The sequence below is a fragment of the Streptomyces sp. MMG1533 genome (genome assembly GCF_001279775.1).
GTDB lineage: Bacteria > Actinomycetota > Actinomycetes > Streptomycetales > Streptomycetaceae > Streptomyces.
The window spans coordinates 1-57,671 of the sequence record NZ_LGDG01000246.1 but is presented as its reverse complement, the minus strand read 5'-3'; the positions used below and the strand labels follow the sequence as shown (position 1 = coordinate 57,671).

General features: G+C 71.3%; 48 protein-coding genes (1 of these 48 running past the window's edge). 35 read left to right on the top strand and 13 right to left on the bottom strand.

The window, feature by feature from the left end:
* The 7 genes from ADK57_RS34240 to ADK57_RS34210 all read left to right on the top strand — a co-directional run.
* On the top strand, positions 1-1,419 hold the 3' portion of the coding sequence (locus ADK57_RS34240; protein ID WP_053753550.1) for an extracellular solute-binding protein. The gene continues 267 nt to the left of window position 1, outside the view; 1,419 of the gene's 1,686 nt are visible here — the last part of the coding sequence; its start codon lies off the left edge, out of view; the stop codon is at positions 1,417-1,419.
* Positions 1,420-1,445: 26 nt separating this feature from the next.
* A complete protein-coding gene (locus ADK57_RS34235; protein WP_053753549.1) occupies positions 1,446-2,477 on the top strand; it encodes an ABC transporter permease in 1,032 nt (343 codons plus the stop codon).
* Positions 2,474-3,436 carry a carbohydrate ABC transporter permease gene (locus tag ADK57_RS34230; RefSeq protein ID WP_053753548.1) on the top strand — a complete coding sequence of 321 codons (963 nt, stop codon included), beginning with the start codon at positions 2,474-2,476 and terminating at the stop codon, positions 3,434-3,436. The genes ADK57_RS34235 and ADK57_RS34230 overlap by 4 nt, the downstream gene beginning before the upstream one ends.
* A 156-nt stretch (positions 3,437-3,592) precedes the next feature.
* A complete protein-coding gene (locus ADK57_RS34225) occupies positions 3,593-5,812 on the top strand; it encodes a 1,4-beta-glucanase (RefSeq protein ID WP_053753547.1) in 2,220 nt (739 codons plus the stop codon).
* Positions 5,812-7,779 carry a beta-galactosidase gene (locus ADK57_RS34220; RefSeq protein WP_053753546.1) on the top strand — a complete coding sequence of 656 codons (1,968 nt, stop codon included), beginning with the start codon at positions 5,812-5,814 and terminating at the stop codon, positions 7,777-7,779. The genes ADK57_RS34225 and ADK57_RS34220 overlap by 1 nt, the downstream gene beginning before the upstream one ends.
* Entirely contained in the window at positions 7,776-10,019 is a 2,244-nt protein-coding gene (locus ADK57_RS34215) for a glycosyl hydrolase family 95 catalytic domain-containing protein (RefSeq protein WP_053753545.1), read from the top strand. The genes ADK57_RS34220 and ADK57_RS34215 overlap by 4 nt, the downstream gene beginning before the upstream one ends.
* A gap of 36 nt (positions 10,020-10,055) precedes the next feature.
* Complete coding sequence (locus tag ADK57_RS34210) at positions 10,056-10,769, top strand: glycoside hydrolase family 12 protein (RefSeq protein WP_053753544.1); 714 nt, start codon at positions 10,056-10,058, stop codon at positions 10,767-10,769.
* Between the two features lie 74 nt (positions 10,770-10,843).
* Here the strand turns inward: ADK57_RS34210 and ADK57_RS34205 are convergent, their stop codons facing one another.
* Together ADK57_RS34205 and ADK57_RS34200 are read right to left on the bottom strand one after the other, a co-directional pair.
* A complete protein-coding gene (locus ADK57_RS34205) occupies positions 10,844-12,904 on the bottom strand; it encodes a TIM-barrel domain-containing protein (protein WP_053753543.1) in 2,061 nt (686 codons plus the stop codon).
* A gap of 81 nt (positions 12,905-12,985) precedes the next feature.
* Entirely contained in the window at positions 12,986-14,002 is a 1,017-nt protein-coding gene (locus ADK57_RS34200; RefSeq protein WP_053753542.1) for a LacI family DNA-binding transcriptional regulator, read from the bottom strand.
* Between the two features lie 499 nt (positions 14,003-14,501).
* Between ADK57_RS34200 and ADK57_RS34195 the strand changes: the two genes are divergently transcribed.
* From ADK57_RS34195 to ADK57_RS34185, 3 genes are all read left to right on the top strand, one after another.
* A complete protein-coding gene (locus ADK57_RS34195; RefSeq protein ID WP_053753541.1) occupies positions 14,502-15,011 on the top strand; it encodes a hypothetical protein in 510 nt (169 codons plus the stop codon).
* Between the two features lie 24 nt (positions 15,012-15,035).
* Positions 15,036-15,845 (top strand): GH12 family glycosyl hydrolase domain-containing protein, encoded by an 810-nt coding sequence (locus ADK57_RS34190; RefSeq protein WP_053753540.1) that lies wholly within the window; start codon positions 15,036-15,038, stop codon positions 15,843-15,845.
* 101 nt (positions 15,846-15,946) lie between these two features.
* On the top strand, positions 15,947-16,672 hold the full coding sequence (locus ADK57_RS34185; RefSeq protein WP_053753539.1) for a CDP-alcohol phosphatidyltransferase family protein: 726 nt from the start codon (positions 15,947-15,949) through the stop codon (positions 16,670-16,672).
* On the opposite strand, the gene ADK57_RS34180 is transcribed toward ADK57_RS34185, so the two are convergent.
* A complete protein-coding gene (locus ADK57_RS34180; RefSeq protein ID WP_053753538.1) occupies positions 16,635-17,087 on the bottom strand; it encodes an adenylyltransferase/cytidyltransferase family protein in 453 nt (150 codons plus the stop codon). The two genes, ADK57_RS34185 and ADK57_RS34180, sit on opposite strands and share 38 nt — an antisense overlap.
* Positions 17,088-17,292: 205 nt before the next feature.
* Between ADK57_RS34180 and ADK57_RS34175 the strand changes: the two genes are divergently transcribed.
* From ADK57_RS34175 to ADK57_RS34165, 3 genes are read left to right on the top strand one after another with little or no spacing between them, the layout of a single operon-like run.
* Complete coding sequence (locus ADK57_RS34175; RefSeq protein WP_053753557.1) at positions 17,293-18,516, top strand: glycosyltransferase; 1,224 nt, start codon at positions 17,293-17,295, stop codon at positions 18,514-18,516.
* Complete coding sequence (locus tag ADK57_RS34170; RefSeq protein WP_053753537.1) at positions 18,513-20,135, top strand: hypothetical protein; 1,623 nt, start codon at positions 18,513-18,515, stop codon at positions 20,133-20,135. Before ADK57_RS34175 ends, ADK57_RS34170 begins: the two co-directional genes overlap by 4 nt.
* The gene (locus ADK57_RS34165; protein ID WP_053753536.1) at positions 20,132-21,364 is read left to right on the top strand and encodes a hypothetical protein; all 1,233 of its coding nucleotides are present in this window, start codon (positions 20,132-20,134) and stop codon (positions 21,362-21,364) included. The genes ADK57_RS34170 and ADK57_RS34165 overlap by 4 nt, the downstream gene beginning before the upstream one ends.
* Here ADK57_RS34165 and ADK57_RS34160 read toward each other — a convergent pair.
* Entirely contained in the window at positions 21,324-22,802 is a 1,479-nt protein-coding gene (locus ADK57_RS34160) for a hypothetical protein (RefSeq protein WP_420711940.1), read from the bottom strand. The two genes, ADK57_RS34165 and ADK57_RS34160, sit on opposite strands and share 41 nt — an antisense overlap.
* 113 nt (positions 22,803-22,915) lie before the next feature.
* Here ADK57_RS34160 and ADK57_RS34155 point away from each other — a divergent pair, with 113 nt between their 5' ends.
* Both ADK57_RS34155 and ADK57_RS34150 read left to right on the top strand, forming a co-directional pair.
* The gene (locus tag ADK57_RS34155) at positions 22,916-23,455 is read left to right on the top strand and encodes a WcaF family extracellular polysaccharide biosynthesis acetyltransferase (RefSeq protein WP_053753535.1); all 540 of its coding nucleotides are present in this window, start codon (positions 22,916-22,918) and stop codon (positions 23,453-23,455) included.
* Positions 23,452-24,573 (top strand): glycosyltransferase, encoded by a 1,122-nt coding sequence (locus tag ADK57_RS34150; RefSeq protein ID WP_053753534.1) that lies wholly within the window; start codon positions 23,452-23,454, stop codon positions 24,571-24,573. Before ADK57_RS34155 ends, ADK57_RS34150 begins: the two co-directional genes overlap by 4 nt.
* On the opposite strand, the gene ADK57_RS34145 is transcribed toward ADK57_RS34150, so the two are convergent.
* From ADK57_RS34145 to gmd, 4 genes are all read right to left on the bottom strand, one after another.
* On the bottom strand, positions 24,549-25,217 hold the full coding sequence (locus ADK57_RS34145) for a hypothetical protein (RefSeq protein ID WP_053753533.1): 669 nt from the start codon (positions 25,215-25,217) through the stop codon (positions 24,549-24,551). The two genes, ADK57_RS34150 and ADK57_RS34145, sit on opposite strands and share 25 nt — an antisense overlap.
* Positions 25,214-27,451, bottom strand: a complete 2,238-nt coding sequence (locus ADK57_RS34140; protein WP_234390495.1) for a LamG domain-containing protein — start codon at positions 27,449-27,451, stop codon at positions 25,214-25,216. Before ADK57_RS34140 ends, ADK57_RS34145 begins: the two co-directional genes overlap by 4 nt.
* 110 nt (positions 27,452-27,561) lie before the next feature.
* The gene (locus ADK57_RS34135; protein WP_078973501.1) at positions 27,562-30,333 is read right to left on the bottom strand and encodes a DUF7594 domain-containing protein; all 2,772 of its coding nucleotides are present in this window, start codon (positions 30,331-30,333) and stop codon (positions 27,562-27,564) included.
* Entirely contained in the window at positions 30,330-31,343 is a 1,014-nt protein-coding gene (gene gmd / locus ADK57_RS34130; RefSeq protein WP_053753531.1) for a GDP-mannose 4,6-dehydratase, read from the bottom strand. Before gmd ends, ADK57_RS34135 begins: the two co-directional genes overlap by 4 nt.
* A gap of 105 nt (positions 31,344-31,448) precedes the next feature.
* On the opposite strand from gmd, the gene ADK57_RS34125 reads away from it, so the two are divergent.
* Positions 31,449-32,411: a GDP-L-fucose synthase family protein gene (locus ADK57_RS34125; RefSeq protein WP_053753530.1), complete on the top strand. Its 963-nt coding sequence runs from the start codon at positions 31,449-31,451 to the stop codon at positions 32,409-32,411.
* A 46-nt stretch (positions 32,412-32,457) separates the two neighbouring features.
* Here the strand turns inward: ADK57_RS34125 and ADK57_RS34120 are convergent, their stop codons facing one another.
* Positions 32,458-33,990: a sugar transferase gene (locus ADK57_RS34120; RefSeq protein WP_107091708.1), complete on the bottom strand. Its 1,533-nt coding sequence runs from the start codon at positions 33,988-33,990 to the stop codon at positions 32,458-32,460.
* Between the two features lie 357 nt (positions 33,991-34,347).
* On the opposite strand from ADK57_RS34120, the gene ADK57_RS34115 reads away from it, so the two are divergent.
* The 7 genes from ADK57_RS34115 (at position 34,348) to ADK57_RS34085 (ending at position 43,715) form a co-directional block, all read left to right on the top strand.
* Entirely contained in the window at positions 34,348-36,279 is a 1,932-nt protein-coding gene (locus ADK57_RS34115) for an acyl-CoA dehydrogenase family protein (protein ID WP_053753529.1), read from the top strand.
* 124 nt (positions 36,280-36,403) lie between these two features.
* Positions 36,404-37,660, top strand: a complete 1,257-nt coding sequence (gene dxr / locus ADK57_RS34110; protein WP_053753528.1) for a 1-deoxy-D-xylulose-5-phosphate reductoisomerase — start codon at positions 36,404-36,406, stop codon at positions 37,658-37,660.
* An 8-nt stretch (positions 37,661-37,668) separates the two neighbouring features.
* Entirely contained in the window at positions 37,669-38,961 is a 1,293-nt protein-coding gene (locus ADK57_RS34105; protein WP_107091709.1) for a M50 family metallopeptidase, read from the top strand.
* A 203-nt stretch (positions 38,962-39,164) separates the two neighbouring features.
* Positions 39,165-40,322, top strand: a complete 1,158-nt coding sequence (gene ispG, locus ADK57_RS34100; protein ID WP_053753526.1) for a flavodoxin-dependent (E)-4-hydroxy-3-methylbut-2-enyl-diphosphate synthase — start codon at positions 39,165-39,167, stop codon at positions 40,320-40,322.
* 198 nt (positions 40,323-40,520) lie between these two features.
* Positions 40,521-41,369, top strand: coding sequence for a GNAT family N-acetyltransferase (locus tag ADK57_RS34095; protein ID WP_053753525.1), 849 nt, complete (start codon positions 40,521-40,523; stop codon positions 41,367-41,369).
* Positions 41,370-41,411: 42 nt separating this feature from the next.
* Positions 41,412-41,942, top strand: a complete 531-nt coding sequence (locus tag ADK57_RS52305; protein WP_053753524.1) for a GNAT family N-acetyltransferase — start codon at positions 41,412-41,414, stop codon at positions 41,940-41,942.
* Positions 41,943-42,014: 72 nt separating this feature from the next.
* Complete coding sequence (locus ADK57_RS34085) at positions 42,015-43,715, top strand: proline--tRNA ligase (RefSeq protein ID WP_053753523.1); 1,701 nt, start codon at positions 42,015-42,017, stop codon at positions 43,713-43,715.
* 63 nt (positions 43,716-43,778) lie between these two features.
* On the opposite strand, the gene ADK57_RS34080 is transcribed toward ADK57_RS34085, so the two are convergent.
* Positions 43,779-44,150, bottom strand: a complete 372-nt coding sequence (locus ADK57_RS34080) for a hypothetical protein (RefSeq protein WP_234390494.1) — start codon at positions 44,148-44,150, stop codon at positions 43,779-43,781.
* 60 nt (positions 44,151-44,210) lie between these two features.
* Between ADK57_RS34080 and ADK57_RS34075 the strand changes: the two genes are divergently transcribed.
* The 4 genes from ADK57_RS34075 to ADK57_RS34060 are packed head-to-tail and all read left to right on the top strand — an operon-like array spanning position 44,211 to position 47,194.
* Entirely contained in the window at positions 44,211-45,182 is a 972-nt protein-coding gene (locus tag ADK57_RS34075; protein ID WP_053753522.1) for an FAD:protein FMN transferase, read from the top strand.
* A complete protein-coding gene (locus ADK57_RS34070; protein ID WP_053753521.1) occupies positions 45,179-45,760 on the top strand; it encodes a ferric reductase-like transmembrane domain-containing protein in 582 nt (193 codons plus the stop codon). Before ADK57_RS34075 ends, ADK57_RS34070 begins: the two co-directional genes overlap by 4 nt.
* A gap of 2 nt (positions 45,761-45,762) precedes the next feature.
* The gene (locus ADK57_RS34065; RefSeq protein ID WP_078973503.1) at positions 45,763-46,983 is read left to right on the top strand and encodes an NADH-ubiquinone oxidoreductase-F iron-sulfur binding region domain-containing protein; all 1,221 of its coding nucleotides are present in this window, start codon (positions 45,763-45,765) and stop codon (positions 46,981-46,983) included.
* Positions 46,976-47,194 (top strand): ferredoxin, encoded by a 219-nt coding sequence (locus ADK57_RS34060; RefSeq protein ID WP_053753519.1) that lies wholly within the window; start codon positions 46,976-46,978, stop codon positions 47,192-47,194. Before ADK57_RS34065 ends, ADK57_RS34060 begins: the two co-directional genes overlap by 8 nt.
* Before the next feature lie 12 nt (positions 47,195-47,206).
* Here ADK57_RS34060 and ADK57_RS34055 read toward each other — a convergent pair whose 3' ends face one another.
* From ADK57_RS34055 to ADK57_RS34045, 3 genes are read right to left on the bottom strand one after another with little or no spacing between them, the layout of a single operon-like run.
* Positions 47,207-48,115, bottom strand: a complete 909-nt coding sequence (locus ADK57_RS34055) for an aminoglycoside phosphotransferase family protein (protein WP_053753518.1) — start codon at positions 48,113-48,115, stop codon at positions 47,207-47,209.
* Positions 48,116-48,142: 27 nt separating this feature from the next.
* The gene (locus ADK57_RS34050) at positions 48,143-48,610 is read right to left on the bottom strand and encodes a ferritin-like domain-containing protein (protein WP_053753517.1); all 468 of its coding nucleotides are present in this window, start codon (positions 48,608-48,610) and stop codon (positions 48,143-48,145) included.
* Positions 48,607-49,161, bottom strand: a complete 555-nt coding sequence (locus ADK57_RS34045; RefSeq protein ID WP_053753516.1) for a hypothetical protein — start codon at positions 49,159-49,161, stop codon at positions 48,607-48,609. The genes ADK57_RS34050 and ADK57_RS34045 overlap by 4 nt, the downstream gene beginning before the upstream one ends.
* A 204-nt stretch (positions 49,162-49,365) precedes the next feature.
* Here ADK57_RS34045 and rimP point away from each other — a divergent pair, with 204 nt between their 5' ends.
* The 8 genes from rimP to ADK57_RS34005 form a co-directional block, all read left to right on the top strand.
* Complete coding sequence (gene rimP / locus ADK57_RS34040) at positions 49,366-49,875, top strand: ribosome maturation factor RimP (protein WP_053753515.1); 510 nt, start codon at positions 49,366-49,368, stop codon at positions 49,873-49,875.
* A 2-nt stretch (positions 49,876-49,877) separates the two neighbouring features.
* Complete coding sequence (gene nusA, locus ADK57_RS34035) at positions 49,878-50,864, top strand: transcription termination factor NusA (protein ID WP_053753514.1); 987 nt, start codon at positions 49,878-49,880, stop codon at positions 50,862-50,864.
* Positions 50,865-50,954: 90 nt separating this feature from the next.
* Positions 50,955-51,233, top strand: coding sequence for a YlxR family protein (locus ADK57_RS48160; protein ID WP_078973499.1), 279 nt, complete (start codon positions 50,955-50,957; stop codon positions 51,231-51,233).
* Between the two features lie 147 nt (positions 51,234-51,380).
* A complete protein-coding gene (gene infB / locus ADK57_RS48155; protein WP_078973498.1) occupies positions 51,381-54,527 on the top strand; it encodes a translation initiation factor IF-2 in 3,147 nt (1,048 codons plus the stop codon).
* 278 nt (positions 54,528-54,805) lie between these two features.
* Positions 54,806-55,099, top strand: coding sequence for a DUF503 domain-containing protein (locus ADK57_RS34020; RefSeq protein ID WP_053753511.1), 294 nt, complete (start codon positions 54,806-54,808; stop codon positions 55,097-55,099).
* Between the two features lie 40 nt (positions 55,100-55,139).
* A complete protein-coding gene (gene rbfA, locus ADK57_RS34015) occupies positions 55,140-55,592 on the top strand; it encodes a 30S ribosome-binding factor RbfA (protein WP_053753510.1) in 453 nt (150 codons plus the stop codon).
* Positions 55,589-56,494 (top strand): tRNA pseudouridine(55) synthase TruB, encoded by a 906-nt coding sequence (truB, locus tag ADK57_RS34010; RefSeq protein ID WP_053753509.1) that lies wholly within the window; start codon positions 55,589-55,591, stop codon positions 56,492-56,494. The genes rbfA and truB overlap by 4 nt, the downstream gene beginning before the upstream one ends.
* Before the next feature lie 283 nt (positions 56,495-56,777).
* Positions 56,778-57,671: trypsin-like peptidase domain-containing protein (locus ADK57_RS34005; RefSeq protein ID WP_420711939.1), on the top strand; the 894-nt coding region annotated here is incomplete at its 3' end.

Below are 57,671 nucleotides of genomic sequence, written 5' to 3'. Positions count from 1 at the left end.
GCCCTGAAGACCTCCGTGTCGAAGAAGCTCGGTAGCGGCGGCCCGCTGAAGATCATGGCGCCGATGTGGGGCAGCCCGCCGTCCAACGACAACCCGTACTACACGGCCATGAACGACGCCGTCGGCGTCAAGGTCACCTGGCAGAACCAGGACGGCAACACCTACGACGAGAAGCTGGGCGCCGTCCTCGCCTCCAGCGACATCCCGGACGTGGTGGTCGTCCCGGGCTGGAACCTGAACGGCAAGATACCCAGCGCCATCAACGCCAAGTTCGCCGACCTCGGCCCCTACCTGTCCGGCGACAAGGTCAAGGCCTACCCCAACCTCGCGGCCGTACCGACCGACGCCTGGCAGCGCTCCATCTTCGGTGGCCAGTTGCGCGCCATCCCGATGCCCGCCTCGTACGTCACGAACATCGTGCCCTTCTACCGCAAGGACATCTTCGAGGCGAAGGGCTACGAACTCCCCAAGACCCCCGACGAGTTCCTGGCCTGGGCGAAGGAGGCCACCGACGCCAAGGCGAAGGTGTGGGCCTGCGACGACCTGAAGTGGACCGCCTTCAACATCTACGGTGTCCTCAACGGCAGTGACAAGGCGTTGTGGTGGGACCTCAGGGACGGCAAGCTCGTCAACCGCATCGAGACCGACGAGTACCTCGAAGCCCTTGAGTGGATGCGCAAGCTCTACGCGGCCGACGTGGTCCACCCCGACGCCAAGGCCGTCAAGGGCGACGCGTCCAACCGCTTCACCGCCGGCCAGTCCCTCGTCTTCAACGGCGACATCTCCTACTGGTACGCCTCGACGGCCGAACAGCTCATCCAGAAGACCGACTTCGAGATGGGCGCGTTCGACATCTTCGGCCCCGACGGCGGCGACCCCACCCTGTGGGCGACCCAGCCCGCGGGCATCTTCACGTTCGTCAGCAAGAAGGCGTCCAAGCAGCAGATCAAGGACTTCCTGGCGCTCGCCAACTACTGCGCCGCGCCGTACGGCACCAAGGAGTACATGCTCACCGTCTACGGCGTAGAGGGCACCGACTACACGCTGAAGGACGGCATGCCCACGAAGACCACCAAGGGCAACAACGAGGTCTTCGGCGCCTACGACTACACCGGCGACCCGGCCTCCTACCTCGCCCATCCCGACCTCCCCGAGATCGCCAAGCTCCAGGTCGAGTGGCAGCAGCGCATGGGCGCCTTCACCAAGAAGTCCTCCTTCTACGGCCTGACCATCACCGAGCCCAACCGGTGGACCAACCTCGCCAACGACTTCGAGCAGCTGGAGGACGACGTCGTCCGCGGCCGCAAGAAGATCAGCGACGTCCAGCAGGCCGTGTCCGACTGGAAGGCCAAGGGCGGCGACGGGCTGCGCGACTGGTACAAGAAGCTGCTCGACGACAACGGCTCCGCGGCCAACTGACCCAGGGCTGAGGCAAGGAGAAAGCCGTGTCCCACAGCACGGTGCCTCGGACCAGGGCCGAGGCGAAGACCGACGAGAAGACGTCGGCGTCCGGCGCCGCCGTCGGCCCCCAGAGCGGGAAGCGCTCGGGAAAGCTGAGCCTCCGGCTCAGGTTCAGACGTGACCGCACGCTGATCCTGATGACCCTGCCGGCCATCCTGCTGCTCCTGGTCTTCAACTACATACCGATCTTCGGCAATGTGGTCGCGTTCCAGGACTACGACCCGTACCTCAGCGACAACGGCTTCGTCGCCATGTTCGAGAGCCCCTGGGTCGGCTTCGAGCAGTTCGAGCGGATCTTCCAGGACTCCGGCTTCTGGCACGCGGTGCAGAACACCTTCGTACTGTTCTCCCTCCAGCTCGTGCTGTTCTTCCCCATCCCGATCCTGCTCGCGCTGGTCATCAACAGCGTGATCAGGCCCCGGGTCCGGGCGGTCGCCCAGGCGATCATGTACCTGCCCCACTTCTTCTCATGGGTGCTGGTCGTCACCGTCTTCCAGCAGATCTTCGGTGGCGCCGGCATCATCGCGCAGACCCTTCGCCAGCACGGCTACGACGGCTTCGACCTGATGACCGACCCGGGGATCTTCAAGTTCCTGGTGACCGCCGAGGGCGTCTGGAAGGACGCCGGCTGGGGCATCATCGTCTTCCTTGCCGCGCTCTCCGCCGTCTCCAACGACCTGTACGAGGCCGCCGCGATGGACGGCGCCGGACGCTGGCGCCGCATGTGGCACATCACGCTTCCCGCACTGCGCCCGGTGATCGCCCTGCTGCTGGTGCTCCGCGTCGGTGACGCCCTCACGGTCGGGTTCGAGCAACTCCTTCTCCAACGCGACTCGGTGGGCCCAGGCGCCTCCGAGGTCCTCGACACCTACGTGTGGTGGAACGGCATTCGCAACCAGGACTTCAGCTACGCCGCGGCCGCCGGCCTGATCAAGGGCGTGGTCGGTCTGGCCCTCGTGCTGACCGCGAACAAGGTCGCCCATCTCATGGGTGAGCAGGGGGTGTACAAGAAGTGAGCGCCGTCATCGACAAGCCCGACAAGCCCGCGGCGCCCGCCCGGGCCGCGTCCAAGCCGAGTCTGTGGGCGGCCCCGGGGCGGCCGGCCTGGGAGGAAGAGCCCGCGAAGGCGGGTCTCGCCGGCAAGGGACTCGTGCTGACCCTGGCCTGCTTCGCGATCCTCTTCCCGCTGTGGATCGTCATCGTCACCAGTCTCTCGTCGAAGAAGACCATCGACGCGACCGGCGGTCTGGTGGTGATCCCCAAGGACATCACCTTCGTCGCCTACCAGGAACTCCTCAGCGGGGGACAGGTCCAGCGCGCGGCCCTGGTCAGCGTGGGCGTGACGTTGGTCGGCACGCTGTTCAGCATGACGGTGTCCGTCCTGTCCGCGTACGGCCTCTCGCGGCCCGGGTCCCTCGGACACCGCTGGTTCCTGATGCTGCTGCTCGCCACCATGTTCTTCGGCGCCGGTCTCATCCCGACGTACCTGCTGGTGCAGGGCCTCGGGCTGACCGACAGCTACCTAGCGCTGATCCTGCCCAGTGCCGTGAGCGTCTTCAACATCCTGGTCCTGCGCTCGTTCTTCATGGGCATCTCGCCGGAACTCATCGACAGCGCCCGCATCGACGGGGCCGGGGACTGGCGGATCCTCTGGAAGATCGTGATGCCTTTGTCGCGGGCGGTGCTCGCGGTGATCGCGCTGTTCTACGCGGTCGGGTACTGGAGCGCATGGTTCAATGCTTCGATCTATCTGAGCGACCAGGACATGATGCCGCTGCAGAACGTCATGATCCAGCTCGTCCAGAAGCAGGAACGGCCGGTCGGACTGGCCACCCAGATCAATACGGGGCAGCTCTCGCCGCTCGCCGTGCAGATGGCCGTGATGGTCCTGGCACTGGTGCCGGTTGCGGTGCTCTCACCGTTCGTCCAGCGGCACTTCAAGAAGGGCATGCTGACCGGCGCGGTCAAGGGCTGACGCCCGAGCGGGTGGCGTGAGTGGGAGCTTCTGTGGTCTTCCGGCTGCGGGCCTGTCGTGGCTGGTCGCGCCCACGCGGCGGAGCCGCACATCGTCACAGTCCCGCGCCCCCAGGTAGGTCTCCCCACTCCCCTTTTGCAGAACGAGGTATGTGTCATGCACGCGTCCAGCTTGAGCAGACGTGCCGTTCTCGCCGGGACCGCGGCCGCCGCCGCGCTCACCGCAGTCCCCGTGCTCCAGGGTCGTGCGTACGGCGCCGAATCCGCCGCCACCCCTACCTACCGCTGGCGCACCGCCGTCATCGGCGGCACCGGCTTCGTCACCGGCGTTCTCTTCCACCCCTCCGTCCGCGGTCTCGCCTACGCCCGTACCGACATCGGCGGCGCCTACCGCTGGGACGACCGGGCCGCCCGCTGGACCCCGCTGACCGATCACCTCGGCTGGGACGACTGGAACCTCCTCGGCGTGGAGGCGATCGCCGTCGACCCCGCGCACCCCGACCGTCTCTACCTCGCCCTCGGGACCTACGCCCAGTCCTGGGCCTCCAACGGAGCCGTCCTGCGCTCCGAGGACCGGGGCGCGACCTGGGCCCGCGCCGACCTCACCGTGAAGCTCGGCGCCAACGAGGACGGCCGGGGCGCGGGGGAGCGGCTCCTCGTCGATCCGCGCGACAGTGACACCCTCTGGCTGGGGACCAGGCACGACGGGCTGCTCAAGTCCACCGACCGGGGCGCCACGTGGGCCGCCGCGACCGGGTTCCCGGGCACCCCGAGCGCCACCGGGCAGGGCGTCACCCTCCTCGTCGCCGCCGGCCGCACGCTCTACGCCGGCTGGGGCGACTCGGACGGGACCTCCGCCGCGGCGAACCTGTACCGCACCGGCGACGGCACCACCTGGGAGGCCGTCCCCGGACAACCCTCCGGCACCGCAGCCAAGGTCCCGATCCGCGCCGCGTACGACAAGAACACCCGCGAGCTGTACGTGACGTACGCCAACGCGCCCGGCCCCAACGGCCAGTCCGACGGCAGTGTGCACAAGCTGCGCACCACGGACGGGAAGTGGACCGAGGTCACGCCGGTGAAGCCGGGCGGGACCACGAGTGACGGGTCCGCCGACACCTTCGGCTACGGCGGCGTCGCCGTCGACGCCTGTCGCCCCGGCACCGTCGTCGTCTCCACCAACAACCGCTGGGCGGCGGTCGACACCCTGTACCGGACCACCGACGGCGGCCGTATCTGGACGTCGCTGAAGGACGCCGCCGCCTTCGACGTGTCCGAGACTCCCTTCCTCAAGTGGGGCGGTGACCAGCCCAAGTTCGGCTGGTGGATCCAGGCGGTCGGCGTCGACCCGTACGACTCGAAGCACGTCGTCTACGGCACCGGCGCCACCCTCTACGGCACCCGGGACCTGAAGAACTGGGCCCCGCAGATCCGCGGTCTGGAGGAGACGGCCGTGCGCCAGCTGATCTCGCCCCCGGTCGGGGAGGCGCATCTCCTCAGCGGGCTCGGGGACATCGGCGTGATGTACCACGAGCGGCTCACCGCGTCTCCGTCGCGCGGCATGGCGTCGAACCCCGTGTTCGGGTCGGCGACGGGACTCGCGCAGGCCGCGACGAGACCGGCGTACGTGGTCCGCGCGGGCTGGGGCGACAACGGCAACGGCGCCTACTCCAACGACGGCGGGCAGACCTGGGCGCCCTTCAAGGCCCAGCCCGCCATCGCCAAGGACGCGCCGGGACCGATCGCCACCAACGCCGACGGCAGCGTGGTGCTGTGGTCCTTCGTGCACTGGGACGGCACGAAGTACCCGGCCCACCGCTCGGCGGACAACGGTGCCACCTGGACCGAGGTCTCCTCCTTCCCGAAGGGCGCCACGCCGGTCGCCGACCCGGCCGACCCGGCGCTCTTCTACGCATACGACACCGACACGGGAACGCTACTGGCCAGCACTGACAGTGGCCTCTCCTTCACAGCGCGTGCGACCGGGCTGCCCTCGGGGGACAGTCAGTTCAAGCTCGTCGCGGCGCCCGGCCGGTCCGGTGACCTGTGGCTCTCCGTGAAATGGAACGGGCTCTACCGGTCCACCGACGGCGGGGCCACCTTCTCGAAGGTCGACAGTTGCTGGGCGTCGTACACCCTCGGCTTCGGCAAGGCCGCCGACGGGGCCGACTACCCGGCGATCTACCAGGTCGGCTCCACCGAGACCATCACCGCCGTCTACCGCTCCGACGACGGCGCGAAGACCTGGGTGCGGATCAACGACGACGCCCACCAGTGGGGCTGGACCGGCGAGGTCATCGTCGGCGACCCGCGGATCCACGGTCGCGTCTACCTCGCCACCAACGGGCGCGGCATCCAGTACGGGGAGCCCGTCTGATGCCAGGGCTGGACGACGCGACCCGCGGCCGCATCCTCTACGGCGGCGACTACAACCCCGAGCAGTGGCCCGAGGAGACCTGGCTCGACGACGTCCGCCTGATGAAGGACGCCCGCGTCAACTCGGTCACCCTCGGCGTCTTCTCCTGGGCGAAGCTCGAACCCCGCCCGGGAGAAAGGGACTTCGGCTGGCTTGACCGGCTGATGGACCTGATGCACGACAACGGCATCGGGGTCGTCCTCGCCACGCCCACCGCCTCGCCCCCGCCCTGGATGGGCCACCTCCACCCCGACACCCTGCCCGTCGACCAGGACGGCCGTACCGAGTGGTGGGGCGGCCGTCAGCACTTCTCGCACTCCAGCGCCGCCTACCGCCACTACGCCGCCGCCATCACCGGGGACCTCGCCGCCCGCTACGGCGGCCACCCGGCCCTCACCATGTGGCACATCAACAACGAGTACTGCACGTACGACTGGAGCGACGAGGCCGCCGCCCGCTTCCGCGGCTGGCTCCAGGACAGGTACGGCACCCTCGACGCCCTCAACGAGGCCTGGGGCACCGCCTTCTGGAGCCAGGGCTACGGCGACTGGGCGGAGATCCACACGCCCCGCCACGCCCACTACCTGAAGAACCCCGGCCAGGTGCTGGACTTCAAGCGGTTCACGTCCGACATGTTGTTGGAGTGCTACGTCGCCGAGCGGGACCTCGTCCGCCGGGCCACCCCGCACATCCCGGTCACCACCAACTTCATGCCGCTGTGGATCGGCCAGGACGCCTGGCGCTGGGCCGAGGAGGAGGACGTCGTCTCGGTCGACCTCTACCCCGACCCGCGCGACCCCTTCGGCGCCCAGAACGGCGCCCTCGTCCAGGACATGACCCGCTCCCAGGCCCGCGGCCCCTGGATGCTGATGGAGCAGGCGGCCGGACCGGTCAACTGGCGGGGCGTCAACCACCCCAAGCCGCGTGGCCTCAACCGCCTCTGGTCCCTCCAGGCCGTGGCGCGAGGGGCCGACGCCGTCTGCTACTTCCAGTGGCGCCAGTCCCGGCAGGGCGCGGAGAAGTTCCACTCCGGGATGGTCAGCCACGCGGGGGAGGAGGGGCGGACGTACCAGGAGGTCAAGCAGCTCGGTGCCGAACTCGCCCGAATCGGCGAGGAGGTGACGGACAGTCACACTCCCAACGACATCGCCGTCCTGCACGACTGGCACGCCTGGTGGGCCGGCGCCCAGGACGGCCGACTGTCCACGCAGGTCGACCACCCCGACCTCGTGAAAGCCTGGCACCGCGCCCTCTGGGAAGCACACCTCGCCACCGACTTCGCCCACCCCGAGCACGATCTGAGCGCGTACAAGCTCGTCGTCGTCCCCCAGCTCTACGCCCTCACCGACGCGGCGATCGAGAACCTCCTCGCGTACGTCCGCGGCGGCGGCACCCTCGTCTCCGGCTTCCTGACCGGCGTCGCCGACGAGGACGACCGGGTACGGGCCGGCGGCATGGACGGCCGGCTGCGTGAGCTGTTCGGCATCCGCACGCTGCACGAGTGGTGGCCGCTGGACGCGGGCGAGTACGTCGAGTGCGACGCCTTCCGCGGCACCCTGTGGTCGGAGGAGATCGAGAAGTCCGAGGCGGGCGAGGTCGAGGCCGCGTACAAGGGCGGGGAGCTCGACGGACTGCCGGCCGTGCTCCGCAAGGGGCGTGCCTGGTACGTCTCGACGCTCCCCGAGCCGGACGCGATGCGCGACCTGCTCGCCCGGATCGCCGTCGGCGCCGGAGCCCGACCCGTGCTCGACGCCCTCCCCGCCGGGGTCGAGGCGGTCCGCCGCGGTGATCTGCTCTTCGTCCTCAACCACGGGCGCGAGTCGGTGACGGTCGAGGTGCCGGGCGCCCACCGCGACCTGCTGACGGGGGCGACCGTCCAGGACGAGCTCACCCTCGGCCGCTACGGAGTGGCGGTGCTGAAGCCGTGAGCCCCGGTCCCGTCCACGGCACCTGGGAGCCGCGGCCCGCCGCCCGCTGGGAGGACGCCTTCCTGAGCGGCAACGGCCACCACGGCGCCATGGTGTTCGGCGATCCGAACGACGAGCAGATCGTCGTCACCCACCACACCCTCGTCCGCCCGAACGGCGGCGAGCACTCCCGTCCACCCGAGCTCGCCGCCCAACTACCCGCACTCCAGGACCGGTTGCTCGCCGGAGAGCCGGCCGCGGCCGAGTCCTTCACCGACGGCCGCCCCCTCCAGTGGGTGCAGCCCTTCCACCCGGCCTTTCAGGTACGGCTTCGGAGACCGTCCACAGAAACCCACCACTACCGCCGGTCCGTCGACTTCGCCACCGGCGTCGCGACCGCCGAGTGCGAGGGCTGGAGCAGCCGCGTCTTCGTCTCCCGCGCCGACGACGTCGTCGTCCAGCAGGTCACCACCCCCGACCTGGACATCGCACTCGACCACCGGCTCCCGGGCGCGCCCCACGACCTCGCCGTCGGCCACGGCGCCGTCCTCACCTCCGAGGGCGCCCTGTTCACCCTGCGCGTCCGCTACCCCGGCAGCGACCGCGCCTACACCGGCGTGATGCTGGTCGTGGTCACCGGCGGCCTGACCACCCTCACACCCCCCGGCCTGCGCATCACCGGCGCCGAGTCCGTGCTGCTGCTCACCCGCGTCCTGCGCCACACAGGCGCCCCGGACGGCCCGGACGGCCCGGGCGCCCCGGGCGCCCCGGGCGGCGACGACCCGGACGCCCTCGTCCAGGCCCGCGCCCTCGGTGACCTGATACCGGACGACGAGGACCCGTACGCCCGCCTCCTGGACCGCCACACGGCACTGCACCGCACGGCCTACGAGCGCGTGACCCTCGATCTCGGAGCGGACCCCGCCGAACGCGGCCTGTCCGGCTCGGAGTTGCTGACCCGCCCCGACAGCCCCGCCCTCCTGGAACGCCTCTTCGCCGCCGGCCGCTACCACCTGCTCTCGGCCAGCGGGCTGCTCCCGCCCCGCCTCGTCGGCCTGTGGACCGGCGACTGGAACACGGCCTGGGCGGGCGCGTTCACCAACGATGCCAACCTCAACCTCCAGACCTCGTCCGCCGCGGCCGCCGCGCTCCCCGAGGTCACCGAAGCCCACGCCTTGCTGATCCATCGTCAGCTGGACGACTGGGCCGACAACGCCCGCGCGATCTTCGGGGCCCGGGGTGTGGTCGCCCCGCCCCACAGCGACGGAGAGTCCGGGCTGACCTATCACTTCAGCCGCGAATACCCGCTCCACCTGTGGACCGCCGGCGCCGACTGGCTGCTCAAACCGCTCGTCGACCACGACGAGACCCGTGGCGAACGCGACCCGCGCACCGCCCACGCCCTCGCCCAGGTCGCCCTGTTCTACGAGGACTTCCTCACCCGCACCGACGACGACGGCCACGTGGTCGTCGTCCCCTCCTACTCGCCCGAGAACCGCCCGGCGAACGCGAGCTGGGGCGCGATCAACGCGGCCATGGACCTCTCGGCGGCCCGTCACGCCCTCCGCACCGCCGCCGCATACAACCCCGACCGGGCGGAAGCCCGGCGTGCCCTCGCCGACCGGCTCCCGCCCCACCGGATCAACGCCGACGGCGCGCTCGCCGAGTGGGCCTGGCCCGGTCTCGACGACACCTACGACCACCGCCACCTCAGCCACCTCTACGGTGTCTGGCCGCTCGACGAGATCAACCCGTACGACACCCCGGACCTCGCGGCAGCCGCGTACCGGGCCCTCGAACTGCGCGGCGCCGAGAACGACTCCGCGCACGGCCATCTGCACCACGCCCTGATCGCGGCCCGTCTGCGCGACGGCGAACGGGTCGCGCACGCCCTCGGCCAGGTGCTCAAGGGGGACTTCTTCCACGCGTCCCTGATGAGCGCGCACTACCCGAACCGCAACGTCTACAACGCGGACGCGGCGCACACCCTGCCCGCCGTGCTCGTCGAGATGCTGGTGCAGTCGACGCCGGACCGGCTGGTCCTGCTGCCCGCGCTGCCGACGGCCTACCCGACGGGCCGACTCCTGGGCATCCGCACCCGGTTCGGGGCGGAGCTCGACCTGACCTGGAACCAGCACGAAGCGACCGCGGTGATCCGCCCCACGCGCACGCACCGCGTCGAACTCCGGACTTCCTCCGGCGCCGAGCCGCTCGACCTCGTCGCCGGAGAAGACCACGTCCTCGCTCTCGGGGCGTGGTAACCCCCGCATTTCCCCCCACCCATGGAAGGGACACCCATGGCAACACGCACCATCGGCAGGATCAGCAAGGCCCTGCTGGCCCCGGCCCTCGCGCTCGGCGCCACCATCGGCCTCGCCTCCGCCCCCGCCTCCGCCGCCGTCTGGAACTCCTGCGACCAGTGGGGCAACACCAGCCTCAACGGCTACACGCTCTACAACAACATCTGGGGCTCCGGCGCCGGCAGCCAGTGCATCTGGGCCAACTCCGGCACCAACTGGGGGGTCTGGGCCAACCACCCCAACACCGGCGGCATCAAGTCCTACCCCAACTCCAAGAAGGTGATCAACAAGTCGATCACCTCGCTGGGCTCGCTCTCCAGCAGCTACAACGTCTCGGTCCCGTCGTCCGGCGCGTACAACACGTCGTACGACATCTGGGACACGGACTACGACTACGAGATCATGCTCTGGGTCAACAAGACCGGAGCCGTGGGCCCGCTCGGCACCTCGCAGGGCAACGTGACGCTCGGCGGCCACACCTGGACCGTCTACAAGGGCACCAACGGCGCCAACGAGGTGTTCTCGTTCATTCGCACCTCCAACTCCAGCTCCGGCACCGTGAACATCCTGCCGATCCTGAAGTGGATCAAGGACACCAAGGGCTGGATGGGCAACGAGACCATTGGTGACGTCCAGTTCGGCTTCGAGATCACGTCCTCGTCCGGCGGCCTGGACTTCGCCGCCAACAACCTGACGGTCAGCAGCAGCTGAGCCGCATGAGCACATGAACGTGCGGCCGGTCCCTCCCCTACGGGACCGGCCGCACGTTCCTGTGTGTGACGCGGCTACTCCGCTACAGGCAGCCGCGCCCCGTCCCGCAGGAACAGCGGGATGCGGTCCAGCGGGGCGTCGACCGTCACGGCCGTACCGCCCTCGTACGTCTCACCGGTCCACGCGTCCGTCCAGGTCGCGCCCGCCGGGAGATACGTCGTGCGGGCCGTCGCGCCCGCGGTGAGCACCGGGGCGACCAGCAGGTCCCCGCCGAAGAGATAGGCGTCGTCCACCGACCAGGTCGCCTGGTCGTCGGGGAACTCCAGGAACAGCGGGCGCATGACCGGCAGGCCCTCCTCGTGGGCCTCGCGCATCACCTTGAGGATGTACGGCTTGAGACGCTCGCGCAGTCGCAGGTACTGCTCCAGGACCGCGCCGGCCGCCTCGCCGTACGACCACACCTCGTTGGGGCCGCCCGTCATGTCCGGGCCCAGCGGCATGCCCGGGTCACGGAAGCCGTGCAGGCGCATCAGCGGGGACAGCGCACCGAACTGGAACCAGCGGACCATCACCTCGCGGTACGCCGGGTCGTCCGGGTCGCCGCCGTGGAAGCCGCCGATGTCGGTGTTCCACCACGGGATGCCCGACAGGGCGGTGTTCAGGCCGGCCGCGATCTGGCTGCGCAGGGTCGCGAAGTCGGTGCCGATGTCACCCGACCACAGGGCGGCGCCGTAGCGCTGACTGCCCGCCCACGCCGAGCGGTTGAGGGTGACGATCTCTTCCTCGCCGGACGCGCGCAGGCCTTCGTAGAAGGTGCGGGAGTTCTCGGCCGGGTAGCTGTTGCCGACCTCCAGGCCGGGGCCGGCCCAGTAGCGCAGGTTCTCCTGGAAGCCCGGCTTCAGCTCCGGCTCGCAGGCGTCAAGCCAGAAGGCGGTGATGCCGTACCGCTCCAGGTAGTTCTGCTTCACCCGCGACCAGACGAAGTCGCGGGCCTCGGGGTTGGTGGCGTCGTAGAAGGAGACCTGGACGGTGGAGGCGACCTCCTTGTCCGGCCAGTCGGCGTGGGCCATCGGACCGTACTGGGTGCCGATGAAGTAGCCGCGCTGCTCCATGAGCTGGTGGTTCTCGGAGAGGGGGGACACCGACGGCCAGACGGACACCACCAGCTTGATGCCCAGCTCCTCGAGTTCGCGGACCATCGCCGCGGGGTCCGGCCACTCCTTCAGGTCGAACTTCCAGTCGCCCAGGTGCGTCCAGTGGAAGAAGTCGCAGACGATGACGTCGATGGGCAGGCCCCGGCGCTTGTACTCCCGTGCCACGGAGAGGAGTTCGTCCTGGGTCCGGTAGCGCAGCTTGCACTGCCAGAAGCCCGCCGCCCATTCCGGCAGCATCGGCGTACGGCCGGTGACCGCGCTGTAGTGGCGCTGGGCGTCCGCCGGGGCGCCCGCGGTGATCCAGTAGTCGATCTGGCGGGCCGAGTCCGCCACCCAGCGGGTGCCGTTGCCGGCCAGCTCCACGCGGCCGATCGCCGGGTTGTTCCACAGCAGGGTGTAGCCGCGGCTGGAGGTCAGGACCGGGATGCCGACCTCGGCGTTGCGCTGGATCAGGTCCAGGACCAGGCCCTTCTGGTCCAGCCGGCCGTGCTGGTGCTGGCCGAGGCCGTACAGCTTCTCGTCGTCGTAGGCGGCGAAGCGCTGCTCCAGGCGGTGGTAGCCGTTGCCGACCGCGGTGTACAGGCGCGGGCCCGGCCACCAGAAGTGGGCGCGCGCTTCGGACAGGAGCTCCGAACCGTCGTCCGTCCGCAGGAAGCGGATCAGCCCCTCGGCGTTGACCTCGACGGTCAGCGAGCCGACGGTCAGCGCCCCCTGCCCGCCCTCGATCTTGACGGTGGACTCGGTGGCGGGCGGCTGGTCGAGCAGCGCACCCGGCAGCCCGTCGAGGACAGGACCGCCCAGCCGGGCACGGACCCGGACCGCGTCCGGCCCCCACGGCTCGATGCGTACGGTCTCCTGGCGGCCGCTCCACTCCAGCGCGCCGTCCCGCTCGCGGAAGGTGCCGACGGTGGGTGACGACTGCGCGAGGCCGACCTGGGGCTGGTCCCCGGCCGGGGGCTGGGTTTCGGCAGGCTGATTCACGTGGGGTGCTCCTTGAAGGAGGGCAGACACGGCGGTGCCCTGGCGGGGCGCGGCGTACGAGGGAAGGAGGGAGGGGGAAGGTCAGGAGGCGACGGCCGGGGCCGGCCCCGTACTCGTCCGTACCGTCAGCTCGGGGGCGATCAGCACGACTTCGTCGCTCCCGTGGCCGTCGAGCTTGGCGACCAGACGCTCCACGGCGTGCCGGCCCATCTCCTGCGCGGGGATGGCGACCGACGTCAGCCGCACCGAGGCCTGGACGGCGACCTGGTCGGGACAGATCGCGACCACCGACACGTCCTCGGGCACGGCCCGGCCCTGCTGGCGCAGCAGGGCGAGCAGCGGCTCGACCGCCGACTCGTTCTGTACGACGAACCCGGTGGTGCCCGGGCGCTCGTCGAGGACCCGGGCGAGGGTCACGGCCATGGCGTCGTACCCGCCCTCGCACGCCCGGTGCAGCAGTCGCACGCCCAACTCCTGTGCGCGGGACCGCAGTCCGTCGAGGGTGCGCTCGGCGAAGCCGGTGTGCCGTTCGTAGACGGCCGGGGCCTCGCCTATGACAGCGATGTCGCGATGGCCCAGTTTCGCGAGGTGCTCCACGCACAGCGCGCCCGTCGCCCTGAAGTCCAGGTCGACACAGGTCAGTCCGGAGGTGTCGGCGGGCAGCCCGATCAGCACGGACGGCTGGTCGGTGCCGCGCAGCAGCGGCAGCCGCTCGTCGTCGAGTTCGACGTCCATCAGGATCATCGCGTCGGCGAGCCCGCTGCCGGTGACGCGGCGTACGGCGTCGGGGCCCTCCTCGCCGGTGAGCAGCAGTACGTCGTAGCCGTGTGTGCGGGCCGTGGTGGCCACCGCGATGGCGATCTCCATCATCACCGGCACGTACATGTCGGTGCGCAGCGGGATCATCAGCGCGATGATGTTCGACTTGCTGCTGGCCAGGGCGCGGGCGCCGGCGTTCGGGTGGTAGCCGAGCTCGCGGATGCTCTGCTCGACCCGCTGCCGGGTGGCCCCGGAGATGGACCGCTTGCCGCTGAGGACATAGCTCACCGTGCTCGCCGAGACTCCGGCGTGCTGGGCGACCTCGGCGAGGGTGACCATCCAGCTCTCCAAGCTTTGTGAAGCGCTTCGACAGTGCGCGTTTCGAATAAGGGCGGGTGAGGGTGGTTCGACAGTAGCTCCACCGGGGGTGGGTGTCCATAGGTCGTCGAAGCGCTTCGACAGAGACTTGCGGAGGGGAGGTGTGCGGAGGTGGGTCCGCCGGTGACCGGCTCGCTCCGGCTCGGTCTTTCGGCTCGGTTTTCCGGGGTGCCGGTTCCTGCCTACCACGACCCGCCGTGCGGGGCCATGAAGCGGGGGCGGGCGAGCCCGCCCGGTGGATCGGTGCGTACCGCGTCGTCGCGACGCTCGGCGAGGGCGGGAGGGGCGCCGTGCACCTGGGACGGGACGCGCGCGGGCGGCCGGCGGCCGTGAAGGCGCTGCGCGGCGAGCCGAAGGACGACGAGTCGATGGTGCGGCGCTTCCGACGCTCGGCGGAGGCGGCTTCAGCGGTGCGAGGCCCTGGGGTGGCTCCCGTGGTGCGCGGTCCGCGGTCGCTCCCGTGCCGGGGTACGACCTCGGCGGCCCCGTGCCGTGGATCGCCGCCGCGTATCCGGCGGGGCCGACTCCCGACGAGGCGGTGACGGAGTACGGCGTGTTCGCGGAGGCCGGTGCGCGGGCGCTGCCGACCGAGCCGGACCGGGCCGTCGCCGTGATCCACGAGGCCGGACTGGCCTGCCGGGGGTGGCCCGACCCGGCCGGGGCTGACCCGACCCGGCCGGGGCTGACCCCGGCCACGCCGGGCCACACGCCCCAGGAACAGACACCGGCCGCCGCGCGGGGCCACCGGCCGACGTCTTCACGCCGTATGCGGTGCTCGCGTCCGCCTGCACCGGGCGGGGACCGGCTCGGGGACACACTCGGAGGTCGACCACGTCAAGCTTCGGAGGCCGACCACGTCAAGCTGCTGTCCGACGGCCGCACCCTGTACGTCTGCGCGGCACCCAATTGCGCGCCCCCCGCCGAGCCGACGGCAACCTTTCGCGGGCGGGCGGCCACTGACAGGACGTAGCAGGAACCGCCCGGAAGGACCCCCATGCAGCACCGTCGTCCCCGCCTGTCCAAGAAGGCGCAGATCCTCACCGCCGCCACGGTCGCCCTCGCGGCCGCGGCCGGCATCACCGTCGCCCAGGCGGACGAGTCGAACAAGAAGTGCGCGGCCTTCGACACGATCACGCTCGGCAAGTACTACGTGAACAACAACCTCTGGAACCAGGAGAAGGCCACCGGCACCCAGTGTGTCTGGGACAACTCCCAGTCGGGCTCCACCATTTCCTGGGGCACGAGCTACAGCCTGGCCAACAGCAGCACCGGCACCGACTCCGACGTGAAGTCGTACGCCAGTACCGTGCTCGGCTGGCACTGGGGCTGGAAGGTCGACAAGGCGTCCACCGGGCTGCCGATCCGCGTCGGTGACCGCAAGCCGGTGAAGACCACCTGGGAGTTCTCCCTCAACTCCACGCCCGGCACCATGAACGTCGCCTACGACCTGTGGCTGCACACCAAGAACACCGCCGACTGGCAGGACCAGCCCACCGACGAGATCATGATCTGGCTCAACCGGCAGGGCGGCGCCGGCCCGCTCGGCACCAAGTACGGCAGCGTCAGCCTCGGCGGCGCGATGTGGGACATCTACCAGGGCGACATCGGCTGGAAGGTCTACTCCTTCGTCCGCCGCACCAACACCACCAAGGCCTCGTTGAACCTGGACGACTTCACCCAGGCCCTGGTCCGCCGCCAGCTGCTGAGCAACGACAAGTACGTCTCGGGCATCGAGTCCGGCACCGAGGTCTTCAAGGGGACAGGACGGCTGGACACCAAGTCGTATTCCGTCAACATCGGTTAGGCGTCCTCGAACACCCGCCCACCCCCGTGCACCCCGTGTCATCATTGCGTTCACCGTGGCGCCGGGGGCGGTGCAGCAGCACGGGGACACGAGGGGGGCTCGTGGGGACTCTGACGGCGTTGCGCGGTGCGCAGAAGTCGGCGAAGGGGGTGTCGCTCTACTCGCGGTACGTGAACCGGCCGGCCGGCCGGGTGCTCGCGGCGGGGGCGTACCGAGTGGGGCTGACGCCCAATCAAGTCACCTTGGTGAGCGCCGCGTTCACCTTCGCCGGCATCGCGGCCGTGGCACTCGTACGGCCGTCCTGGCCGCTGGCGCTCGCGGTGTACGCCGCTCTGGCGGTGGGCTTCGCCTTCGACTCGGCCGACGGGCAGCTCGCGCGGCTCACCGGGAAGGGCGGACCCGCGGGCGAATGGCTCGACCATGTCGTGGACTGCGCGAAGATGGTCGCGCTGCACGCGGCGGTGCTGATCGCCTTCTACCGGTTCTTCGAACTCCCCGGCGACGGCTGGCTGTTGCTGCCACTGGGCTTTCAGCTCGCGGCCGTGCTCACCTTCTGCGCGGGACTGCTGACCGAGCAGCTCAAGCGTGCCAGGCCCACGGAGAACACCGCGGGGAACACCCCGGCGGCTCCGCCCTCCCGGCTGCGGGCCATCGCCCTGCTGCCGGTGGACTACGGGGTGTTCTGCCTGGTGTTCCTCACACTGGGAGCACCCGGCGTGTTCCGGGCGGCCTACGCCGCCCTCGCCGTCGTGCACGCACTGTTCCTCGTCGCGTTCCTCGGCAAGTGGTTCAGGGAGCTGTCAGCGCTTCCCCGGATCCCGGCGTGACCAGCGCGTCCAGCGCCCTGCCCAGCAGGGTGCTGGACGTGTGCACGGTGTACGGGAAGTAGACGACCTCGACGCCGACGGTCGCGAAGTCGCGCTCGAGCCTGCGGCCCTTCTCGGTGCCCCGCCAGTCGTCGCCCTTGAAGATCACGTCGAAGCGGACCTGCTGCCAGGTCTCCAGCTTGTCGGGGACGGTCTCCACGAACGCGGCGTCCACGTGCCGGACGCTGCGCACGATCTCCAGGCGCTCCGGCAGCGGGATCACCGGCCTGCGGCCCTTCGCGAGCTCGGCCATCTCGTCCGAGACCACTCCGGCGACCAGGTAGTCGCACTGGCTGCGGGCGTGCCGAAGGATGTTGAGGTGGCCGATGTGGAACAGGTCGTAGACGCCGGGCGCGTAGCCGACACGATGAACCATGCGTTCTCCCCCCACGGTGAACGTCGACCCGTCAGCACGGATCGATGGTCCAACGACCTTACTGTGAAGTCCATCTGGAGATCGGGTGAACAGTTAAGGTGGTCGAGGATCGCTTCTGGGGGGAAGGGGACCGGCATTGACCGGATTCGAGCCCACGCATGCCCACACCGGGCAGGACCACCTACTTGCCGGCCGCACTCTGCTGCTGGTCTCCACCAACTACGCGCCCGAGCACACGGGTATCGGCCCCTACGCCACCCAGCTCGCCGAGCACTGGGCCGCGAGCGGTGCCGACGCCCATGTCCTCGCGGGCATGCCGCACTACCCGTCCTGGCGTCTCGACCCGGCCTACGCGGGCCGCTGGCGGGCGCGGGAAACGCGCGGTGGAGTGACCGTCCACCGGCGTAGGCACACCGTGCCGGCCCGGCAGACCGCCCTGCGCCGGGCCCTGTTCGAGGCCTCGCTGCTCGCCCACCAGTTGGCCGCCCCGCCCCGCATGCCCCGCCCGCACGCGGTGGTCGCCCAGATGCCGAGCCTGGCCGGTGCGGTGGCGGCGGCGCGAATAGCCGCCCGGCATCGGGTGCCGTTCGTGCCGGTCGTCCAGGACCTGATGGGGGCGGCGGCCGCGCAGAGCGGGATCAGCGGCGGCGACCGGGCGGCGGCGGTGGCCGCACGCGCCGAGCGGTACGCCCTGAGCCGGGCGGCACTCGTCGGCGTCATCCACGACAGCTTCCGGCCCCGCGTCGAGGCCATGGGCGTCGACCCGGCGTGCATCAGGCTCGTCCCCAACTGGTCCCACGTGGCCCGCCCTTCGCGGCCACGCGCCGAGACCAGGGCCCGGCTGGGCTGGGCCGCCGACCGTCAAGTCGTCCTGCATTCGGGCAACATGGGCCTCAAGCAGGGCCTGGAGGTGCTCGTCGACGCGGCCCGGCTCGACCCCGGCGTCGACTTCGTCCTGATGGGCGACGGCAACCAGCGCGCGGCCCTGAGGGAACGCGCCCGCGATGTACCCAACCTGCACTTCCTGCCGGCTGCCGAGACCGCCGACTTCCCGGACGTCCTCGCCGCCGCCGACGTCCTCGCGGTCACCCAGCGGGCGTCCGTGCTCGACATGAGCGTGCCGTCCAAGCTGACCTCGTACTTCGCCGCCGGGCGGCCCGTGATCGCCTCCGTCGCGGCCGAGGGCGGCACCGCCGACGAGGTGCGCCGCTCCGGCGCGGGCGTCCTGGTCCCGCCTGAGGACCCGGCCGCCCTGCTCAAGACACTTGAGGAACTCGCCTCCGATCCCGCGCAGGCGGACCGGCTCGGAGCCCGCGGGCCCGGGTACGTGGACGAGCGGCTCAGCCGCGCGGCCGGACTCGGCCGCCTGGACGACCTGCTGAACGAAGCACTTGGCACCACCGCGCACGAAGGAGCGGCACGCGCATGAACGACGACATACGCGGGCAGCAGGACGAGCCCGAGCTCCTGCGCGACCAGGTCCAGCAGGTCCTGCGGCACCGCGTTCTGGTGGCCGGCGGGCTGCTGGCGGGACTGCTCGCCGGGGGCTGGTTCGCCTACGGGTCGGTCGCGACGTACGAGTCCTCCAGCGAGGTGCTGGTCCGGGCGGCGACCATCAACCCGTATGCCACGAACGGCGTTTCGGTCGACAAGCAGATCAACATCGGCAGCGAGCGCCAGATGGCCGCCGGAAACGCGGTGGCCGAACGGGCCGCCGAGCGGCTCGGCCGCAGCGCCGACGACGCCGGGGACCTGCAGGGGCACCTCCAGGTGACCAACCCGCCCGACACCCTGGTCCTGAAGTTCACCTACGTCGCCGGTGCCCCGAAGGCCGCCGCCGACGGCGCCGCGGCCTTCGCGCAGGCGTACCTCGACTACCGCGAGACGCAGACCACCAGCACGGTCACCAACATGATCTCGGGCTACGAGAAGCAGCTCGACCCGCTCGCCAAGCAGCGCGAGGACCTCCTCGACCAGATCGACCAGCTGCAGAGCGACACCGAGAAGGGCACCGCGCTGTCCGCGCAGGCCAACCTGCTCAGCCAGATCACCGAACTCACCAATGACATCAGCGAGTTGAAGGCCCTGGACACCACACCCGGCTACATCACGGTGAAGGCCGAACAGCCGGTCAAGGCGGAGGGCCTGGGCACGCCGATGCTCATCGCGCTCGGCGGAGTGGTGGGTCTCGCCCTCGGGCTGCTCGGCGCCTGGCTGCGGATGATCTTCGATCCGGCCGCCCGCTCGGCGGACACCGTCTCGCGTGCCCTGCGTGCCCCGGTGCTCGGCAGCCTGCCCCGGGTTCCGGAGGAGCCCCTGCTCGCCGCCGACGGCGCGCTCGCCGAGCAGTACCGCTCGGTGGCCTTCCGCCTCGCCTACGACCGGCACTTCGCCGATCGCCGCCGCCTGCTGGTGGTGGAGCCCAACGGCGAGGGCACCACGGCCGCCGTCGTCGCCGTCAACCTCACCGCCTGCTTCGCCGAGACCGGCATGTCCGCGCTGCTCGTCGAGGCCGACCTGCGCCACCCCGACCTGGCCCGCAGACTTCCCGAGGCGCCCGGAGCACGCCCCGGCTGGGCGGGCCGGGAGCCGGCGGACGGCACCCCGTGGCCCGGCGGCCGGCACATCCCCGTCGACGCGGGCGAGTCCGGCACCTTCGACCTGGTCCCCGGCATCCGCGTCCCGCACGTGGCCCGCACCCTCACCTCCGCGGCCACCACCCGCCTCATCGACCAGGCGGACGCCCCGAACACCACCGTCGTCGTCCTCGCCCCGCCCGTCCTCTCCTACGCCGACGCGCTCGCCCTCGTCGACCGCGTGGACGGCGTGGTCGTGGTGTGCGACCCGCGCACGGTCGCCCGTACGGCGCTGGAGCGCATCCGGGAACTCATCGACGGGGCCGGCGGGCAGGTCCTCGGCGCGGTGCTGCATCCCGGAGGGCGGCAGCGCAAGGGGCGCCGGAAGCCGGAGGGCGCGGTCACGATCCCGGCGTCGCCCGTCACCGCCGAAGCCGTCACGCGCGACCCCCTGTCCTCGGGCACCCGGTGAGGGCTCGTACGGCCGCCCTGTGCTCCGTCCTCGACCAGGCGGTGAGCGCGCTCACCAACATCGCCGTCCTGGTCCTGGTCGCCCGGCACAGCGAGGCCGACACCTTCGCCCTGTTCGCCACGGCGTACGTGGTGTTCAGCGTGTTCCTGGGCGGGTTCGGGGCGTACGTCGGCCAGGAGCTGGTGCTGCACCGGGGCGAGGCGCAGTCGCTCCGCCAGGCCTGTCGCAGCGCGGTCGCGTTCACGGCGTGCGCCTCGACCGTGCTGGGGGTGCTGCTCGCGGGCGGTGCGTCGCTCACGACCGCCGACGCGGCGGTGTTCGCGGCCCTCGGCACGGTCCTGCCGGTCACCCTCACCCAGGACACCCTCCGCTACTGCTTCTCCGTCCTGCACAAGCCTCAACTGGCGCTCCTCACCGATCTGTCGAGGCTCGCGGCCGTCCTGCCCGCCCTGCTGCTCCAGCCCGACGGCGCCTCCGCGGCCCGGACGACGCTGGTGTGGGGCCTGTCCGCCGTGCCCGCCCTGCTGCTGGCGCTCGCGCTGCTCCGCCCGCACGTCACGGGCGAGCGGGCGGACGTGAAGCGCTATCTCGTACGGGGTCACCTGGGCCGGCGCTTCCTGGTCGAGTTCGGTGTCGGCAACGCCACCAGCCAGCTCGCCGTCCTCGCCCTGGGCCTCTTCGCGACCCCGCTCGCGGTCGGCGCGCTGCGCGGTGCGACCACCCTGTTCGGGCCGCTCAACGTGGCTTTCAACGCGGCCACCGGCTTTGGCCCGCCCCTGCTCAACCGCCATCCCGCACCCCGCCGGGCGGCCCTGCTGGCGGGCGGCGCGCTGGCCGCCGTGGCTGCCGGCTGGGGCGCTGTGCTGTACGCGCTGCCCGCGTCCTGGGGCAGGCAACTGCTCGGCGACACCTGGGAGTCGGCGGCCGAGGTGCTGCCGGCGACGGGAGCCCAGTACGCGGCGATGGCCTTCGGCGTGTCCGGGCTGCTCGCCCTGCGGGTGCTCGCCCCGCGCGCCACCATGCCCGTGCAGCTGGTGTTCTCGCCGGTGTCGGCGGGGCTGCTGCTCGCCGGGTACGCGTGGACGGGCGTCGAGGGTGCGGCCTGGGGGCTGTGCCTGGGTTCGGTGCTGAAGGGGGCGGCGGCGTGGGCGCGGGCCGCGCGGGCGCCCCTGCCCCGGGAGGAGAGCGTCAGCGCAGCTGCCGCCACCGCTCCGGGCGCAGCGTCGTGATCAGCGCCAGGCACATGATGCCGATGGCGACCCGGCCCGAGGCCTGGAGCAGTGGGCCGCGCAGCAGGATGAAGGAGTAGCCCGCGACCAGGGGCACGGCCAGGGTGAGGATGCCCGCCGGTCCCGGCCGTGCCACGGCGTGCGCATAGCGCCGGTCGACCCGGGCGGACGCCCAGCCGATCAGCCCGAACCCGGCGACCATCCCGAACGGCCCGAAGTCCAGCCAGAGTTCGGCCCACAGGGGCGAGGAGCGGTTGGTGTTGGTCGCCGCCATCCACTCGCTCACCATCACGCCGGTGTCCTTCGGCTTGTCCGTCCACACGGACCGGGGCACGAAGAACAGTGTGGAGCCGGCGAGCTGGCGGCCGTAGGTGTGGCCGTTGCCCGCATCCGCGTACGTGATGGTGTTGGCGAACATCGCCATCTGGTCGTAGTCCTTGAGCACCAGCGGATCGAGCACCGACGTCGTCTCGGTGGCGCGGGTGTTGGCGGCGTCGTAGCGGAACTTGTCCGCGAACGGGAAGATCAGCACGGCCGCCGCGACCCCCAGCGACAGGGCCGCCCGGTACATCGCCGGGCTCTGCGGGAACACCGTGAAGAGAAGAGCGAGCAGGACCGTCAGGAACCAGTAACGCGGGTTCGAGATCGGGTTGTTGACGATGGTGTTCAGGGCGATGAGCGCCACGAGGGCGATCCACGGCAGCGGTCGGCTGCGGGCCCGCGGAGAGGTGATCAGCCAGCGGGTCACCACCATCAGCGCGAGCAGCGCGGGCACCGTCCCGAAGCCGCGCAGGATCGCCGTACCGGCCTGCGAACCGGCGCTGGAGATCCCGCTGTCCGCGATCGACTCGTTGATCTCCATCCGGCTCGCGAAGAACACGGAGAGCCCGCCGAGCTTCAGCACGAACAGCCCGCTCCCGACGAACGCCACGGCGATGAGCACGGCGAGCCGTCGTCGGGAGACCATCGCGGGCCGGAACGTGGTGCGGGCGGTGGGCCGCACCCCCGGCCGTACCAGCAGCGCCCCCGCGTCGAAGGCCGCGCAGGCCACCAGTACCAGTGCCACCGCCAGAGCCAGGTCGGAGCGTGAACCCGCCACCGGCACCGGGGTCTTGCCCACCACGTCCTGCGCGAGCGCCGCGATGCCCATCGCCATGTAGACGAACAGCCAGAAGGTGCCCTGGAGCAGCTTGCGGTGCCGGCCCAGGATCATCGCGGACAGCCGGGCTCCCGCGTACACGGTGAGCACCAACTGGAGCCAGTACACCTGGTCGCGCAGGCCGGCGCCGGGTTGCAGGGCGACGAAGGCCGGCATCAGGACCGTCAGCCCGAGGACGAGCGGCAGCGCGAGGATGCGCCTGAGTGCCCCACGCCCCTGTTTGTGCACGGAGTCGGCGACGTGCACCGGTGGTGCGACAGCCTCGGTTCCCGCCGCCATGAGCCCCCCTCTACTTTTCGTTCACAGAGTCTACGGATATGTGTGCGAAAGGAGTGTGGAATCCCTAGGCTGGATCACGGAGGGCAGTACGGGGGTACTGAGGGGGGTAACTCGTGCGCGACCTACGGACGTTCACGCTGTCCGGATACGACAAGGGCCGCGGCATCGCGGTCCAGGCGCTCTGGTTCTGCGTGATGAACACGCTGTTCATGGCGTGGTTCTGCCCGGCACGCGTGCGCGTCGCCCTGCTGCGCGCCTTCGGGGCGCACATCGGTGAGGGCGTCCTCATCCGCCATCGCGTACGTGTCCTGTGGCCGTGGAAGCTGACCGTCGGCGACCACACCTGGATCGGTGAAGGCGCCTGGCTGCTCAACCTGGAACCGGTGACCATCGGATCCCATGTGTGCGTCTCCCAGGAGGCGCTGCTCTGCACCGGCAGCCACGACCACCGCAGCGCCGACTTCCGGTACCGCAACGCGCCCATCCGGGTGGAGGACGGCGCCTGGATCGCGGCGCGCGCGACCGTGCTCGCCGGTGTGACGGTCGGACGGCACGCGGTGGTCGGCGCGGGCGCGGTGCTCGGCCGTGACCTGCCCGAACTCACCCTGCACACGGCGGACGGCACCCGTGCCCTGAAGGAGCCCACACCGTGAGAGTCCTGCACGCCGTCACCCTGCACACACCCACGCAGGCCTTCGGCGGCCCGGTGCGCGTGGCCGTCAACCTCACCGGGGGCCTCGCCGCGCGCGGCGTCGACACCCGGATCGTCGCCCTCGGCTCCGGCTTCGACGGCCCGCTCCCGACGGACGTCGACGGGCGCCCCGCCCGCCTCTACCCGGCCCGCCGTGTCGTGCCCGGCGCCGGTTTCAGCGGCATCACCTCGCCGGCCCTGCTCATCGGCGCCCGCCGCCTGGTCAAGGCCGCCGACGTGGTCCACGTCCACCTCGCCCGCGACCTGGTCACGCTGCCGATCGCGCTGGCCGCCCTCAGCGCGCGCCGCCCGCTGGTGGTCCAGACGCACGGCATGGTCGACCCCAGCGACAAGGCCCTCGCGAAGGTGCTGGACGCCGTCGCCGTACGCCGGGTGCTGCGCCGCGCGCACGCCGTGCTGCACCTCACGTCGTACGAACGCAAGGGCCTGGACGCGGTGTTGGGCCACGCCGACCCCGGAAACGGGGTGCGCCTCGTCAACGGCGTGCCCGCGCAGGAGCGCCGCCCGCGTCCCGCCGGGCCGCCCCGCGTGCTCTACCTGGCCCGGATGCAGGCCCGCAAGCGCCCGGCGGACTTCGTCGCCGCCGTGCCCGAGGTGCTGCGCCGGCATCCCGACGCCCGCTTCGTCATGGCCGGGGCCGACGAAGGGGAACTCGGGGCCGCGCTGAAGCTGGCCGAATCGCTCGGCGTGTCCGACTCCGTCGAGTACCTGGGCAGCCTCGCGCCCGGTGCCGTCCTCGGCGAGCTGCGCCGCACTCACGTGCATGTCCTGCCTTCCGTGGACGAGCCGTTCCCGATGTCCGTCCTGGAGGCCCTGTCGGTGGGCGTCCCGTCGGTGGTCACCCCCACCAACGGCCTCGCCGACGACCTCGCCCGCTCCGGCGCGGGCAGGGTGGCCAGGACCCCAAAGGCCCTGGCCGCCGAGATCCTCGCCCTCCTGGAACCGGCTGCCCAGGACTCCGCCTCCGAGGCGGCCTGGCAGCTGTCCCGTACGTCCTTCTCGCTGGAGGCGGTCACCGACCGCCTCCATGCGCTCTACGACTCCTTCTGCCAGGCGTAACACCCGCTGGACGTGAAGGACTTGGTGCCCTTCTTGATGGTGATCCGGTGCTTGCCGCCCGCCGCCCCGTCGAGGGACCACGAGCAGTCCTTCATCGGGGTGAGGGCGCGGTAGGTGCCGGGGACGGGGTCGGTGTGGGTGCCGTCGGCGTATCCGCCCTCGGTGTCCTCGATGAGCGACTTCAGCTCGGGGCACAGGCCCTTCACCGCTTCCTCGGCGCCCTTGACCTCACCCGCGATGATCGCCCCCACGGTGGCGTCCCGGTCGATCTTCGCGGTGGCGGCGAGTCTGTCGCAGGTCTCCTGACCGGCCTGCAGGATGGCCGCCGGGTCCGTCCCCTCGGGGACGCGGCCGGACAGGTAGGTCTTCTCCTTCTTGGTGAACGACCCCGTGACCGGGGTGAGTTCGTCGTCGGGAACGGTGTTCTTCGGGCCCTGCGACGACGGGGCCCTGCCGGAAGACCCGGTGGAAGGCCCGCTCGAAGGGGTGCCGGACGGCGACGGCGAGGGCTCCGCCGAGGCGGCCGCACGCGGAGCACTGCCCGCGCTCCCGGCCGCCTCGGTGTGCTGCCCGCCGCCCCCGCCCCCGCCGCACGCGGCGAGCAGGGGCAGGAGCAGCAGTGCCGCAAGGGTGGGGCGCCTCATGAGGCCGTCCCGGCCGCGTAGTGCGCGGCGACCTGACTCGCGGTCAGGACCTTGCCGTACACCGCGACCTCGTCGATCAGCCCGGTGTAGAACCGGCTCGACGGCCGGCTCGTCCAGTTGTCCAGGTTGTCGCCGCCGACCCGCCAGAACCCGCTGGCCTGCTCGCTGCCGGTGACCGTGAAGTTGGACGCGCGCAGCGTCCCGTCCACGTACAGCTTGATGCCGTCGCTGCCCTGGGTGGCGACCACGTGGTGCCAGGCCCCGTTGTTGAAGGACTGGTTCGTGGTGATGGTGCGGATCGCGCCCGGGTAGACGCCGAAGACGAGCCGCCCGTTGTTGGCCATGTAGATGTGCTTGTCGTAGGACGTGGACGTCAACTGCACCTTGTTGGCGAAGCCGATGAGCTTGCCGCCGGTGGTCGTGGTCGTCTTGAACCACAGTTCCAGGGAGTACGCCGACGGAGTGGCGTGCCGTTTGTCGCTGTACGTCCACTCGCTCTGCGAACCCGTGTAGCCGACCGACGAGCCGGAGCCGGCGGCACCGTCGGCGACGGCCTGCGTCGGCGCGTTCCAGTGGACGCCGCTGTCGTCGGCGGCGGAGCTGTCGGCCGCGTAGGCGCCGGACGTCTCGTTGAACCGCCAGTACAGGCCCGCTCCGTCGCCGCGGACGGCAGCCGCGTAGGCGTCCGCCGCGCTCGCCACCGTCACCGACTGGGCGGTGGACCGGGAGGTCGTGTTCGTGCCGTCCGAGGCGCTGATCCGGTAGGAGTGCGTCTCGCCCGCCGCGACGGCCGTGTCCGTCCAGGTGAGCTGCGGCCGCGACCAGGGCAGCGAGTCGCCGGACACCTCGTACACCGGAGTGCTCCCGCCGTCCTTGTAGACACGGTAGGTGAGGTGACTGTCGTCGGTGTCGTAGCTGGAGCGCCAGTGCACGGCGACCTTGCCGGCCTCGATGCTCTCCACCTTGACCTGCGGCACGGTCGGCGCGCCGGTGTCCGGGCCGGAGGCGACCCGGGTCAGGGCCTGCTGGGCCGTGCCGTCGACGGTGGTGAACTCGCCGCCCACCCACAGGTAGTCGGTGCCGTCCTTGGGGGCGAGGGTGAAGACGCGCGGGCCGATGCCCTCGCCGATGCCGTCGTTGGTGTCCGGGGCCCAGCCCAGCAGCGTCGGGTCGGACGTGGTCTGGGCGAGGAGATGACGCCGTTGCCCGTCCGGGAACTCGCCCATCGAGGAGCAGTCGTGGGCGTGCGAGGCGCTGTAGACCACGCCCTGGTACAGCTGCAGGGCCTGGGTGGCGCCGAGGCAGGTGTCGCGCCAGCGCTGCGCGAAGGTGTCCGGCTCGAAGGCTGTACGCCCGTCGAAGACGCCGCCGCCCGTGCCCTCGCTGGCGGTGTACACGCCCGAGGCGTCGGCGGTGATGTCCTTGACGACGGAGGTGTTGGGGAAGAAGCCGCTCGGGTAGGCCGTCGTCACCGCTCCCGTCGTGGCGTCGGTGACGGCGAGGGCGTGCGAGTTGGTGCCGTTGACGGAGAAGAAGTCCCCGCCCACCACGACGTGCTGTCCGTCCGCGGTGACCTCGACGGCCCGCCCCGGCTCGTCCGCGTTCGCCGTCCAGGCGGTCAGCGCCCCCGCCGTGTCCACGGCGGCGAACCGTCCCCGTGTCTGGCCGTTCACCGTGCCGAAGTCCCCGCCGAGGTACACGGTCGAGTCCGTCACCGCCAGCGCCCGCACGGTGGCCGTGACCGCCGGGTGGAAGTCGGGGCTCGGGGTGCAGGTGTCGATGTCGATCGCGGCCAGGCTGTTGACCCCGACGCCGTTCACCGCGCCGAAGTAGCCGCCCGCGTACAGGGTCTGGCCGTCCGGTGAGACGGCGAGCGCCCGGACGGTCGCGGTGCCCTCGCCGACCGTGAACGACAGCGAACAGCCGGTGGGCTGTCCGGTCGCCGCGTCGAACGCCGCGAAGTTCACCGCCGGTTGCTCGGCCGGATCGCCTGCGGCCGCCCCCGCGGGCCGTATCGCCGAGAAGGTGCCCCCGGCGAACACCACTCCGTCGGTCTGGGCGAGGGCGTACACGATGCCGTTGGCCTGCCAGGTCGACAGGTCGTCGGCGGTCAGGCCCACCGGGCCGGTGAGCGCGGCGGCGTCGGTGGCGGTGAGCGGGACGGTCAGTAGGGGAGCGGTGAGCGCGAGCGCGAGCGCCGTGACGCTTCTTCGTGATCTGGATCTGCGACTCATGGATCTGTCGTGCATGTGCTTCTCCCTGTGCTACGAGCGGTGGTGGTGCGAAAGAGGCCGAGCGGCCCGGGGGAGGGGTGACCGGGCCGCCCGGCTGACTGTGAACCGGCTCAGGACGGGCTGAACGTGAGCACGAGCTCGGGCCGGTAGTCCTCGGTGCCGTACTCGCTGGACCACAGCCACAGCGCGTCGGTACCGGTACTGCTCAGTGCCACCGACGACGTCGACCCCAGCAGGCTGCTCAACCCGCCTGTGTCCAGGGCCACTTGGTAGTCGGTCGACACGGCGCTGGGCGCCGCCAGGGTGCCCAGCACGGTCGAGGACAGGGCGGGACGGTCGGCATAGGTGACCCCCGTCTCGGTCCAGTCCCCGGCCACCGGCACCACGTCGAACGAGTCCGCCGACCCGGCCGTGCTCAGTGACGTGGTCCGCAGCCGCAGTACCGCGCTCGTCAGCTCCGTACCGGCCGGTGCGGCCGGCAGCGTGAAGCGCAGATAGCTGAGATACGCGCTGGAGCCGCGCACCGCGAGCGAGGTCGACGTGCCGTAGTTCGTGCCGGTGGCCGAGCCGTTGACGTAGGAGTCCTCGGAGGCGGCGACCGTCACCGACGACTCCTCGCCGCCGCCCGACCCCGTGCCCAGGGCATGGTGCTCGGCGATCTGCGCGGCACCGAGCGCGCTCGGATACACGGCCGTCTCGTCCACCGTGCCCGCGAAGAACGCGCTCGTCGGGTTGGACGGCCACCCCGTGAGGGTGTCCGCGCCGACCCGCCAGAAGCCGGTGGTGTTCAGCGCGGTGGTCACCGTGTTGGAGCCGACCGGCGCCCCGTCCACGTACAGCGCCATGCCGTCCGCTCCCTGGGTCGCGGCCACGTGGTGCCAGGCGCCGTCGTTGTACGCCTGAGTGGACAGCAGTGTCGCCTGGTTCCCGGCCCGCGGGCTGCCGGTGCCGAAGCCCAGCAGACCGGCGTTCGTCATGTAGAGGAGCCGGTCGGAGTTGCGGCTGAAGTACCCCTGTCCGGAACCGAAGTTGTCGCCGAACCCGATGATCCGGCCCCCGCTCGTGGTCGTCGTGCGGAACCAGGTCTCCACCGTGTACGTGCCCGGCCTGGCGTGCCGCTTCTCGCTGTACACGTACTCCGAGGTGCCGTTGAGCCCGAGCGCCGTACCGGACCCGGGAACCGCGGCCGGGGTCTGCCGGTACGAGGGGGTGCTCACGTAGGCGCCGCCGTCGTCGGCCCCGCTGCTGTCGGCGGCGAAGGTCCCGGAGGACTCGTCGTAGCGCCAGTACAGACTCGCGCCGTCCGAGCGCACGCGCGCCGCGTAGGCGTCCGCCGATCCCGCCGCCGTGGCGCTGCGGGCCGTCGACAGCGCGCTGGTGTTGGTCCCGTCGCTCGCCGTGATCCGGTACGAGTACGTCGTCCCGGCGGTCACCGAGGTGTCCGTCCACGACAGCTGCGGCCGCTCCCACGGCAGCGAGTACGCGGTCGTGGTGTGGATCGGCGTGCCGGACCCGTTGCGGTAGATCGCGTAGGTGATGTTGCCGTCGTCGAGGTCCTGGCTCGCCTGCCAGCGCACGTTCACACTGCCCGGCGTGTCGCTGGAGACCCACGCGGCCGGAGTGCCGGGCGCACCCGTGTCGGGGCCGGTGCCGAAGCGGCTCAGGCTCTGCTGTGCCGAACCGTTGACGGTCGTGAACTCACCCGCGAGCCACAGGAATTCGGAGCCCGAGCTGTCCGCCAGGGTCAGCGCCCGCGGGCCGAGCTGCTCCCCGGTGCCCTCGTTGGTGTCAGGCGCCCAGGCCAGCAGCGCGGGGTCGTTCACGCTCTGCGCCAGCAGATGCTTGCGCTCCACGTTCGGGTACTCGCCCATGGAGGAGCAGTCGTGCGAGTGGTTCCCGCTGTACAGCACCTCCTGGTACACCGCCAGCGCCTGGTTGGCGCCCTGACAGGTGTCCCGCCAGCGCTGCTCCCAGTCGCTCGTGTCCAGCGCGAGCCGCCCGTCGAAGGAGGCGCCGCCCATGCCCTCCCCGGCCGCGTACACGCCGGTGCCGTCGGTGACCAGGTCCTTGACGACGGCGGTGGCCGGGATGAACCCGGTCGGATACGTGTGCTCCAGTGCGCCAAAGGCGCTGTCAACCACGGCCAGGGCATGCGAGTTCGTGCCCTCGACAGTGGTGAAGTCACCTGCCAGGACGACGTGTTCGCCGTCCTCGGTGACCTGGACCGCCCGCCCGGACAGATCCGCGTCCGCGGTCCACGAGGTGAGCGCCCCGGCCGGGGTGAGAGCCGCGAACCGCTGCCGTGCGGTGCCCCGTACGGTGGTGAAGTCGCCGCCCGCGTAGACCGTGCCGTCGGGTGCCACGTCCAGGGCGCGCACGGTCGCGTTGAAGGCGGGGTTGAACGCGGAGCGGGCCGCGCAGGTGTCGATGTCGACGGCCGCGAGTCCGTTCACCGCGACCCCGCTCACCGCCGTGAAGTAGCCGCCCGCGTAGAGGGTTTCACCGTCCGGGGAGACCGCCAGCGCCCGCACGGTCGCCGTCCCGGTGGTCCGGGTGAAGGACAGGGAACAGCTCGTCGGCGCCCCGGTCGCCGCGTTGAACGCCGCGAAGTTCACCGCCGACCGCGTGCCGGTGCCGCCGGAGGCGACCCCGGGCGGCCGGATGGTGGAGAAGGTGCCGCCCGCGAAGACCGTGCCGCCGTTCTCGGCGAGCGCCCACACGATCCCGTTGGTCTGCCAGGTGTCCAGGTCGTCCGCGGTGAACGCGACCGGAGGAGTGACCGCGGCGGCCGAGGGCGCCGTGGCCACCGTGCCGCCCAACAGGCCCGCCGTCAGGGCCAGTACGGACAGCAGCGCGCGTCTGGCGCGTCCGGCCCGTCTCATCTGTCCACCCGGACCGCGGTACCGGCCAACTCCTGCTCCAGGCGGGCCACATCGGCGTCCACCATGATCCGGGCCAGCTCGTGCACGCGCACCGAGGGCTTCCAGCCCAGCAGCTTCTCGGCCTTGGAGGCGTCCCCGATCAACGCGTCGACCTCGCTGGGGCGCTCGTACTTGGGGTCGTAGCGCACGAACTCCCCCCACTCCAGGCCCACGTGCGAGAAGGCCACCTCCAGGAACTGCCGGACGCTCGCGGCCTCACCGGTGGCCACCACGTAGTCGTCCGGCCGGTCCTGCTGGAGCATCCGCCACATCGCCTCGACGTACTCCGGCGCGTATCCCCAGTCGCGCACCGCGTCGAGGTTGCCGAGGTGGAGGCGGTCCTGCAGACCGGCCTTGATCCGGGCCACCGCCCGGGTGATCTTGCGGGTCACGAAGGTCTCCCCGCGACGCGGCGACTCGTGGTTGAAGAGAATGCCGTTGACCGCGAACATGTCGTACGCCTCGCGGTAGTTGACGGTCGCCCAGTAGCCGAAGACCTTGGCACAGCCGTACGGGCTGCGCGGGTGGAACGGCGTGTTCTCGTTCTGCGGCGGCGGGGTCGAGCCGTACATCTCGGAGGAGGACGCCTGGTACAGCCGCGTCTGGATGCCGCTCGCCCGCACCGCCTCCAGCAGCCTGATCGCGCTCAGGCCGGTCACGTCGCCCGTGTACAGCGGCGCGTCGAAGGAGACCCGGACATGGGACTGCGCGCCCAGGTTGTACACCTCGTCGGGCCTGATGTCCCGCAGCAGGTTCACCAGCGCCACCCCGTCCGAGAGATCGGCGTGGTGCAGGACGAAGGACCGCTCCGGCTGGTCCGGCCCCTGGTAGATGTGGTCGATCCGCTCGGTGTTGAAGCTCGACGACCGGCGGATCAGGCCGTGCACGGTGTACCCCTTGCCCAGCAGCAGCTCCGCCAGATACGAGCCGTCCTGACCGGTCACGCCGGTGATGAGTGCCGACTTGCCCATCCGTACCCCCCTCTATACGGCCGAAGTGGCCGCACTTTCATATGAATTGACCAGAATTACCGTGGAACGTCCCGTGAGTGGGCCTTTCGCTGGCACAATCCGCGCATGACAGCTGACGCATCGCCCAAGCCCACGTCCCCCCTGCTTCCGCGCCCGGCCCGGGTCTTCGTCGCGGGCCACCGCGGTCTGGTCGGGTCCGCGGTGGCCCGCCGGCTCGAGGCCGACGGACACGAGGTGCTCACCCGCGGCAGGGACCAGCTCGATCTGCGCGACGCCGCGCGGACCGAATCCTTCCTGCGCGACGCCCGCCCGGACGCCGTCGTGCTGGCCGCCGCCAAGGTCGGCGGGATCATGGCCAACAGCACCTACCCGGTGCAGTTCCTGGAGGACAACCTCCGTATACAGCTGAGCGTCATCGCCGGCGCGCACACCGCCGACGTGCCCCGACTGCTGTTCCTCGGCTCGTCCTGCATCTACCCGAAGCTCGCCGAGCAGCCGATCCGCGAGGACTCCCTGCTCACCGGCCCGCTGGAGCCGACCAACGAGGCGTACGCCATCGCCAAGATCGCCGGCATCGCCCAGGTCCAGTCGTACCGCCGCCAGTACGGCGCCGCGTACATCAGCGCCATGCCGACCAACCTCTACGGCCCCGGCGACAACTTCGACCTGGCCACCTCGCACGTGCTGCCCGCACTGATCCGCCGCTTCCACGAGGCCCGGGAGAGCGGCGCCCCCGAGGTCGTGCTGTGGGGCACCGGAACCCCGCGCCGGGAGTTCCTGCACGTCGACGACGTGGCCGCGGCCTGCGCCCTGCTCCTGGAGCGCTACGACGACGAAGGCCCGGTCAACATCGGGTGCGGCGAGGACCTCCCGATCCGCGAACTCGCCGAGGTGGTCCGGGAGGTGACGGGATATCAGGGCGAGATCGCGTGGGACGCCGGCAAGCCCGACGGCACCCCGCGCAAGCTCCTCGACGTCTCCAGGCTCACAGCACTCGGCTTCAAGCCGGCCGTGGACCTCCGGGACGGCATCGCGTCGACGTACGCGTGGTGGCTCGAGCAGCGCTGAGCCTCCGCTGTCGCCCGAGGGGCGTCCGCTCATGCGGCGGACCCCCTCAATACGCCCCGCGGCCGTCGACGACGGCGCGCAGGGTGCGGGTCATGATCAGCACATCGGCGGCGACCGACCAGTTGTCCACGTACCAGAGGTCCAGCGCCACCGTCTCGTCCCACGACAGGTCGGAACGCCCGCTGACCTGCCACAGCCCGGTCATGCCCGGCTTGACCGCCAGCCGCCGGTGCTCGGTGCGGCTGTAGCGGGCGACCTCGTCGGGCAGCGGCGGACGCGGGCCAATCAGGGACATGTCACCCCGGAGGACGTTGAAGAGCTGCGGCAACTCGTCCAGGGAGAGCCGGCGCAGCACCGCCCCGAGCCGGGTGACGCGAGGATCCCGGCGCATCTTGAACATCCGCCCGTTGTGCTGGCCCGCCCCGTCCGGGGCGAGCTCGGCCCGGCGGGCCTCCGCGTCGGCGACCATGGTGCGGAACTTCCACATGGTGAACGGCCGCCCACCCTGCCCGCAGCGGGTCTGCCGGTGGAAGACCGGACCGGGCGACGAGCAGCGCACGGCGAGCGCGAGCCCCCCGAACAGCGGCGTCAGCACCAGGAGCCCGAGCAGCGCCCCCGTCCGGTCCAGCAGCGACTTCAGCCACGGCTGCCCGAACTCCTGGGCGGGCGGCGCCACCTGAAGCACCGTCAGCCCCGCCGCGGAGCTGGGCCGCACCCGAGCCTCCGCGACCTCCGCGAGGCCCGGCACCACGGCCAGCTGCAGCCCCGCGCCGTGCAGCGCCCAGGACACGTGCCGCAGCCGCTCGCCGGCCATCCGCAGCCCCGGCACCACCAGGGCCACCTCCGCTCCGGAGGCCTCCACGGCCCGCCGGACGATGTCGGCGTCCTGGGTGTGGTCCGAGGTCAGCGGCGTCAGCCGGTCCATCACCGGCATCCCGCACCCCAGGGCCTGGAAGCCGACCGGCACGGCCCCGACCACCACGTACGGGTGGTCGGTACGCGAGGCGAGCCGCCCCACCACCTGGTCCACGGAGGCCGGCTCACCCACCACCAGGGCCCGGCGCACCGACCGCGCCTCGCGCCGCTGGCGGTTCAGATGCAGCCGCGTCAGCGGCGCGACCGTAGCCGTCAAGAGCAGTCCCGGAAGTAACGAGGCCAGTGCCAGCGTCGGCCGGGGCCCGTTCTCCACGTCGGACAGCACCAGCGCCAGCGCCATGAGCCCGGCGAACAGCACCCAGTCCCGTACGGCCGCCAGCACGCCCCACGACTCACCGAGCCGCTGGTCCGCGTACCGGCGCCGCATCGCGCGGACGGCCGCCCACACACCCGCGCCGACCAGCCCGCCCATGACGGGCATGTCCTGTGCGTCCGCCTCCAGCGCCGCGGCCAGCGGAACGCCGATCCCGCAGGTGTCCGTGACGACCGTGAGCGGTCGGTACCAGCGCGCCTTGCCGTCGGCAGCCCGCCCGTTCGGCCGCTGCGGTCCCTTCGGTCCCGACCGGCCCGTCCGCGGTCTGGCCGGGCCGTCCTCCTCCACAACCCCCTGGCCGGTTCCCGGTTCCCCGGCCGACTCCGACATGCCGACATCCCGCATGTGCTGCCCCCCAGCCACACGTCGCCGTCACGAGCCCCATCCGTCCCCTTGTTCCCCCACCGAACGGACGTGCCCAAGTGATCGAAGAACTTAGGACACATCTGTGTTGGTTGACTGGAGTTTTCGAGGAATTCACAGAAATCTGGTGAAGAAGTTGCCAGAGGGTTTTCACGCAACCGCCACGATATGTGACAGAAAAGGGCAGGGAAACTACGCACGGCCCACAGGTGGACGGAGCGCGAGGGGTGGTGGGCGCGCCCGCTATCGGGTACATACGATCCAGTAGCACCGGTCGGTAACGTAACGGACCCAAGATCCCGATTCGCGGCGAGGTGAGCCTCAATGTCCGCAGCACCCACCCAACCCACCGTCACCGAGCGTGAAGCACGCCAGGTGGCGGAGGCCGCCCGGGAACAGGACTGGCGCAAGCCCAGCTTCGCCAAGGAACTGTTCCTCGGCCGCTTCCGGCTCGACCTCATCCATCCCCACCCGATGCCGCCCGACGAGGACGCCCAGCGTGGCGAGGAGTTCCTCGCCAAGTTGCGCGACTTCTGCGAGACGAAGATCGACTCGGCGCGGATCGAGCGCGAGGCGCAGATCCCCGACGAGACGATCAACGGGCTCAAGGAGCTCGGCGCCCTCGGCATGAAGATCGACACCAAGTACGGCGGCCTCGGCCTCACGCAGGTGTACTACAACAAGGCCCTCGCCCTGGTCGGCTCCGCGAACCCGGCGCTCGGCGCCCTGCTGTCCGCCCATCAGTCGATCGGCGTACCGCAGCCACTGAAGATTTTCGGCACCAAGGAGCAGAAGGACACCTTCCTGCCCCGCCTCGCCCGCACGGACATCTCGGCGTTCCTGCTGACGGAACCGGACGTCGGCTCCGACCCCGCCCGCCTGGCCACGTCCGCCGTCCCGGACGGCGACGACTACGTCCTCGACGGGGTCAAGCTCTGGACGACCAACGGCGTGGTCGCCGACCTGCTCGTGGTCATGGCCCGCGTGCCCAAGTCCGAGGGCCACAAGGGCGGCATCACGGCGTTCGTCGTCGAAGCCGCCTCCGAGGGCATCACGGTCGAGAACCGCAACGCCTTCATGGGCCTGCGCGGCCTGGAGAACGGCGTCACCCGCTTCCACCAGGTGCGCGTCCCCGCCGCCAACCGCATCGGCCCGGAGGGTGCCGGCCTCAAGATCGCCCTCACCACCCTCAACACCGGCCGCCTCTCGCTGCCCGCCATGTGTGTCGGCGCCGGAAAGTGGTGCCTGAAGATCGCCCGCGAGTGGTCGGCGGCCCGCGAGCAGTGGGGCAAGCCGGTGGCCTTCCACGAGGCGGTCGGCTCGAAGATCAGCTTCATCGCGGCGACCACCTTCGCACTGGAGGCCGTACTGGACCTGTCGTCCCAGATGGCGGACGAGGACCGCAACGACATCCGCATCGAGGCGGCCCTCGCCAAGCTCTACGGCTCCGAGATGGCCTGCCTGATGGCCGACGAACTGGTCCAGATCAGGGGCGGCCGGGGCTTCGAGACCGCTCAGTCGCTAGCGGCCCGCGGCGAACGCGCGGTCCCTGCCGAACAGATCCTGCGCGACCTCCGTATCAACCGCATCTTCGAGGGCTCCACCGAGATCATGCATCTGCTGATCGCCCGCGAGGCCGTCGACGCCCACCTGTCGGTCGCGGGCGACCTGATCGATCCCGAGAAGTCCCTGTCCGACAAGGCGAAGGCGGGCGCCCAGGCCGGCGTCTTCTACGCCAAGTGGCTGCCCAAGCTGGTCGCGGGGCCTGGTCAACTCCCGAACTCCTACAACGAGTTCAAGCGAGAGGTCGACCTCTCCCCGCACCTGCGCTACGTCGAACGCACCGCCCGCAAACTCGCCCGCTCCACCTTCTACGCCATGTCCCGCTGGCAGGGCCGGATGGAGACCAAGCAGGGCTTCCTGGGCCGGATCGTCGACATCGGCGCCGAGCTGTTCGCGATGAGCGCGGCCTGCGTACGCGCCGAACTCCTGCGCAGCACCGAGGACCACGGCCGCGAGGCCTACCAACTCGCCGACGTCTTCTGCCGACAGTCCCGCATCCGCGTCGAGGAGCTCTTCGGCCGCCTGTGGACCAACACCGACGACCTCGACCGCAAGGTCGTCAAGGGCGTGCTCTCGGGCACGTACGAGTGGCTGGAGCAGGGCGTCGTCGACCCGTCCGGCGAAGGCCCGTGGATCGCGGACGCGACACCGGGCCCGAGCAAGAAGGAGAACGTGCACCGCCCGGTCCGCTGACCCGGTCCGCTGCCCCGACCCACGACCGGACAGGGAGTCCCCCTCGCCCCCCTTGGCCCCCATGCGGGGGAGACGAGGGGGACTCCCTGTCCTCACACACCGTCCTTACGGCCACAATGGGGGGATGAGCGACAGTCCATCCCCCCTCGCCGACCCGCACCTCGTCTACGACCCGGTCGCGGGCGACGGGCCGAAGGACGTGGTGATCCTCGGCTCGACCGGCTCGATCGGCACCCAGGCGATCGACCTCGTGCTCCGCAACCCCGACCGGTTCCGGGTCACCGGCCTCTCCGCCAACGGCGGCCGGATCGCCCTCCTCGCCGAGCAGGCCCATCAGCTCCGGGTGCGGACCGTCGCGGTCGCCCGCGAGGACGCCGTACCGGCGCTGCGCGAAGCGCTCGGCGCCCAGTACGGCACCGGCGAGCCGCTCCCCGAGATCCTCGCCGGCCCCGACGCGGCCACCCGGCTCGCCGCCTCCGACTGCCACACCGTCCTGAACGGCATCACCGGCTCCATCGGCCTGACCCCGACCCTCGCCGCCCTGGAGGCGGGCCGCACGCTCGCGCTCGCCAACAAGGAGTCGCTCATCGTGGGCGGCCCGCTGGTCAAGGCCCTCGCCAAGCCCGGGCAGATCATCCCGGTCGACTCCGAGCACGCGGCACTGTTCCAGGCCCTGGCGTCCGGCACGAGAGCCGACGTACGCAAGCTCGTCGTCACCGCCTCAGGGGGCCCCTTCCGGGGCCGCACGAAGGCCGAGCTGGCGCAGGTGTCGGTCGAGGACGCCCTCGCACACCCCACCTGGGCCATGGGCCCGGTGATCACGATCAACTCCGCGACCCTCGTCAACAAGGGCCTGGAGGTCATCGAGGCACACCTCCTCTACGACATTCCCTTCGATCGCATTGAGGTGGTCGTGCATCCGCAGTCGTATGTCCACTCGATGGTTGAGTTCACGGACGGATCCACGATCGCGCAGGCGACGCCCCCCGACATGCGCGGGCCGATCGCCATCGGCCTCGGCTGGCCCGAACGCGTCCCCGACGCGGCGCCCGCCTTCGACTGGAGCAAGGCGTCGACCTGGGAGTTCTTCCCGCTCGACAACGACGCGTTCCCCTCGGTCAACCTGGCGCGCCACGTGGGCGAGCTCGCGGGCACGGCCCCGGCGGTGTTCAATGCCGCCAACGAGGAGTGCGTGGAGGCCTTCCGGGCCGGCGCGCTGCCGTTCGACGGGATCATGGAGACGGTGACCCGGGTGGTGGACGAGCACGGCACCCCGCCCACGGGAACCTCGCTCACCGTCGCGGACGTCCTCGAAGCGGAGACCTGGGCACGGACCCGGGCCCGGCAACTGGCGGCACAGACGGCGGAGGCCCGTGCATGACGACCCTGATGTTCATCCTCGGCATAGTGGTCTTCGCCGTGGGCCTGCTGGTGTCGATCGCCTGGCACGAGCTGGGGCACCTGTCCACCGCCAAGCTCTTCGGCATCCGTGTGCCGCAGTACATGGTCGGCTTCGGCCCGACGGTCTTCTCCCGCAGGAAGGGCGACACCGAGTACGGCATCAAGGCCATCCCGTTCGGCGGCTACATCCGCATGATCGGCATGTTCCCGCCCGGCCCGGACGGCCGCCTGGAGGCCCGCTCCACCTCGCCCTGGCGCGGCATGATCGAGGACGCCCGCTCGGCGGCCTTCGAGGAACTCCGCCCCGGTGACGAGAGCCGCCTCTTCTACACCCGCAAGCCCTGGAAACGGGTCATCGTGATGTTCGCGGGCCCGTTCATGAACCTGATCCTCGCGGTGGCACTGTTCCTCACCGTCCTCATGGGCTTCGGCATCTCCCAGCAGACCAACACGGTCAGCTCGGTCTCCCAGTGCGTCATCGCCCAGAGCCAGAACCGCGACGACTGCAAGAAGTCCGACCCGGCCTCCCCGGCCGCGGCCGCCGGCCTCAAGGCGGGCGACAAGATCGTCTCCTTCGCCGGCGTGCGGACCGACGACTGGAACCGGCTCTCCGACCTGATCCGCGCCAACCCCGACAAGGAGGTGGCGATCGTCGTCGACCGCAAGGGCGAGGAACTCACCCTGCACGCGAAGATCGCCTCCAACCAGGTCGCCAAGAAGGACTCCAGCGGCCAGTACGTCCAGGGCGAGTACGTCACCGCCGGCTTCCTCGGCTTCAGCGCCGCCACCGGCATCGTCAAGCAGGACTTCGGCGACTCCGTGACCTGGATGGGCGACCGCGTCGGCGACGCCGTCGACTCCCTCGCCGCCATCCCGAGCAAGATCCCCGCCCTGTGGGACGCCGCCTTCGGCGACGGCCCGCGCGAACCGGACTCCCCGATGGGCGTGGTGGGCGCGGCCCGCGTAGGCGGCGAGATCTTCACCCTGGACATCCCGCCCACCCAGCAGCTGGCGATGGCGTTGATGCTGGTGGCGGGCTTCAACCTCTCGCTCTTCCTCTTCAACATGCTCCCGCTGCTGCCCCTGGACGGCGGCCACATCGCGGGGGCGCTGTGGGAGTCCCTGCGCCGCAACGCGGCAAAGGTCCTGCGCCGGCCGGACCCGGGCCCGTTCGACGTGGCGAAGCTGATGCCGGTCGCCTATGTGGTGGCGGGGATCTTCATCTGTTTCACGATCCTGGTCCTCATCGCGGACGTGGTTAACCCCGTGAGAATCTCCTAGTCACGAGGTGTTCGCGGCGGCCCGGCATCCTCGATGCCGGGCCGCCTTCCATCGGGTGGGGTCAGGGCCGATGGGGGTCCCTCCCGCCGAGTGGTTCGAGGTGGGGGAGTGCTCGCGCCCGGGCACGTGCCGTAATCTCGAAGCCTGGAGCCCGCCGCTGACGGGACCTGGACCTTGATCCACGACTTGGGGTTGCACAGCAGATGACTGCGATTTCTCTCGGCATGCCGTCCGTTCCGACCAGGCTCGCCGAGCGCCGGAAGAGCCGCCAGATCCAGGTCGGAACCGTGGCGGTCGGCGGTGACGCCCCGGTGTCCGTGCAGTCGATGACCACGACCCGTACGTCCGACATCGGCGCCACGCTCCAGCAGATCGCCGAGCTCACCGCCTCCGGCTGCCAGATCGTCCGCGTGGCCTGCCCGACCCAGGACGACGCCGACGCCCTCGCGACCATCGCCCGCAAGTCGCAGATCCCGGTCATCGCCGACATCCACTTCCAGCCCAAGTACGTCTTCGCGGCCATCGAGGCCGGCTGCGCCGCGGTCCGGGTGAACCCCGGCAACATCAAGCAGTTCGACGACAAGGTCAAGGAGATCGCCAAGGCGGCGAAGGACCACGGCACCCCGATCCGTATCGGTGTGAACGCGGGCTCGCTGGACCGGCGTCTGCTCCAGAAGTACGGCAAGGCGACCCCCGAGGCGCTGGCGGAGTCCGCCCTGTGGGAGGCGTCCCTCTTCGAGGAGCACGACTTCCGGGACATCAAGATCTCCGTCAAGCACAACGACCCGGTCGTCATGGTCGAGGCGTACCGCCAGCTCGCCGCCCAGTGCGACTACCCGCTGCACCTCGGCGTCACCGAGGCCGGTCCCGCCTTCCAGGGCACGATCAAGTCGGCGGTGGCCTTCGGCGCGCTGCTCAGCCAGGGCATCGGCGACACGATCCGGGTGTCGTTGAGCGCTCCCCCCGCCGAGGAGGTCAAGGTCGGCATCCAGATCCTGGAGTCGCTGAACCTGAAGCAGCGCGGCCTGGAGATCGTCTCCTGTCCGTCCTGTGGCCGCGCCCAGGTCGACGTCTACAAGCTGGCCGAGGAAGTCACCGCCGGTCTCACCGGCATGGAGGTCCCGCTCCGCGTCGCGGTCATGGGCTGCGTCGTCAACGGCCCGGGCGAGGCCCGCGAGGCCGACCTCGGCGTCGCCTCCGGCAACGGCAAGGGCCAGATCTTCGTCAAGGGCGAGGTCATCAAGACCGTCCCCGAATCGAAGATCGTCGAGACCCTCATCGAAGAGGCCATGAAGCTGGCCGAACAGATGGAGGCGGACGGGGTGGCGTCGGGCGAGCCGTCGATCTCGGTCGCGGGCTGACGCCTCAGCCCGTCCGCCCGTTGAGGGCGAGGTCCGTTCAGGGGCCGAAGCGGGGGGGCTTAGGGGCCTCAGCCCCCAGGGACGGGGCTGCGGCCGACGGTCACCGACAAGCGAGCGGCACCGAACACAGGGCGACGCCGCTCAGCTTCCGCAGGTACAGTGCGGAGATCAGCAGACCCCAGTGTGAGGCCCCGCCCCGTGTTGACCCAGACCACTTCCCGGGTCCTCGAACCGAGCGACCTGGATGCCGCGCTCGCCGTCCTCGACCGTGAGCCGGTCGCGAACGCCTTCGTGACGTCCCGGGTGCAGGTCGCGGGTCTCGACCCGTGGCGGCTCGGCGGCGAGATGTGGGGCTGGTACGAGGACGGCATGCTCACGTCCCTGTGCTACGCGGGCGCCAACCTGGTCCCGATCTGCGCGACCCCGAGGGCCGTCCATGCCTTCGCGGACCGCGCCCGCAGGGCCGGCCGCCGCTGCTCCTCCGTCGTCGGCCCGGCCGAACCCACCTCCCTGCTCTGGCGGTTGCTGGAGCCGAGCTGGGGTCCGGCCCGCGAGGTCCGCGCCCACCAGCCCCTCATGGTCACCGACCGCCTGTCCACCACGATCGCCCCGGATCCCTACGTCCGTCGCATCCGCAAGGACGAGATGGAGACGATCATGCCGGCGTGCGTGGCGATGTTCACCGAGGAGGTCGGCGTCTCGCCGATGGCGGGGGACGGCGGGCTGTTGTACCAGGCCCGGGTCGCCGAACTCGTCGGCTCCGGCCGCTCCTTCGCCCGTCTCGACGCCGACGGCAGGGTCCTCTTCAAGGCCGAGATCGGCGCCGCGACCGACCGCGCCTGCCAGATCCAGGGCGTGTGGGTCGCCCCCGAGTACCGGGGGAGGGGCCTGGCGGCTCCGGGCATGGCGGCGGTACTGCGCTACGCGCTGGCGGACGTGGCCCCGGTGGTGAGCCTGTACGTGAACGACTTCAACACGGCGGCGAGGCGGACATACCGGCGGGTGGGCTTCCAAGAGGTGGGCGAGTTCATGAGTGTCCTGTTCTGACCGGCCCCACCTCCACCGAAACCCCCCTGTAGGCTCCCCGACATGGACCTCGTCATCGGCCTCTTGGACCTGTCATCGCACGTGGACGAGGCCCTGGCCGTCCAGGCTCTGGCCTTCGGACTGGGCCCCGACGAGGTCGCCGTACGCCGCCAGATCGTCCTGCGCCACATGAACTACCCGGGTGCGAGATCCTTCGGCGCCACCACCCATGGCCGCCTCGTCGGGTTCGTCTACGGCATGCCCAACGACCGCACCCACTGGTGGTCGACCGTCGTGGAGCCGTACCTCCGGGCACGGCACTGCGACGACTGGCTCGACAACTCCTTCGTGATCACCGAGCTGCACGTCCACCCGCACCACCAGAACCGTGGCATCGGCCGCGCCCTGATCACCACGATCACCGAAACCGCCACCGAACCGCGTTCGATCCTCTCCGCGATCGACCAGGACAGCCCGGCCCGCGGCCTCTACCACTCCCTCGGCTACCAGGACCTGGCCCGCCAGGTCCTGTTCCCCAGCGCGCCGAAGCCGTACGCCGTGATGGGTGCCCCGTTGCCCCTGCGCCGCCGCTAACCGATTTCCACCGTCCCGCACCCCCCGGCTAACCTCCTGCCATCACCCTTACGCAGCAGGAGTACGACAACCATGGCGAACGCACCGGTCCAGCGCATGTCCCAGTTGATGGCCAAGACGCTGCGCGATGACCCGGCGGACGCCGAGGTCCTCAGTCACAAGCTGCTCGTCCGTGCCGGGTACGTCCGCCGTACCGCGGCCGGCGTGTGGACCTGGCTGCCGCTCGGCAAGAAGGTCCTCGCCAACGTGGAGCGGATCGTCCGCGAGGAGATGGACGCCATCGGCGCCCAGGAGGTGCTGCTCCCCGCGCTGCTGCCGCGTGAGCCGTACGAGGCGACGGGCCGCTGGGACGAGTACGGACCGGAGCTGTTCCGCCTGAAGGACCGCAAGGGCGGCGACTACCTCCTCGGCCCGACCCACGAGGAGATCTTCACGCTGATCGTGAAGGACCAGGCGTCCTCCTACAAGGACCTGCCGGTCATCCTCTACCAGATCCAGACCAAGTTCCGCGACGAGGCCCGCCCCCGCGCCGGCATCCTGCGCGGCCGCGAGTTCCTGATGAAGGACTCCTACTCCTTCGACACCGAGGACGAGGGCCTCGCCCGGTCCTACGCCCTGCACCGCCAGGCCTACCGGAAGGTCTTCGAGCGTCTCGGCCTCGACTACCGGATCTGCGCCGCCACCGCGGGCGCGATGGGCGGTTCGAAGTCGGAGGAGTTCCTCGCTCCGGCAGGCGCCGGCGAGGACACCTTCGCGGACTGCCCGAACTGCGACTTCGCGGCCAACACCGAGGCGATCGCGTACGAGCTGAGGACGGTGGACGGCTCTGATGTCCCGGCCGCCGAGGAGATCCCCACCCCCGACACCCCGACCATCGAGACCCTCGCCGCCTCCCTCGGCGTCCCGGCCTCCGCCACCCTGAAGAACCTGCTGGTGAAGGTCGACGGAGAGATCGTGGCCGTCGGAGTGCCCGGCGACCGTGAGGTCGACCTGGGCAAGGTCGAGGCGCACTTCGCCCCGGCCTCCGTCGAGATGGTCACCGAGGCGGACTTCGTGGGCCGTCCGGACCTGGTCCGCGGGTACGTCGGGCCGCAGGGCCTGGAGAAGGTCAAGTACATCGCCGACCCGCGTGTGGCCCCGGGCACCGCGTGGATCACGGGCGCCAACAAGGAGCACACGCACGCGAAGAACGTCGTCGTGGGCCGCGACTTCGAGGTCGGGGAGTACGTCGACGTCGTGGTCGTCCAGGAGGGCGACCCCTGCCCGAAGTGCGGCACCGGCCTCAAGCTGGACCGCGCCATCGAGATCGGCCACATCTTCCAGCTCGGCCGCAAGTACGCCGACGCCCTCAAGCTCGACGTCCTCGGCCAGAACGGCAAGCCGGTCCGCGTGACCATGGGCTCCTACGGCATCGGCGTCTCCCGCGCGGTCGCCGCCCTCGCCGAGCAGACCGCCGACGACAAGGGCCTGTGCTGGCCCAAGGAGGTCGCCCCGGCCGACGTGCACGTCGTCGCCGCGGGCAAGGCCCTCCAGACCGAACTCGCCCTGGACGTCTCCGGGAAGCTGGCGGCGGCCGGTCTCCGCGTCCTGGTGGACGACCGCGCCGGGGTCTCGCCGGGCGTGAAGTTCACGGACTCGGAGCTGATGGGCGTACCGCAGATCCTGGTGGCCGGCCGGCGGGCCGCCGAGGGTGTGCTGGAGCTGAAGGACCGCCGGACCGGTGAGCGCGAGGAGCTGACGGTCGAGGAGGCGATCGCGCGCCTGACGGCGTGACGCAAAGGCGCCTTGTGATTTAAAGGCACCTCTCAGGGAGTTCTGTGGGGCCGTATGGGTGCCTCACAGACTTCTCTCAGGGCCGTACCCGACCGTAGTGGGTGACACAACGTCACCACGGCTACGGAGGGGTACGGCCATGACAGGCAGAGGCAGGGAGCGGGGCGCCGCAGCGCTGGTCCGCAGAGGGACCCGACGCACGGCGGCCGCCGCGGCGGCGGTCACGCTCGCGGCTGCGGCGGGGGTGTTCGCCCTGGTCGGCACGATGCAGGCGGATGCGAGCACGACGGCGAGCGGCACCACGCCCTCGACGTCCTCTTCCGCTTCCTCGTCCTCGTCCTCGTCGTCGAGTTCGAGCAGCGGTGATACGGATTCGTCGTCCTCGGCAGGCACCTCGTCCTCGTCGGACGACTCGTCGTCGAGCAGCTCCTCCACGGACTCCTCCTCCGGCCTCACCTCCGGCAGCGGCTCCGCCGACTCCACCTCGGGGGCGTCATGACGGCCACCGCCACCGCCCCGCGCACCACGGCCGCCACGGACTGGCGTGCTCTCGGTACGACCGTCCGTCTCGTGGTCACCGACCCGGCCCTCCTGGACTCCTGCAACCTGCTCCTGGCCCGGCACCTCGCCGAGGTCGACGCGGCGTGCAGCCGCTTCCGTACGGACTCCGAGCTGGTCGCGCTCGACAGTGCGCAGGGCCGCCCGGTCCGGGTCAGCCCGCTGCTCGCCGAGGCCCTCGCGGTCGCCCTGGGCGCCGCCGAGGCGACGGACGGGGCGGTCGACCCGACGGTCGGCTCGGCGATGGCCGCGATCGGCTACGACCGCGACTTCACCCTCGTCCAGGAGGACGACCGCCCGGTCCGGCTGAACGTCAGGCGGGCGCCCGGCTGGCGCCAGGTGCGGCTGGACCGCGCGACCGACACGGTCACCGTCCCGATGGGCGTCCGCCTCGACCTCGGCGCCACCGCCAAGGCCTGGGCCGCAGACAGGGCCGCGGCCATGCTGGCCCGCGCCGCGGGCTGCGGGGTCCTGGTCAGCCTCGGCGGCGACACTGCCGTCGCGGGCGAGGCCCCGGCGGGCGGCTGGCAGATCCGCGTCCAGGACGTCACCGGCCCCGTGGAGGAGACGCCGACGCAGGGCTCGTACGCCACGGTAGGCCTCCACGGCGGCGGCCTCGCCACCTCCGGCACGGCGGCCCGCCGCTGGCAGCGGGACGGCCACGAACTCCACCACATCGTCGACCCCGGCACCGGCCTGCCGGTCCGCACCCCGTGGCGCACGGTCTCGGTCGCCGCGGCCACCTGTGCCGACGCCAACGCGGCGACCACGGCCGCCCTGGTCAAGGGCGCGGGCGCGGAACGCTGGCTCACCGGGCGCGGCCTCCCGGCGAGGCTGGTCGCGCAGAACGGGACCGTCGTGACGACTCCCGGCTGGCCCACCCCGGTCCCCGTGGAGGCAGCAGCATGACCTCCGAGACCCTCTGGTACGCCAACCGCGCCACCGGCGCCGTCTGCCTCGTCCTCTTCACCCTGGTCGTCCTGCTCGGGATCGCCGTACGGCTGCGCGGCCGGATCCCGGGCCTGCCCCGCTTCGGCACGATGAGTCTCCACCGCACCCTCTCCCTCTCCGCGACCGCCTTCCTGGCCCTCCACATCACGACCGCGATCGTCGACGGCTACGTCGACATCACCGTCCTCGACGCCCTCGTCCCCTTCGTCTCCGACTACCAGCCCCTCTGGCTCGGCCTCGGCACGGTCGCCCTCGACCTGATGCTCGCGGTCGTGGTCACCAGCCTCCTGCGGGAACGCATCGGGCACCGCGTCTGGCGGGCCGTGCACTGGCTGGCCTACGCCTCCTGGCCCGTCGCCCTGATCCACGGCATCGGCATCGGGACGGACACCGGCACCGACTGGATGACCTGGCTGACCGTCGCCTGCGTGGCCGCCGTGGTCGCCGCCTTCGGCATCCGCGTCGCGCACTTTGCCCGCGCCGGGCGCCGCACTCCCGCCGCCCTTCTCCGCACGGCCGAAGGAGCCCGACCGTGACCATGACCTTCCCGGACGTCTACATGTCCCCCCGGCTGCTCGCCCCGGGCGGCGCCCCGGCCGACCTCCCCACCCACGAGCAGCGCTACGGCCCCCTGCCGTACGGCGATCCCGTCGCCCTCCTGCGTACGGTCGCCGAGTCCGGCCTCACCGGGCGGGGCGGAGCCGCGTTCCCCGTGTACCGCAAGCTGGCGTCGGTCGCCGAGGCGGGCCGCCGGACCGGACGCACGCCCGTGGTCGTCGCCAACGGAGCGGAGGGCGAGCCGGCGAGCTGCAAGGACAAGACGCTGCTGCGGCTGTCGCCCCACCTCGTCCTGGACGGGATCCAGGTGGCCGCCGCGGCGGTGGGCGCCGACGAGGCCCACCTGGCCGTGGAGGACGGCGCGTCCTACCTGGAGTCCGCCCTCGCGCGGCGCGACGACCCCGTCGCCGTGCGGGTCGTACGCCTCCCCAAGAGGTTCCTTTCCGGACAGTCCTCGGCCCTCGCCCGGTACGTCGGCGGCGGCGCCGCCCTGCCCGCGCACCAGGACCCGCCGGTCCGCGAACGCGGGGTGCACCGGGCCCCCACCCTCGTACAGAACGTGGAGACCCTGGCCCACCTCGGGCTGATCGCCCGCTACGGCGCCGACTGGTTCCGCTCCGCCGGGACCCCGGCCCAGCCGGGCAGCGCCCTGTGCACCGTCCACGTGCCGGGACGTGAAGTCCGGGTCGTGGAAGCCCCGTTCGGCATGCCGCTAGGCCGACTGCTGCCCCTCGACGGCATGTCCGCCGTCCTGGTCGGCGGCTACCACGGCACCTGGATCCCGGCCGCCGAGGCCGCGGAGCTCCGCCTGGACGCCGGCTTCCTGGGCGCGGGCGTCCTCGCCGCGCTCCCCGCCGACCGCTGCGGCCTCGCCGAGACCGCCCGCGTCCTGCGCTACCTGGCCCTCCAGTCGGCCGGCCAGTGCGGCCCCTGTCTCAACGGCCTGCCCCGTATCGCCGCCGCCTTCCGGACCCTGGCCGCACCCGGGCCCCAGGGCACCACCCGCGACGACCTCGCCCGCTGGTCCGGCCTGGTCGAGGGCCGCGGCGCCTGCCACCACCCCGACGGCACGGTCCGCCTGGTCCGCAGCGCGCTGACCACCTTCGCCGCCGAACTCGACGCCCACGCACACGGGTTGTGCACCGCGACCGACGCCACGCCCCTGCTGCCCGTACCGCACGAGGAGAGCCGACATGCCTGACACCGCGCAGCGCATCGACATCGACTGGACCGCCTGCGAGGGCCACGGCCTGTGCGCGGAGATCCTCCCCGAACACATCACGCTCGACGAGTGGGGCTACCCGCTGATCGATGGGCGGCCCGTCCCCGCGAGAACGGTCAAACGCGCCCGCAGAGCGGCCGCCGACTGCCCGGCCCTGGCCCTCAAACTGACGGCGAGTGCGGCTTTCTGAGGGGCGCGGGGCTCAAAGCCATCCGGCAAACTCCAACAACAACTCCGCATCCTTCGGCCGCCCCACCCGAAGGGCCCGCACCCCCGACTCCACCGCCCGGAACAACGTCCAGCCCCGCAGCCGTTCCTGGTCCACGTCCAGCGACTCCGCGAGCCGCTTCACCCGGCGCCGGGTCGTCGCAGCCCCCGAGGGCGAGGCGATCAGATCCTCCACCCGGTCCCGCACGAGCCGCGCCAGATCGAAGGCGCACTCGCCGACCACCGGGTCCGGCCCCACGGCCAGCCACGGCGTCCGCTCACCGGCGAGCACCTTGCTCTGCCGGAACGTGCCGTGCAGCAGCCGGTGTTCGGGCGGCGCGGCCAGCAGCTCCTCGCGGGCCGCGAGCGCCGCGTCCACCAGGGCCGCCACCTCGGCGTCGGCGCCGGCGCTCGCCCGCATCGCCTCGGCCTGTCGGCCGGTCCGCTCGGCCACCGTCTCGAAGACGTGCGCGTGCTCGTCGGCGGGTGGCTCCAGCCACAGCCGCCGCAACGTCCCGGCAGCCTCCAGCAGTGCCTTCGCCTCCGGCAGCGACCGCACCGACACGTCCGGATGCAGCCGCTCCAGGAGCAGCACACCCTCCGCCGTGAAAGGTTCGAGCAGCTGCACGGCGCCCCGACCGGCCCAGTGCACGAGTGCGGCCCGCTCAGCCTCGGGGCGGGCCCGGGGCGGGGCCAGCTTGAGTACGGCGGGCGTCCCGTCCGGCCGCCGCACCAGCACCACCAGGCTGCTGCGCCCACCGGGCATCTGCACCCGCTCGACGCTCAACTCGCGTAGCGCGACGGCCTGTCGGGCCGCCGCGGGCAGCTTCTCCAACCAGTCGTCACCGTCCGGTGCCGTCTCACCGAGCGCCCTCACCAGACGCTGCGGCGGTTCGAAAGCCATGCGCGAGCCGTTCCCTTCCCGTACGCGTTACGCGGTCGGCGTCGCCGACGCCGAGCCCGATGCCGACGCCGCCTGGGCCCGCTCGGCGAGCCCAGGGAAGGCTACGCTCTCGCCGCGCCAGCGCACCGCCCGCACCGCCGCCTCCCGCAGCGCCTCGGCCGCCGTGCCCCGCCGCTCGTCCCCGGCCGCCCGCACCAGGTCGGAGTAGACCCCGGCCACCCGGTCCTCCAGTTCGGCGGCGAGCCGTACGGCCGAGGCCGAGTCCGGCACCGGGAAGGGCAGCGCGTACGCCGCCGCCGCGGCCACCGGCGTGCCGCCCTGGTCCCGCACCTCGCGCGTCAGCGCGTCACGCCGGGCCCGGTGGGCGTCGTAGGCCGCCTTCGCCTCCGTACGACGGCCCTCGCTGATCCGGCCGCCGACGACCCCGTAGCCGTACACCGCCGCGTGCTCGGCGGCCAGCGCCGCCTGGAGGGCCTCCAGTTCCCGTTGCTTCACTTCGCACCCTCCGTCAGCAGATACGCGTGCGCCGCCCCGGCCGCGGCGACCGAGGCCAGCAGCCGCGCCGGCTCGCCCGGCAGATCGAGCAGTGCCTTCGCCCGCCGGTCCGCGAGGGTGCGCTCGGCGGCGGCGAGGCCGGCGAGGGCGTCCTGCTCGTTCGCGGGGACGGCGGGGGACGGCGCGGCCGAGGCGGAGGGCGGGGAGGCCGACACGGACGGAGACATGGACGGCGACACGGACGGCGACGCCTTCCCGACGCCCCCGAACGCCTCCGCATGCCGCACGGCCTCCGCCCGCAGCGGTCCCAGCCGCTCCGCCAGCGCGGGATGTACGGCGATGACGGCGTCGTACCGCGCCACCAGATCCGTACTCTCGCCTGCCGCACGCGCGCGTGCCCGCTCGACGACCGACGGACTGCCGCCCGTCCCGCCGTCGGAGTCCTCCGACCCGGCGGAGCAGCCCACCAGCAGGACGGCCCCGGCGGCCGAGGCGAGCAGGGTTCTTCTGCGCGGCCCCGACGGGGTGCGCGGCGGTGGAGGGTACGGCACGGCAGACGTCCTCGGGGAGCTCGTACGAACACGCGGGCGCGAAGGGCGGCCCCGCCGGTGATCACGGTACCCGCGCACCGGCCGGGCACCACTCAGCGGCACCGGCCCCGCGCAGGTGGACGGCAACACACCCCTGGACCGGATACCCTTTGACCAGACACGCGCCCTACCCACAACAGCACACGCGGCCGAGGAGTCACCCGGATGAGCACCACCCAGAGCGAGAGGCTGCGAGAACTTCTGGAACCGCTCGTCAGCTCCCAGGGCCTGGATCTCGAAGAGATCGCTGTGGACTCGGTCGGACGCAAGCGTGTGCTGCGCGTGGTCGTCGACTCCGACACCGGCGCCGACCTCGACCAGATCGCCGATGTGAGCCGCGAGCTCTCGGCGAAGCTCGACGAGACGGACGCGATGGGCCAGGGCGAGTACACCCTCGAGGTCGGAACCCCCGGGGCGGAACGTCTCCTCAAGGAACACCGGCACTACGTACGCGCCGTCGACCGGTTGGTGAAGTTCCAGCTGACCGACGGCGACGAACTGGTCGCCAGGATCCTCGGGGCCGACGACGAGGGCCTCGACCTCGAAGTGCCCGGTGTGAAGGGCCGCAAGGCCACCACCCGCAGACTCGCCTTCGGAGACATCGACAGGGCCCGCGTCCAGGTCGAGTTCAATCGCAAGGACAAGAAGGACATGAAGGAAGAGGAGGAGGCGTAGCCATGGACATCGACATGAGTGCCCTGCGGGGCTTGGTGCGGGAGAAGGAGATCTCCTTCGACCTGCTGGTCGAGGCGATCGAATCGGCCCTCCTCATCGCCTACCACCGCACCGAGGGAAGCCGCCGCCACGCGCGCGTGGAGCTCAACCGCGAGAGCGGCCACGTGACGGTGTGGGCGAAGGAGGACCCCGAGGACCTCGACGAGGGCCAGGAGGCCCGCGAGTTCGACGACACCCCGACCGGTTTCGGCCGTATCGCCGCCACCACCGCCAAGCAGGTCATCCTGCAGCGCCTGCGCGACGCCCAGGACGACGCGACGCTCGGCGAGTACGCGGGGCGTGAGGGCGACATCGTCACCGGCGTGGTCCAGCAGGGCCGCGACCCGAAGAACGTGCTCGTCGACATCGGCAAGCTGGAGGCCATCCTGCCGGTGCAGGAGCAGGTCCCCGGTGAGACGTATCCGCACGGGATGCGCCTTCGGTCGTACGTCGTACGAGTGGCAAAGGGTGTCCGTGGTCCGTCCGTGACCCTCTCCCGCACACATCCCAATCTGGTGAAGAAGCTCTTCGCCCTCGAGGTGCCGGAGATCGCCGACGGATCGGTCGAGATCGCCGCCATCGCCCGCGAGGCCGGCCACCGCACGAAGATCGCCGTACGGTCCACCCGTTCGGGCCTGAACGCCAAGGGCGCCTGCATCGGCCCCATGGGCGGCCGGGTGCGCAACGTGATGGGTGAGCTGAACGGCGAGAAGATCGACATCGTCGACTGGTCGGACGACCCGGCCGAGATGGTGGCGAACGCCCTGTCCCCGGCCCGCGTCTCCAAGGTGGAGGTCGTCGACATGGCGGCCCGCTCCGCACGCGTGACGGTGCCCGATTACCAGCTGTCCCTGGCGATCGGCAAGGAGGGGCAGAATGCCCGTCTTGCCGCCCGCCTGACCGGCTGGCGGATCGACATCCGTCCGGACACCGAACAGCCCGGGGAATAGATCCAAGCCGCAGGTGGCTGAGATCACGACAACAACCGTTCGATTCTTGCCCCGAAGGGGTGAGGTCGGTGCGGGGAGGTAGACTTAAGAGTGTCTGGCCGGACGCGAGCCCGCGCATGCCCTGAACGCACCTGTGTGGGGTGCCGGGAGCGAGCGGCCAAGAAGGACTTGCTGCGGATCGTGGCGATCGAGGGCGAATGCGTCCCCGATGATCGCGGTACGCTGCCCGGCCGGGGTGCGTATGTGCATCCCGCCCTGGTCTGTTTCGACCTGGCGGTACGCCGTCGGGCTTTCCCACGGGCGTTGCGAGCCCCGGGACCGCTCGACACGAAGGCGTTGCGCCTCTACGTCGAGCAGGCAACACCGTAAGAAGCGTCGTGCGGAACCCCCGTGCGGCCCTGGTACCCCGCGAGTTGGAAGTAGGTCGAGATTGCGATGAGCACTCGATGAGCACGCGATGAGTACGCCCATGAAGTAGCGACGGTCCGGACACAACCCGGACCTAAAAGGAGCGAAGTGGCTAAGGTCCGGGTATACGAACTCGCCAAGGAGTTCGGGGTTGAGAGCAAGGTCGTCATGGCCAAGCTCCAAGAACTCGGTGAATTTGTCCGTTCGGCTTCCTCGACGATCGAGGCGCCCGTCGTACGCAAGCTGACAGATGCCCTCCAGCAGGGCAGCGGAGGCGGCAAGCCCGCTTCCGCACGCAAGGCTGCTCCGGCCAGGCCGGCAGCCCCCTCTCCCGCGCAGGCCGCCCGTCCGGCAGCCCCGCGCCCGCCGGCTCCCAAGCCGGCCGCCGAGAAGCCCGCGGCTCCCGCCGCGCCGGCCTCTTCCGGCCCCCGTCCCACCCCGGGCCCGAAGCCCGCGCCGCGGCCCGCCCCGGCGTCCCCGGCTCCGACGACGCCCGAGTTCACGGCACCGCCGGCGGCTCCCGCCGCCCCGGCCGCCTCCTCCGGCGCCGGTACCGGCACCGGCTCCGGCCCCCGTCCGGGCGCCCCGCGTCCGGCCGGCCAGGCCCCGCGTCCGGGCTCCCGTCCGGCCGGTCCGGGCCAGGGTGGCCAGGGTCGCGGTGACCGTCCCGACCGCGGCGACCGTCCCGGCGCTCCGCGTCAGGGTGGCCAGGGAGCGCGTCCCGGTGCCCGTCCGGCCGGTCCCCGTCCGGGCAACAACCCGTTCACCTCTGGTGGCTCCACCGGCATGGCGCGCCCGCAGGCGCCCCGTCCGGGCGGTGCCCCGCGGCCCGGCGGTCCTGGTGGCCCCGGTGCCCCCGGCGGCGCTCCGCGTCCGCAGGGCCAGGGCCAGGGCGGTCCCCGTCCCCAGGGCGCGGCGGGCGGTCCCCGTCCGCAGGCTCCCGGCGGGCGTCCCAGCCCGGGTGGCATGCCCCGCCCGCAGGGCGGCGGTCCCCGTCCCGGCGGCGGCCCCGGCGGTGCGCGTCCGAACCCCGGCATGATGCCGCAGCGTCCTGCTGCCGGCCCGCGTCCCGGCGGCGGTGGCCCCGGCGGCCGCGGTCCCGGTGGCGGCGGTCGTCCCGGTGGCGGTGGCGGCGGTCGTCCGGGTGGCGGCGGCTTCGCCGGTCGTCCCGCCGGTCCCGGTGGTGGCGGCGGCGGTTTCGCCGGTCGTCCCGGTGGTCCCGGTGGCGGTGGCGGCGGTTTCGCCGGTCGTCCGGGTGGTCCCGGTGGTGGCGGCGGCGGTCGTCCCGGCTTCGGCGGTCGTCCCGGTGGTCCGGGCGGTCGTGGTGGCACGCAGGGCGCCTTCGGTCGTCCCGGCGGTCCCGCGCGTCGTGGTCGCAAGTCGAAGCGGCAGAGGCGCCAGGAGTACGAGGCCATGCAGGCCCCGTCGGTCGGCGGCGTGATGCTGCCTCGCGGCAACGGACAGTCCGTCCGCCTGTCGCGCGGTGCCTCCCTCACCGACTTCGCCGAGAAGATCGGCGCCAACCCGGCGTCGCTCGTCGGCGTGATGATGAACCTCGGCGAGATGGTCACTGCCACGCAGTCCGTCTCCGACGAGACGCTGAAGCTCCTCGCGGACGAGATGAACTTCGTCCTCGAGATCGTCAGCCCCGAGGAGGAGGACCGCGAGCTGCTCGAGTCCTTCGACATCGAGTTCGGCGAGGACGAGGGTGGCGAGGAGTTCCTCGTCGCGCGTCCGCCGGTCGTGACCGTCATGGGTCACGTCGACCACGGTAAGACCCGCCTCCTCGACACCATCCGCAAGACGAACGTCGTCGCGGGCGAGGCCGGCGGTATCACGCAGCACATCGGTGCGTACCAGGTCACGACTCAGGTCAACGACGAAGAGCGCAAGATCACCTTCATCGACACCCCGGGTCACGAGGCGTTCACCGCCATGCGTGCCCGTGGTGCCAAGTCGACCGACATCGCGATCCTCGTGGTGGCGGCCAACGACGGTGTGATGCCCCAGACGATCGAGGCGCTGAACCACGCCAAGGCGGCCGACGTGCCGATCGTGGTCGCGGTCAACAAGATCGACGTCGAGGGTGCCGACCCGACCAAGGTGCGCGGTCAGCTGACCGAGTACGGCCTCGTGGCCGAGGAGTACGGCGGCGACACCATGTTCGTCGACATCTCCGCCAAGCAGGGCCTCAACATCGAGAGCCTGCTGGAGGCCGTGGTCCTCACCGCGGACGCCTCGCTCGACCTGCGGGCCAACCCGGAGCAGGACGCGCAGGGTATTGCGATCGAGTCCCGTCTCGACCGTGGCCGTGGTGCCGTCGCGACCGTCCTGGTCCAGCGAGGCACCCTGCGGGTCGGCGACACCATGGTGGTCGGCGACGCGTACGGCCGTGTCCGCGCGATGCTCGACGACAAGGGTGACCACCTGGAAGAGGCGGGTCCGTCGACCCCGGTCCTCGTCCTCGGTCTCACCAATGTCCCGGGCGCCGGCGACAACTTCCTCGTCGTCGACGAGGACCGTACGGCCCGCCAGATCGCCGAGAAGCGTGCCGCTCGTGAGCGGAACGCCAACTTCGCCCGCCGGGGTGTCCGGTTCTCCCTGGAGAACCTGGACGAGGCCCTCAAGGCCGGTCTGGTGCAGGAACTCAACCTCATCATCAAGGGCGACGCGTCCGGTTCGGTGGAGGCTCTCGAGTCCTCGCTGCTCCAGCTCGACGTCGGCGAAGAGGTCGACATCCGCGTCCTGCACCGTGGTGTCGGTGCGGTCACGGAGTCGGACATCGACCTGGCGATGGGCTCGGACGCCATCGTGATCGGCTTCAACGTGCGCGCCGCAGGGCGTGCCGCGCAGATGGCCGAGCGCGAAGGCGTGGACGTCCGTTACTACTCGGTCATCTACCAGGCGATCGAGGAGATCGAGGCGGCCCTCAAGGGCATGCTCAAGCCGGAGTACGAAGAGGTCGAGCTCGGTACGGCGGAGATCCGCGAGGTCTTCAAGTCGTCCAAGCTGGGCAACATCGCCGGTGTCCTGGTCCGGTCGGGCGAGGTCAAGCGCAACACCAAGGCGCGCCTCATCCGCGACGGCAAGGTGGTCGCGGAGAGCCTCACCATCTCCGGTCTGCGCCGCTTCAAGGACGACGTCACCGAGATCCGCGAAGGGTTCGAGGGCGGTATCAACCTCGGCAACTTCAACGACATCAAGGTCGACGACGTCATCGCGACGTACGAGATGCGCGAGAAGCCGCGGGTGTAACAGCCGACGGTGCCTTTGCCGGCCGGCGGGACACGTTCCCGTCGGCCGGCTTCGGCCGTATCCAGCCCCTTCCGGCGTTTGAGGAGCGGGAGTTCAGGGGGCGGAGCCCCCTGGTGGGGTCGAAGGGGCGGAGCCCCTGGGGCTGGGACGGGCAGGGGCGGCGGGGGCGTAAGAATCCCGTCGATCAGCCTGCCCGTTCGTTGTACCGTTCTTGATGTCCCTGCCCACTGGATGGCGGGGCCATCGATCCCGTGCCGGCGGGTGAACCGGTTACACACATGTATGTGGGGACGCTGTCCTTCGACCTCCTCCTCGGCGACATACGGTCGCTGAAGGAGAAGCGCTCCGTCGTCCGCCCGATCGTCGCCGAGCTGCAGCGCAAGTACGCGGTGAGCGCGGCCGAGGTGGACCATATGGACCTTCACCGCAGGGCCGGTATCGGCCTCGCGCTGGTGTCCGGCGACGCGGAGCACGTGACCGATGTGCTGGACCGGTGCGAGCGCCTGGTCGCCGGGCGCCCCGAGGTGGAACTGCTGTCGGTGCGACGGCGCTTCCACGGCGACGACGACTAGATTTTTTTGAACGTGGAACAGGAAGAACGGGAGACGACCAGTGGCCGACAACGCGCGGGCTAAGAGGCTGGCGGACCTCATCCGAGAGGTGGTTGCCCAGAAGCTGCAGCGCGGGATCAAGGACCCGCGGCTCGGCTCGCACGTCACCATCACGGACACCCGGGTCACGGGTGACCTGCGGGAGGCGACCGTCTTCTACACGGTGTACGGGGACGACGAGGAGCGGGCGGCCGCGGCCGCCGGTCTGGAGAGCGCCAAGGGCGTGCTCCGTTCCGCGGTCGGCGCGGCGGCGGGCGTGAAGTTCACGCCGACGCTGACCTTCGTGGCCGACGCGCTGCCGGACACCGCCAAGACCATCGAGGACCTGCTCGACAAGGCACGGGCCTCGGACGCGAAGGTGCGCGAGGTCTCGGCCGGCGCGGCCTTCGCGGGTGAGGCGGACCCGTACAAGAAGCCGGGCGAGGACGAGGACGAGGACGACGCCGCCGAATGACCCAGCAGAACCGGACGCCCGACGGCCTTGTCATCGTCGACAAGCCGTCGGGCTTCACTTCGCACGACGTCGTCGCCAAGATGCGCGGCATCGCCCGGACCCGCCGTGTCGGCCACGCCGGCACCCTCGACCCCATGGCGACGGGTGTCCTCGTCCTCGGTGTGGAGAAGGCGACCAAGCTCCTCGGGCACCTCGCGCTCACCGAGAAGGAGTACCTGGGCACCATCAGGCTCGGGCAGACGACGCTCACCGACGACGCCGAGGGCGAGATCACGGGGTCGGCCGACGCCTCGAAGGTCACCCGCGACGCCGTCGACGCCGGTATCGCCAAGCTGACCGGCGACATCATGCAGGTGCCGTCCAAGGTCAGCGCCATCAAGATCAACGGTGTGCGGTCCTACAAGCGGGCGCGGGAGGGCGAGGAGTTCGAGATCCCCGCCCGGCCCGTCACCGTCTCGTCCTTCGCGGTGTACGACGTCCGGGACGCCGTCGCCGAGGACGGCACCCCGGTCCTGGACCTGGTGGTGTCGGTGGTCTGCTCGTCCGGCACCTACATCCGGGCCCTGGCCCGTGACCTGGGTGCCGACCTGGGCGTCGGCGGGCACCTCACGGCGCTGCGCCGGACGCGCGTCGGACCGTACAAGCTGGACTCCGCCCGCACTCTCGACCAGCTCCAGCAGGAGCTGACCGTGATGCCGATCGCCGAGGCCGCAACGGCCGCGTTCCCGCGCTGGAACGTGGACGCCAGGCGGGCCCGGCTGCTCACCAACGGTGTACGACTCGACATGCCCGGCGAGTACACGGGCGTCGGTGCCGTGGCCGTCTTCGACCCCGAGGGCCGGTTCCTCGCGCTCGTCGAGGAGCACAAGGGCAAGGCCAAGAGCCTCGCCATCTTCGGCTGAGGCCGCCGACCCGCGCACGGCGCGGAGTCCGCCCGTGGAGCGGCGATCACGGGGTCGTCGCTGCCGCCGCTCCACGGTCCCCCTCGGTTCCCCCACCCCTAGGGTGTATCCAGCGGCCCCCGTCCATTCACCCGACCGGGCAGGCGCTCGGAGTGAAGCGGGGGAGCGGAAGGGGGCGCGTTCGCTGCGCGATCTGTGCGGCTGATCACCTCCCGCCTACCGTCGAATCAGCCACGTGCATGCGTACGGCGGACAGGCACGTGTACGGCGGGGAGGTTCGACCATGGCGGGACGGGGCCCGCGGACCGGGGACGCCCGCGACACCGCACGGCCGGTCCAGGAGGACGACGGCTCCGGCCACGCGCGCGGTCGGCTGCGCCCGGGGGCGGAGGAGTCGGGACAGAGCCGCGGCCGCGACGACTCACTCGTCCATGTCCACGACCTCGACGGCCGCCCCCGCGGCACCGGCTTCATGGCCGACCACCACGGCACGGTCGTCACCAGCCACGAGAGCGTCGACGGCCTGCCCCGGCTCGTCCTGCACGCCGCCGGGGACCGCAGCTGCGTCGTGACCGCCGACGCGGTGACCCTTCTGCCCGACCTGGACCTGGCCCTCGTACGCACCGAGGGCCTCGGAGTGGATCCACTGCCCGTCACCGTCCGGGACCGGATCGAGACCGGCAGATACGTGTGGGTCCCCGCCGGCTGCTGGCGTGAGGCACGCGTCCTGGGCGCGACCCCTGTGACGTACACCGCCACGGACCGCTTCCATCTCCTCGGCGACGCCCTGGAGTTGGCGATCGGCACGGCCGGCCGGGACGCGCTGCGACCGGGCGGCGGGGCCGCCGGAGGGCCGGTTCTCGACGCCGCGACCGGCGCCGTGGTCGGCGTCCTCGGCACCGCGCTGCAGAGCGGCCACCGGGATGAGGGTTTCGCAGTACCACTGCGACCGGCGCCGAGCGGTCCCCTCGCGGAACTGCTTGCCGTGAATGCGGCCACCGTGCCCGCGTACGGGGCCGACCTCAATCTGGCCGGGGTGCTGGAGCTTACGGCGACTTCTGTGGCGCAGGACGGGCCGACCGGGGTGTTGGCGGGGTATGTGGGGCGGGGGGAGACGGGCGGTCCGGGAGCGGGGTCGGGTGAGGTGGGGGCCGGTGCGGCTTGGCCGGGTGCGGGG

Bases quoted from the DNA above. Each gene is read 5' to 3' on its own strand.
- ADK57_RS34225 (WP_053753547.1), top strand. From the start codon at position 3,593: ATGCACGCGTCCAGCTTGAGCAGACGTGCCGTTCTCGCCGGGACCGCG.
- ADK57_RS34220 (WP_053753546.1), top strand. From the start codon at position 5,812: ATGCCAGGGCTGGACGACGCGACCCGCGGCCGCATCCTCTACGGCGGC.
- ADK57_RS34210 (WP_053753544.1), top strand. From the start codon at position 10,056: ATGGCAACACGCACCATCGGCAGGATCAGCAAGGCCCTGCTGGCCCCG.
- ADK57_RS34200 (WP_053753542.1), bottom strand. From the start codon at position 14,002: ATGGTCACCCTCGCCGAGGTCGCCCAGCACGCCGGAGTCTCGGCGAGC.
- ADK57_RS34190 (WP_053753540.1), top strand. From the start codon at position 15,036: ATGCAGCACCGTCGTCCCCGCCTGTCCAAGAAGGCGCAGATCCTCACC.
- ADK57_RS34180 (WP_053753538.1), bottom strand. From the start codon at position 17,087: ATGGTTCATCGTGTCGGCTACGCGCCCGGCGTCTACGACCTGTTCCAC.
- ADK57_RS34170 (WP_053753537.1), top strand. From the start codon at position 18,513: ATGAACGACGACATACGCGGGCAGCAGGACGAGCCCGAGCTCCTGCGC.
- ADK57_RS34160 (WP_420711940.1), bottom strand. From the start codon at position 22,802: ATGGCGGCGGGAACCGAGGCTGTCGCACCACCGGTGCACGTCGCCGAC.
- ADK57_RS34145 (WP_053753533.1), bottom strand. From the start codon at position 25,217: ATGAGGCGCCCCACCCTTGCGGCACTGCTGCTCCTGCCCCTGCTCGCC.
- ADK57_RS34140 (WP_234390495.1), bottom strand. From the start codon at position 27,451: ATGAGTCGCAGATCCAGATCACGAAGAAGCGTCACGGCGCTCGCGCTC.
- ADK57_RS34135 (WP_078973501.1), bottom strand. From the start codon at position 30,333: ATGAGACGGGCCGGACGCGCCAGACGCGCGCTGCTGTCCGTACTGGCC.
- gmd (WP_053753531.1), bottom strand. From the start codon at position 31,343: ATGGGCAAGTCGGCACTCATCACCGGCGTGACCGGTCAGGACGGCTCG.
- ADK57_RS34125 (WP_053753530.1), top strand. From the start codon at position 31,449: ATGACAGCTGACGCATCGCCCAAGCCCACGTCCCCCCTGCTTCCGCGC.
- ADK57_RS34120 (WP_107091708.1), bottom strand. From the start codon at position 33,990: ATGTCGGAGTCGGCCGGGGAACCGGGAACCGGCCAGGGGGTTGTGGAG.
- ADK57_RS34115 (WP_053753529.1), top strand. From the start codon at position 34,348: ATGTCCGCAGCACCCACCCAACCCACCGTCACCGAGCGTGAAGCACGC.
- dxr (WP_053753528.1), top strand. From the start codon at position 36,404: ATGAGCGACAGTCCATCCCCCCTCGCCGACCCGCACCTCGTCTACGAC.
- ADK57_RS34105 (WP_107091709.1), top strand. From the start codon at position 37,669: ATGTTCATCCTCGGCATAGTGGTCTTCGCCGTGGGCCTGCTGGTGTCG.
- ispG (WP_053753526.1), top strand. From the start codon at position 39,165: ATGACTGCGATTTCTCTCGGCATGCCGTCCGTTCCGACCAGGCTCGCC.
- ADK57_RS52305 (WP_053753524.1), top strand. From the start codon at position 41,412: ATGGACCTCGTCATCGGCCTCTTGGACCTGTCATCGCACGTGGACGAG.
- ADK57_RS34085 (WP_053753523.1), top strand. From the start codon at position 42,015: ATGGCGAACGCACCGGTCCAGCGCATGTCCCAGTTGATGGCCAAGACG.
- ADK57_RS34075 (WP_053753522.1), top strand. From the start codon at position 44,211: ATGACGGCCACCGCCACCGCCCCGCGCACCACGGCCGCCACGGACTGG.
- ADK57_RS34070 (WP_053753521.1), top strand. From the start codon at position 45,179: ATGACCTCCGAGACCCTCTGGTACGCCAACCGCGCCACCGGCGCCGTC.
- ADK57_RS34065 (WP_078973503.1), top strand. From the start codon at position 45,763: ATGACCTTCCCGGACGTCTACATGTCCCCCCGGCTGCTCGCCCCGGGC.
- ADK57_RS34060 (WP_053753519.1), top strand. From the start codon at position 46,976: ATGCCTGACACCGCGCAGCGCATCGACATCGACTGGACCGCCTGCGAG.
- ADK57_RS34055 (WP_053753518.1), bottom strand. From the start codon at position 48,115: ATGGCTTTCGAACCGCCGCAGCGTCTGGTGAGGGCGCTCGGTGAGACG.
- rimP (WP_053753515.1), top strand. From the start codon at position 49,366: ATGAGCACCACCCAGAGCGAGAGGCTGCGAGAACTTCTGGAACCGCTC.
- nusA (WP_053753514.1), top strand. From the start codon at position 49,878: ATGGACATCGACATGAGTGCCCTGCGGGGCTTGGTGCGGGAGAAGGAG.
- ADK57_RS34020 (WP_053753511.1), top strand. From the start codon at position 54,806: ATGTATGTGGGGACGCTGTCCTTCGACCTCCTCCTCGGCGACATACGG.
- truB (WP_053753509.1), top strand. From the start codon at position 55,589: ATGACCCAGCAGAACCGGACGCCCGACGGCCTTGTCATCGTCGACAAG.